This is a genomic window from Bacteroides luhongzhouii (assembly GCF_009193295.2).
GTDB lineage: Bacteria > Bacteroidota > Bacteroidia > Bacteroidales > Bacteroidaceae > Bacteroides > Bacteroides luhongzhouii.
Window position 1 is genome coordinate 5,651,801 of record NZ_CP059973.1, and the last position, 57,671, is coordinate 5,709,471.

Consider the following 57,671-nt stretch of genomic DNA (forward strand, 5'->3'; position numbering starts at 1 on the left):
TTTTCAAGTGCAGTCTTTTTATCTCCGGAGAAAAAGGCTTCGCCATTTACATTGATTTCACTGATAGGTTGACCATTATATGTCAGCGATTGATCTTTCTTATTATACACCAATCCAGGAACACGCTTCACCAAATCCTCCAAATAAGCTCCATCGGGAGTTTTATAAGCAGCAGCATTAATAACGGTAGTATCCCCCTCCATCATTACTTCTTGCAACTTCCCGGTCACTACCACTTCACCAATCTGAATATCATCATCCTTCAATGTAACCGTACCGACATTCACTGATGCCGAATCCCCCAATACACGATATACGGATTGCATTCCCATAAAAGAAACTTTCAACAAATATTGTTTTTTCTTCTGTGACTGGTAATCAAGAGTAAAACGACCATTTTTATCACTTGTTATTCCTTTTATGAAAGTAGAGTCATTCTTTTGCAAAACAACAATACTAGCCGAAGGTAAAGGCTGTCGTTTATTACTCTCAGGCTCCAACGTCTGCACTCTGCCTTTGACAGTTCTTGTTTGTTGAGCATATAATACAGTATGTATGCAAAGTAACAGCAAAAGTAGTCCACATAGTCTACAAGTTTTCATGTCAATAGCAGTATAAGTCTGTTTTTTAATTGAGTCAGAATTGTGGAGGTAAATTTAAGGAGTTTTCCTGAAAGTATATCACTTTATTCATTTTATTAAAACTTATTACATTCCAATCACACAAGGTCACAGTATAATCTAAAAAAAGACTTTCCCATCAATCAAAAAACATACTCTTTTTAAAAGGACATTTTTTGATTGAATGAGAAAGTCCTCATCAATAAAAATGATAGATTATAGAGTTAAATCTATCACTTAAAATTCTCCGTAAAGAAAACTCCTGCCGGAAAACTATTCTTATTTTTAATATCAGCCTGTAAAGCTGGTGTTTTAGTAAAATCAAATATGGCAATATCATTTATTTTGTACTCTGAAAATCCCTTTAAAGTCGCAAAATAAACCTCTCCACTTACCGGATCAACACCTAAGCTATTGTAATATGTTCCGGCATCTTCTACATAATCTTTGATATTAGCAACTTTTTCCGTCTTATTTTGAGAGAAAATATGTCGATATAGATTAAAGCCTGCATTACTGAAATAAACAATATCATCTTTCGCAGAAAAAGCAGGAGCAACACCCCAACCGGCGCCAATACTAACATCTAAAGCATGAGACTCAACCGTATAATCAAGAGGATTAACTTTATTAATACTTGCCGGATTTGTACATGATACCCATAAGTTTTCATCATATGCCTTCGCGATACCAGACAAGGCACTTTCAAAAGGAATAGTATGTATAACTGTTCCATTCTGAATAACAAAAAGCTTCTTACTACCCATCACAAAAACTTTTTCTCCAACCACAGCCATACGATTTTTCAAGGCTCCGCCAGTACCCTCGACAAAAGTCAAAGCATCTGTAGAAGTATTTAGCATATAGACACCTTTATTATCACGAATATAAAGAGTCTCTTTTATTACCGCTAAATTAGTAGGCCAAGACAAAGTAGCATTATCATAAATTCTTTCTTTCTCTAAATTATCCGCATTAGCAATAGTCAGTAATCCCTCACCACCATTCTTTGCTCCATTTTGAGAAAGTACATAAATTTTATTATCACTAATGAACAAATCCTGGCAGACATTACCGAGTAAAGTTTGATTTACCCGATAGTATGCACTATCCATCGCTGTTCCTTTTGAATCTACAAAGGTCAAAGTTCCGGTTTCATTACTCATACTTCCTTCATTCAAAATAAAAGTTCCTTTTCCAAACCGACCTTCTACCTTGGCAGTTATATTCGTTTGAAGAGTTTCTCCATTGCCATCCGACACAGTCAACCCTATAACATACTCTCCAGTCTTAGGTTGTGAAAACTTATATGTTGAAGCGGTTGAGACTTCTTTTCCATCTACTGTCCATAAATACTCCATCGTTCCGGACAGATTTTCAGCCCGGGCATCCAGATACAATGTATCTAATTGCGCTATCACATTATTTCCCGACTTATTTCCGATTAACACAGACGAGTTCAAATTTTCTTCATCATCACACGCCGTAAAAACAAATCCCAAAGCAACAGTTGCCAATACTAAAAACTTTCTCATTCTTACTTTTATTTTCAATTATTTCTTAGCTTATTTGCGAGTATCAATATCAACTCCTAAAACATGTAAATCCTCAACCCCTGATATTTCAGTGGAACATTCACCCAGCCAACCGTTTTCCTGATTGACACCAGTATATATCTTTATGAAATCGACTCCTGGCAGGTGTACTTTTTGACCTTTCGAATTTACTGCCCAATCTATATCAATAGCAGATTCATCCTTACTATTCAATTCATTATCAGCATAACCATATCGGAATTTATACAAAACAAAATAACTTCCTTGTCCACTCTCATCAACAGCATTTTGAGGCAAACAAGTTCCCTTAAATGTTACTTTATCTTCCTTTATCCATTCCGGGTAATAGCATTGATTATGAAATGTATTCTTCACTTTATATCCGGATTTTCCCTGGTTATCTTCCCAGCGAATATACATTTCTCTTTCTTCCGCAGTTGTCGGTTCTTTTTCCGGCCGATAGTAAGTAATTTCATAATTTCGATAAGTCTTCACATCATTCCCGGCAGCGACAGCCTTATCATACCATAATTCTAATGTAGCGTCTTCATGAGCACTACCAGCAATTTCATACCATTCATCATCATCCGGTCTCCCATTCTGATTTTTATCATAAGCCACCATGATAACTCCCGGTTCACAACTTCCTCCTTCTGGCGCGCCAGAGTCTGGATTAGCCGCAGAATAAAAAGCATTGCCAAGTACCCGGAAATCACGTTTCCCGGTAACATTGGTTATCGTATGGTCAAAACCGACTACAACATATCCTCCGAATCCCCCTAACGAAATCATCCCTTTTTTATTATTGCCAATGGCTGCCAATACTTTTTCATTCATAGCCTCCTGTGTATCACCTTCTTTATATACTGGCAATGTATTAGTAAATTGTCCGACAGCCGGAACAAAATCAAAAACTTTAGTAACATAAGCTGTCGCTCCTTCAGGAGCTGGTTCTATGTTTTCAAAAGTTACTGTAACCGTAAAGGGATAATCAAAACGACTCTCTCCCTGTGACACACGTAATGTCAATTCGTATTCTCCCACCTCTTCAAACATATACTCCAAGCCTTTCGTCTGAGCAATTTCAGTACCATCCAACAACCACACATAAGAGATTCCTTCGTCTGATTCACTTTCAACCTGCACTTTTAGTAGTTGATCTATCACAACCGCAAAACCACCCTCCGGTTGTGATACACGAATATCCTCCTTCTTTAGTTGATAAGCCGCCGGAGTATTTTCTTCATCACTACACCCTGTAAATGCAGTTCCCCAAAATAAAGAAACTGCAATGACTAATGTTAGTCTTAAAATCTTTTTGTCCATTTTTATTAAATATCAGTTAGTTATTGAAATGTTTTCGTTGTAAAAGCAAAATGAGCCGGTATATCGCCTGCCCTGACTTTCCATCTTTTCTTTCCTTCAGGACTAAAACAATAGAGATAACCAGGCACGACATAACTTTTTGCATCTGTTACAAATATTTCTTTCGTCTCCGGGTTCACAGTCACCCCATACGGAATTGCTATTTCCGCCTCTGTTCCATCGGTTATAAAATTGCGAGAGACCATTTTATTTTGTTTCACGTCATAGAGAGCATAAGTAATTGTATTACTTTCTGTAACGTAACTCCATTCTACACTAGTCATATAAATAGAGTCCCCACTCAAACACATTTCACTCGCGGCAATACCCAAGCTTCCCGTCACACGATCCGTTTGAGTATCTATAACAAAGACATCTGATCCGGTTCCATAATAATCCCCTCGCGAGCTAACATATATACGTCCATAACGATCCAACTTCATATGGTGAAGATTAATAGCTACATCAATTGTTTTAATAACCTGAAAAGTCTTCAAATCAATAACCGATACAGTCCGGTCATAATCAGGGAAACGATATCCGCCAGAATTGGCAACATAAAGTTTTCCATCCTTTATCACCATCTCTTCCGGTTGATAACCGACTACCACTTCACGGGTGATAGCTAAATTTGTCGTATCCACTTCAACCACTTTTCCCGGACGTGCATTGGGATCTATCCCAACAGGTCCCGCATACGAACTGACATACGCCTTTCCATTACTAAAAGTGATATAACGGCAATTAACCACATCTATTTGCCCCAAATGTTGTGCAGTTTCCACATCCATCACCTCTATAAAATTGGAACAATTGATTACAGCATACAACTTGTCTCCATAAATCTGCAAGTCATTTCCAACATCTCCCAGTTCCTTCACTACAGATGGATTCCGTTCAGCATAAATATTACGATGATACTTACCGGTAGTACTGTCATAAAAATCAAGTGTACACTTATTACTACCCATATTTCCTTCATTGAGAAGATACATTCCTTTAATATGAACACCCCCTAAAGGATCCTTGCCGATTTCTATCTCATCAGAAGGTAAAACCGGAAGTTCCCCCCGACAAGCCAGCAAACAAGCACTTGCTAATATTCCAAACAAGACGCGTGAAAGAATATTATTCACAATCATATAGTTAAGTTTAAAATGAATTTAAAGTTAGTTCCTGGCATCGGATAAGACCTCACCACTTCATATTGTTGATTAAAAATATTATTGACTTCCAAAGTCAACTTAAAATCATTCTTTTTCCAATTGAATTTCTTCGCTATAGACAAGTCACTTGTATACCAAGGAAGACGATAATTATCCGGAGTATTAGCCGAAACATCATAACGCTCACCTGTATATATAAAACTATAGTTCAGTTCCCATGATTTGTATTCAGCATTTAGTATAGCCGAGCCACTATGCCAAGGTATATACGATATTTGTCCTCCATATGTATCCTCATCCAACTTATCAGTAAAATCCTGTGCTTTCTGATAAGTATATGATAAGCGGCTGTCAAAGGTCCAATTATCACCTAATTTCCAGGCTCCTTGTAAAACAACATCCACTCCTTTAATTTCAACAAGCCCCAAATTAATCATTGTCCAACGAAAGAAATTATTGGTAGGAGTAGCTATTATTTTATTTTCCACTTCATTATAATATGCATCCAACTGAACATTCAAGGCTTGCAACCATGTTTCAGTAAATAACTTCTGATAAGTGAATCCAATATTATACTGATTTGTATATTCTGGTTTTAATTTTATATTTCCTATGAATGTATAATACAAATCATTTAAAGTCGGCATACGAAATATCCGCTTATAAAAGGTACGCAAATTAAAATCAATATTCTTGAAAGGTTTATAGGAAGCGATGGCGGTAGGAGTAAATTCCATTTTATTCCCAGCTGAAGTAGTATCCGAAGCAACGTTCTCATGCACGAAAGTTCCCAAGACACTGGCCTGAAACTTAAAACGATCAAAATGTAAAGAGGTAGCCGCCGCCACCAACGTCGTATTTCGCCGTGGATAAGGGAAATCAGTCAGATTGGCATTCAACTTATTCCACTGGTAGTCCACTGAAAGATTTATATCCCAAAAAGGAAGAATAGTGACTCTATTAGCCATTGACAAGTAAACCTCCTGTTGACGATATGTATTATTTACATACATAGTAGCCTCCTCTTTTCTGGGATCTGCCAAATAGTGTAAATAATCATATGCATATTTGGTATTCAACAACAGACTATATGCTTCACCAAAATCTTTCTTGAAAGAAGACTGAAGAAAGAAATTGGTATCCCATTGGCGATCTTCATGTGAAAAACGATTCCGCACAACAGCACCAGGATACCCACGTTCTGAATTATAAAAATAAGCTTTTGTGCGCCAGTAACCGCCTTTTATTTTACCATATAAACCACCTTCCGTGCGTAAAGCATTCACATCGCCATTACGGCGGACTGCCGTAGTATCGTACCCCCCAGCTACCGCATAAGTAAATTTATACTTTCCGGTGGTATACATATATTCAGTACTAAGTGACGCACTTACATTCTCACTTAGTTTCTGTTCCCAAAGTAGAGATGGATTGACAACGCCAAAGGAGCCTGTTTTAAAAGCAGCTTTTACATGATAAGCCTTATTCGCCTGAAAAACAGGCGTTCTCGACTGAAGATAAATAGAACCGGCAGAACCGAAATCTTTCGCTGGCTGGAAAATAGCACTTTTCTGCCCATTATATAAAGTAACGGCCTCCATATTATCCAAAGAAAAGCGTCCCAAATCAATCACTCCATTCTGTGCATTCCCCAATTCAATGCCATCATAGAACACTCCGACATGATTCGTCCCCATACTTCGGATATTTACGGTCTTCAATCCTCCTATTCCACCGTAATCTTTTACTTGTACTCCCGAAAAATAGCGTATGGCATCTGCAACCGAATGTACGGCTAATTTTTCTAACTTATCACCAGATAAAGACTGCACCGGAATCACTTCCTTATTAATTTTAGCAGTAATTACTACTTCATGAAGATGGTGTAAGCTATCCAGTTTACTTTGTGCTGATAGTAATAAAAACATGCTCAAAAAGCATCCTATCCAAAATACTCTAAAATGAATCTGCCTGAACATAATCCTCCTGTTTATTAATTTAAATAATAAACTTTCATAGAGTTACAGCAAGGATGCAATTTTCTACATACTCAAACCAATATACGTACTTCTCCCCCGTATAATGGAACATTCAAAAAGGCATATTTCTCCTTTCTGAAACTTCACATCAGCAATTAAAGATGTATTTTGAATTAAAAACTGCACTCTTCAAACTCTAATCCCAGAAAGCTTCAAGAATTCAACTTTGGCAGGTCTTCTGACTTACTCCATTTTCCTAACGCCCTTCCCATCTCTCCAAAGTGAGACAGTGGATTTGAGTATTGTAGGAAAACTTTTGGCGGAGCTTACAGCAGCGGGTCTGTTCAGGATTTACACCTGATTCCCTTTTCACCATTCTTCCGTAGCATCGGACGAATGACACCAAAATTTCTGCGGCAAAGATACATCAAATAGAAACAAATCAGAAGAAAATTCTAATGAAAATAAAAACAAACTAATAATTAGTCCTATCTTTGCCACTCGAAAGCATCCACTAATCTTTTTTCTAATTAAAATCTGTATAAAAGTGAAATCTCCAATCTCAACTATCGCTTTACTATGCCTCTTCTTTTTGGCAAGCTGTATATCCCGTAATAAAACATCTCTGGAAGCATTCAGCCAGGATATATATACTCCCGAATATGCTTCCGGATTTAAAATACTGGGGGCAGATAATGCAGCCAGTACACTGATTCAAGTCTCCAATCCGTGGCAAGGAGCACAAGACGTGAAAATGTCCTATTTCATTTCGCGCAATGGAGAGCAAGCACCTGCAGGCTTTAATGGTCCCGTCATTCCTGCCGGAGCCAGAAATATCGTATGTATGTCTTCTTCCTATATCGCCATGCTTGATGCACTGGGAGAACTCAAACGTATTGTCGGAGTATCCGGCATCAATTACGTGTCTAATCCCTGCATTCTCGCCCACAAAGATTCAATCAAAGATATGGGAGCGGAAATGAATTACGAGTTGTTGCTGGGATTAAAACCGGACGTCGTACTATTATATGGTATTGGTGATGCTCAAACAGCTGTTACAGATAAACTGAAAGAATTAGCCATACCTTATATATATATGGGAGAATATCTGGAAGAATCTCCACTAGGAAAAGCCGAGTGGATGGTTGTTCTTTCCGAATTGATTGACAACCGGAAGAAAGGGATTGAAGTGTTCCGGGAAATTCCGAAACGCTACCATGCTTTAAAAGCTCTTACCGACTCCATCAGCCAACACCCTACCGTCATGTTCAACACTCCGTGGAACGACAGTTGGGTAATGCCTTCCACCCAAAGCTACATGGCACAGTTGGTTGCAGACGCTGGTGCAGATTATATCTATAAGGAAAATAATTCCAACAGTTCAACTCCTATCGGCTTGGAAACAGCCTACGGACTGATACAAAAGGCAGATTATTGGATCAATGTAGGTTCGGTCACCACATTAGACGAATTAAAAGCTGTGAATCCTAAATTTGCAGATGCTAAAGCCGTCCGGGAAAAGACAGTCTACAACAATAACTTGCGACTGACATCAACAGGAGGCAATGACTATTGGGAATCGGCAGTTGTTCGTCCTGATGTGGTGTTACGTGATCTGATTCATATTTTCCATCCGGAACTCGTTTACGATTCACCTTATTATTACAGACACCTGAAATGAAACCATTCTGCAGACGTACCGCTCTATTATTCACCGCATTAGGAATAGTTGCCATCCTGTTACTATTAATAGATATAGCAACAGGAGATACTTTCATCCCTATATCAAAGATAGGAGCCGTACTCACCGGCGGCGAATGTGATGAAACCACCCGCAATATCGTTCTCTCCATCCGCTTTATCCGCGTCATAGTAGCGGCATTAATAGGTATAGCTCTTTCGGTAAGCGGTCTGCAAATGCAGACGGTCTTCCAGAATCCTTTGGCAGATCCTTACTTGTTGGGAGTGAGTTCCGGGGCGGGTCTTGGAGTGGCATTGTTTATACTAGGCGCCCCGCTTCTCGGTTGGACAGATTTTCCCTTTCTGCAATCAGTCGGTATTGTAGGTTCGGGGTGGATAGGGACTTCCGTCATCCTGTTGGGAGTAGCCATCATCAGTCGAAAAGTAAAGAATATATTAGGTGTACTGATTATGGGAGTCATGATAGGTTACGTAGCGGGAGCTATCATCCAGATATTACAATACCTAAGTTCTGCAGAACAACTGAAAATGTTCACACTCTGGTCTTTGGGGTCACTTAGTCACATCACGACAGGGCAATTAACGATTATAACACCAGTAATATGCATAGGATTGCTGCTATCCATCGCCTGTATCAAATCACTGAATCTGTTGTTGCTTGGTGAAAATTATGCACGCACCATGGGAATGAATGTCAAGCGTTCAAGAACGCTTATTTTTATATCTACAGCGTTACTGACAGGAACGGTCACAGCCTTTTGCGGTCCGGTAGGATTCATCGGGCTGGCTATCCCACATATCACACGGATCCTGTTTGACAACGCCGATCACCGGATATTGATGCCGGGTACGATGCTGACAGGGTTGATCGGGATGCTGATTTGTGACATCATAGCCAAGAAATTTCTGTTGCCGGTGAATTGTATCACTGCGCTATTGGGTGTCCCGGTTATTTTATGGGTAATAGGTAAAAACTTGCGTATATTCAAATGATTCAACTAAAAGATCTGACATTAGGATACGAACAACGTATATTGCTGGAGAAAGTTTCCACCCATATCACGGGTGGACAGCTTGTCGCACTGCTCGGACGGAATGGTACAGGAAAAAGCACGCTTCTCCGTGCCATCATGGGGCTGGAAACACCTAAAGCCGGAGAAATCATCCTGCATGGGAAAAACATCGCTTCACTGAAACCGGAGAAATTAGCCCGAAAGATTAGTTTTGTAACAACTGACAAAGTACGAATCGCCAACCTGCGTTGCAAAGATGTAGTCGCATTGGGACGTGCTCCTTATACCAACTGGATCGGACAGTTACAAGCGGAAGATGAGAAAAAAGTGGTTACTGCCATGCATCTGGTAGGAATGTCCGGTTATGCAGAAAAGACAATGGATAAGATGTCCGACGGAGAATGCCAACGAATCATGATAGCACGCGCACTTGCACAAGACACACCTATCATTCTACTTGATGAGCCTACTGCTTTTCTGGATTTACCTAATCGCTACGAACTCTGCCTACTACTGAAAAAGCTCGCGCAAACGGAAGGAAAGTGTATCCTGTTCTCCACACACGACCTAGATATTGCCCTGTCTCTCTGCGACACGATCATGCTGATTGACAACCCACAATTGTATAGTCTCCCCACAAATGAGATGATAACGAGCGGACATATAGAAAGACTGTTCCGGAACGAATCTGTGACATTTGATGCACAAGCTATGAAGATAATCATCAAATAAAAACAAAAGTTTACTTCAGACGGAGAAGGCAACTTCTCCGCCTAAAAAAACTCCACGTCATTGAGCAGGATTCGGGCGTAGATAGCGTCCTCCTCTCAATAATATTATGCTTTGGCTGTTTTCACTCCAAAAGCACAATAAGTCAAATAAAACACACAAGCTAAAGTGACAAAAACACCTCCAATAACACCTACTGTTCCAATCGCAAACCCAATAACTGGAGTAACGACTCCACCACCAGCAACAGCAGTAATCATCAAACCGGAAATTTGGTTTGCTTTTTCCGGCCTTGCCTGTAAAGCCATCGAATAAATGATAGAAAATACAGATGACGCAAAGAAACCGACAGCACCAATACAAATCAAATTTACCATATCGTTTTTCACAAAGGCCAAAATAAGCAAAGAGAAAATACAGGCAACAATATTCACACGAAAATATTTTATTTCAGCGATACGAGCCAACAAGAAAGCACCCAATAAAGCACCTACCGTACGACTTAAAAAATAAACTTGCGGAGCAAATTTCACTTGTTCTGTCGTCCAGTCAAAACGTTCTGCCATCAGCTTAGAACTGATGAAATTGGTGGCAACATCCACCCCCACAATAAAGAAGATACCCAAAAACAACAACAGAATCGTTTTATCCTTCAACAAAGAAAAAGTATCACTGATAGAAAGTTGCCGGGTTGCAGCATTGGAATCTTCCCGCTTAACAGGAGTAGCCATCAGCCAAACAGCGGATAACAACGTGATAAAGCCTAATATCGGGAAGCAATAATACCATTTGTCATCTCCAAAGTGAGCTACAGCCAACAATACAATCTCCGGCCCAACGAGAGAAGATACAGCTTTGATTACTTGTCCTGCCGTCAAACTACTGGTCAGTAAACGCTGACTGGTCACTACATTACTCAACAATGGATTCAGTGAAACCTGTAAAATAGCATTGCCAATTCCCAAAAGAGCATAAGCTATCATACAAGTCGCACTATTATAAACAATCAATGGTAATAACATACCCACCACCGTTATTCCCATACTGAGCAGGACCGTATTTTTACGTCCCCATTTGTTCATCTGATTTCCAATAGGAATACCCAAAAACAGGAACCAGATAAAGACTAACGAAGGAACAAATCCCGTCATCACGGGAGACCAGTTGAAAGTACGTTGAACATAATCGGACGAAATACCGACTATATCACAGAAGCCCATTACAAAGAACCCGAAAAGAACGGGAAGGGCGGCATAAATAGAGTTTTGTGTTTTCATGTTTAACTCACTATATTATAAAATGTAGAATCCCCGGTGCCATTGTCAAGCGACATCGGCACCGAGGAGAATTAGCTGTTTATTTAGAACAATGAGGCGGGTTCCCCACTCCCCATCGGTCACTCGGTTGATCCCCCATTGTGAGTTTCAACGTTCCACCTTTATAGAGTTCATCCCGATACATCCAACATTGTTCCAGCGGTTTACCGTTCAACGTAGCAGACTGTACATAATAGGCATCCGGTGTATTACCAGTCGTTTCAATCACAAACGTTTTTCCCGTCGCATTCATCGGACTAAGTTTGATTTCAATCTTATCAAACAGCGGACTGCCAATCTGGAAAGTCGGCCGTTCACAAGAACCACCCTGTACATCAAACAGCCCCATTGCTGCCATCACATACCAGGCTCCCAACTGTCCCTGATCTTCATCCTGACCGTAGCCATAACCATGCTCTCCGTTTGTTCCATAAAACTCATCACAAATCAAGCGCGTCCATTTCTGTGTCAGGTAAGGTTTACCGGAGAAATTGAACAACCAGGAAATATGAAGACTGGGCTGGTTACCATGATTATAAGGGCTCTGCAAGCCCGAGAAGGCGTTTACAACCTTTCCACCGCCAAAGATCGACTTACGAGCTTCCGTAAAGATAGAATCCAACCGGTTGTTAAATTCATCTTTTCCAACCTTTTCAATCAAACGAGCCGGATTCTGCGGTACAAAGAAAGTATACTGCATCGCATTTCCTTCCTGAAATCCTCTCCATGATTCCAATGGATTAAAGTTATCAATGAACTCACCACCAGGCACTCTCGGACGAATCATCTTCAACGAATCATCGAATAACTTCTCCCAACCGGCAGAAAGTTCCATCAAGCGTTTATAATCCTCCGTACGTCCCAAGGCTTTTGCCCATTGAGCCACCGCATAAGCACTAAAACTATATTCCAATGTATGAGATACGGAGAAACTGGAACCTTCCGGATGTGTGCCGAAATGAACACTATTCTCATAAGGCACATAACCTTTTTCAACAAACTGTTTCACATCCATTTTACCTGCACCTTCAATACGTCCTTCCCAGCCCAATTCATTCTTCAATGCTGCCTGATAAGCTGTTTCCACATCAAAATTGCGAATTCCACTGTTATAAGCACCTGCCAGAGTGATACTCACCATGTTCGTTCCCACTCCGGAAACATACTTGCTGGTTGCAATGCCATCACCCAGCCAACCAGCATCTTTATACACCAGCAACTGACTGTTTACAAAATCATTATAATACTCCGGATATGCCAATGCCCAAAGAGAAGTCAGGTTCCAGTAGGCTCCCCAAACCGCATCCGTATTATAATGATTATGCTCCGGTTTGCCATCTTTATTTAAAGGTATCTGACCGATGGTACCGTCATTTTTAGGATAAGCCCCGTTCACATCGCTCGCGAGTCCTCTACCTAATAACGCATGATACAACCCAGTGTAAAATTTGATTTTGCTATCTTCCGTACCACCGGAAACCAATATACGGTTCAAAGCCTCATTCCATTTATCCGTAGTCGCTTTCATAGCCTCATCAAAAGTAAGGTCTTTCGCTTCTGATTCCAAATTCACTTTGGCATTTTCGATGGAAGTATACGACAGACCTATTTTTACATTGACTACCTCATCTTTCTTTGTTTTATAATTCAGACACATGATAGCCCCGGGCCCTTTTATTTCATTACGAGACATCAAAGCACTATCCTGATAGAATACCTCGACAGATTCCGGCGCACGATCCAATTTAGCATAAAAATACATGGCAACGGAAGCACCTGCCTGATATTTCTTCACGTATTCCGGTTCCGTAATCACGTAACCTTCCATTGTATTTCCATCTATCTGTTTGATATACGCATCACGCACTGCTCCACTTTCTCCCTGACGATTACCTATATTAAACAAAATATGGGCATTCTCCGACTCGGGAAATGTATACCGCTGAAATCCGACACGAGCCGTTGCGGTAAGTTCTGCCTTTACCTGATAATCCTTTAATAATACTGAGTAATATCCCGGACGCGCCGTTTCATCTTTCTTATCAAAACGGGAACGGAAACCTTTATCGGGATCTTCCAGTTTTCCGGGATTTGTTTTTACTTCTCCCGTTACAGGCATTAATGCAATGCCACCTATCTGAAACTCATGCAAACAAGGAAAGCCATCAATAGAAGTATGACCGTCTTCATAACCTACGGCCTCCCAACCTTGATTGTTCCCATACGTACCGTTTGTAGACGCACCTAACTTAGCCAAACCGAAAGGCTCCGCAGCCGGTGTGTAAAAGAACCAACGACTATGTACAGTTCCGATATTAGGATTTACGTATTCTACCAGATTGGGACGATCAGGTGTTTTACACCCTACAACACCTGCCAAAATCAACAGGCTGCCTATCCATTTTAATTTCATCATTTATTTCATTTTTCTGTTTGTAACTTCTCCTTTAATCATTGCCACACGTGCATAATATTCCGGTACACACGAAGCATCCAATAACCATTTCGGCTGACGTTTCTCATCAGTCCGTCCTGTCCAGTCATGATACATCAGTCCCGCCTGGTCACGTGCATGTTCCCAAGCATAATCCAGTCCTTTTATCATCGTATCCACATACTTTGAATCCCCCGTAACATTGTACAGATCGTGATACCCTCTAAACAAAACCAGATTAAACCAAGGCAAATCTGCAATATAGGGAATACCTTCTTCCGTGTATTTAAAGAACACTTTGTAACTTCCTTCTGCCAGAAATTTAGCATTATCCAGGTACGCCTGCTCACCCGTATAATTATATAAAGCTACAGCTGCTTGTAATAAAGTACCCGTATTGTAAGTATACAAATCCGGGCATACTGCTGAAGTCGTTGTTAGCCATGAATTCCAAACGACTCCTCTTTCCGGATCTTTCAGATATTTATCAATCCAATGATAAAACTTCTTTCCCACCTCCAGATAATAATCATCTTTAGTTGCTTCATAAAGTTTTAAAGCCAACACCATCGCTTTTCCATTAGAACAGGCAGGTTTCTGATCTTTCACTCCTTCCAGCCATGAAACAGCTCCTTCAAAATTCTCATCCCAGCCACTTAAAATAAAGGTCAATACCTGTTTCGCTTTCTCCAGATAAGGAGGATTTTTAGTTACCAGGTAAGAATCAATATAATCAATCCCCACTAAACCGTTGTCATCATAATAACGATCTACCTTTCCAAACTGAACAGGGTAAGCCTGATAACCGAAAGGAACACGCGTTGTATCATAATAACGCTCCATCGCCATCACCATCGAATCGACATAAGCCGTATATTTCTCCGGTTCGATAGCAGCCATCAACACTGCCGAAGAAAAGACGCCACTCATAGGCCACAGATAAGAAACTTCCTGCGCTTGCCGGGTGGAATCATTAAAATAAGTCAGATCAGGGCGATGACTGCTTGGATAATATTCAGAGAAGAGGCCGTATTTGGGAACCCGGTAGAGTTCCCAAACACGCTGAAACATTTCTTCTGCCTTATCTTTATTCGGAGTTGTTTTTGATTCTCCTGCACAAGAGAAAAACGCGAATACTGCCGATACAAATAAAACTATATTTCTTATTTTACTATTCATATCCTATTCCTCTGTCACTGTTTCTCCTTTGTACAAAGCAATCATTCCCAAAGATTCGAGCGCAGCATCCTGCATCAACAACTGTTCAGCACGTTTTGGAGCTGCTCCTGTCCAATCTTCATAAAACAGGCCGTTTGATAAACGGGCATTTTCGTATGCATAATCCAGGAAGTTGATGAATGTTTTGATATAATTGCCTGCATTTTTGTAATATGGCTCAATATCAATAAAGGCACGGATCAGTTTCGTTGTAAACCAAGGATCATGATCGGGATAAGCCAATGCCAGCCCATTAAGCGGACGTACAAAATAATTATATGCACCTTCGGAAGAAGCAATGGCACTATCCAGATAAGTCTGTTCACCTGTTATTTTATATAAACGGACTCCGTTAGAAATCATCACACCTGTATTGTAAGTCCATTTTGTTTTATTAATGGTTCCGTCTGCTTGTTTATCATTCCAGTAACAACCGTCTTCCGGATCACGTAAGTTAGTCAACGTCCAAGTATATAAACGTTTTGCCAAAGCTAAAACATCTGCTTTTTCCTCTTGGGGACATACTGAATAATATTCAAGCAAAAATAGTATTGCATATCCATTAGCACATGCCGGTTTATTGGAATCACCAACTCCCTGCTGTCCTTTCTGGTCCTCATTCCACCAAAGACCTCCTCCAAACGTATCATCTTCACCTGCTTTCAAGAATCCAACGATTCTTTTAGCCTTCGTTAAATAATCCGGATTATTTAGCAAGTTGAAGGCCTCTACCAATTCAATCCCTACAATAGAATTATCATCATAAAAACGTGTTCCACTACCGGTAGTACCATTGGTTTGAGAGCCATAACCACCCACCGTTCCACTAGGAGTACGATAATAGACTTCGAAACGGTCAACCATAGTTGCATAATTCACATCATAACCCAAGGCGTGTAAAGCTGCCGCTCCGGAAACCAGTCCGTCATACGGCCACAAGAAAGAAGCGGAATTATCCCCGTCTTTCTTAGGATAATTTTCATTATATAATCCTTCCGTCGCCCCACTGTTGATCCGGTAACACTGATTAATCAAGTCAAACTGCTCTTTGGCACGTTTATGATAAACGACCTCCTCTCCGGGTTCTGACGGAGCAATCGGTGTAGGTGGTATATATTTCTCTACGTCATCTCCGGCACAGGAGAACAATAGTGCCGGAAGAATAGCTAAAATAGTCTTTATATTTTTCATAACTTAGTTTTATTAATTAATCGGAGTCACATTAGTAAATGTATGTATCATCAATCCATCCGCATTCGTATCGATAGTGATAGTCGCATGCGTATAATCCAGACTACCTTTCATTTTCCACAGGTGTTCCCATTGCTCCCATTGGAACTCATACAAAGCATAGAAAGAAGCAGGTTCTCCACCTACCGGGCGTTCGGCACTCACGCCATCACCTCTACCCCAACACATATCACCATTATTTACCGATGCAATAAAGTAATAACGTTCATCTGTCCAACCTAACCAAGAAGGAGGGTTCGTGCTCGGACGACTTGGGTCTACAAATATAATATCACCCTCTCCCACAAATTTACCATCACCTACATACTCTAATACAGCTATATCTCCAAATGTTACTCCCCAAATACAACGAACAGAAGAACCGATTTTTTCCGTCGTCATTGCCATTGTATTAAAGTTCACAGTCAAGCGGGTTACTTCTTCGGATGCAGTTACAGCCGTTTCGCCATCCCCTTCTCTTAACTTCGAACTATCATCAATATAATAGCTGAACGTTTCACCTGTAGTAGCAGACTTGAATGATATATTTCCTGCTGACAATTTTGTATAAATCTGGAAAACGCCCTCTTCTACACAACGGAACGGAATTCCACCCTGCCCACTATTTTCCGTAGCCGAACCATATAGATATAATTCCACCGGAATATTATCAATACCCTCTCCACGAGTTACTGTGATAGTAGCCACTTTATCAGTTCTCTTCACCACTCCACCTTTCGAAGCATTTACCGTCCATTTTATATCTCCGGTTTCTAAAGGATAAATGCCTGCATTTCTAGCAATCGTATTAATAGCTGCATGAGTGATTGACAAACTGGTCGCAGCTCCCAAATCACTTTTCACTGTAGCCAGCGGCTTTGAAAAGTCACCGTCTGCTTTGTCAAATAACACCTCGTACAATACAATTCCGCCATCTGCCGCGCCACCTCCTGACCACGACAACACTACGGGCGTTGGAGATGACACATCCAACTGGACAGAAGCAGGAGAACTCAATTCCGTAGGGACTGCAAAATCTGCATTCAATTCATAATCTTCCTGACATGATACCATTGCCAGAAGTACTGAACATATCCATAATATCTTTTTCATAATTATTCCTTTTTGAGTCGTTTAACCAATTACCAATTCGGATTCTGCTCCAAATTACCATTCAAGTCACGTTCAGCCTGTGGTATAGGCCACAAATAATGTCTATTTGCATTAAAGGTTCTGTTTTCAACCCGAACGTATCCATCATCTGTACCTACCACATCATTTGTCTTTAGTCCATGACACCATCCATTCAATACATTGTCCGCAATTCTCCAACGGATAATATCTTTATGACGATGTCCTTCCAATGCCAGTTCCGACCGACGTTCGTTCCGCACAATCTCAATCAATTTATCTTTAGAAGCTCCCTCCGGGAATTCTAGTGCTGAAGCAAGTGTAAATCCGGCTCTATCACGAATTGGTTTAATAGTTGCATCCCAAGCCGTCTTATCCAGTTCACCTAATTCTGCCAATGCTTCCGCATTCATCAATAAAATATCAGCGTAACGAATCAGAATCGGATTCAAACCAGAATAAAGAGTAGCACGATAAGTGTTATCCCAATATTTCTTAATATAATAACCGGTAGCCGAACAATCCGAACCTACCCCATAGCCATCTTTGCCTTCGCCTTTCTCACAGTTGATAACCACTTCTGTTCCGTCGGCCAAAGTATAAGAATTTCCAGTGTACATCACCGTTGCTTTCAAACGCGGGTCACGATTGGCATACGGATGACTTTCATCAAACGATGTTCCAGTTTCTTTAATTGTTTTTCCATCCAGCATGATATAACTGTCTACCAACTCCTGCAAAGGAGAAAGCTGGGAATATCCACCCAAAGTGGGCGGCAGGAAAACATACATCATCTGATGTTCACGACTGGTCGGACGATACTGTGCATCCAAAATTACTTCAGAGTTGTATTCATTAGCGATCTCAAACAATCCTGCATAACTAGCCCCTTTATCATCACTGTAAAAGAGTTTAAAACCTCCCTCTGTCATAATGGTAGAAGTGATATTTTTCACTTGCGTCCAATTACCTTCAAACAAATAGATTTTAGCTTTAATAGCCATTGCCGCCCAACGGGTAATCCGGCCTTTATTATCCGCATCATAAGAAGCCGGCAAATAGTTACCATTAATCACTTCATCCAGATCAGCCAGTATATTTGCTATTACAGTGGCTTTGGCCGTACGTGCAATAGACATACTTTCTTTGATAGAAAGCACTTTTGTAGTATAAGGAATATCGCCGAATTTCGTATACAACTCATAATAACTATAAGCACGAAGTACTTTTGCCTCACCAATATAACGTTTCTTCAATTCCGGGTCCAAATCAGGAACCCTGTCTATATTTTCCAGCAACTGGTTACACATACGAATACCTGTATAGCGCCCGTCCCAAACCTGTTTCACGTAAGAGTCGGCTGTAGAATATGAACCATTACCAATATTTTGTGTAAAGTCATTAGGTTGCTTGGTATAAGCATTATCCGTCATTGCTTCACAATAAAGCTGTTCGTCCATATTTCCCAAATATGTATAGCAAGTATTCAACGCCTTGACAGCTGCTTCAGGATCCTCTTCCCAATAAGTCAAGTCCGTCTCTCTGTCATACGGTGCCGTATCCAAGTCAACACAAGAGGCACCGCCCACTACCAAGACAGCAGATAAAATCAAATTCTTTATAGTTGTTTTCATCACGGTACAGTTTAAAATTTAACATTAAGTCCAAATGAATATACTCTTGCCACAGGATAAGAACGACCACTACCGTCTCCGGTATATTCCGGGTCCCATCCACCTTTCATCTTCGTGAAAGTCAATGGATTCTGCACACTGGCAAAAATTCTCAAGTTCTTGATATAGAGCTTCTTCATCCATTGTTGCGGGAAAGTATATCCGATCTGCGCATTTTTCAAACGCAAGTATTTAGCATCCTGAATCCAAAAATCTGATTTCGCTGCATTATTAGCAGATTCAGCTCCCATCGTCAGACGAGGATAAGTAGCATCCGGATTATTCGGAGTCCAGCGGTCTTGATGGAAATCCATAACAGGACCTTCATTGTTATTATGGAAAGCCTCTACAGATTCACCACGCATCCACTTGTTACGTTTTCCTACTCCTTGCCACATCATCGAGAAATCAAAACCTTTATATTCCAAACCATAGGTGAAGCCGAAAGTATATCTTGGGAAGTCATTACCAACAATAAAACGGTCATCGTCCGGTTTAATCACACCATCGCCATTTTTATCCAGATAACGGATATCTCCCGGTTTCGGTGTAATACCTTCCAAGTGCGGTCCTTTCTGACATTCTTCCTCATTCTGGAAAAATCCATCCGAACGATATGCGTAGTAAGAGTACAAGGGATAACCTTCCTTGATAATAGTCTGTACATCCGAACCACCGATAATTTCCGTGCCGCGCGTATCTATTACTTCATTAAAACTATCTGAAATATTTCCGGCGAAGTTATGCACTACCGGACCGGTCTTCAAGCGATAATTTACTGATAGTTCCCATCCTCTCGTCTCTACCTTACCAGCATTCTGAATCGGGGCACCATTACCAAACAATCCGGGAACCGGTAAATTCACCAAAATGTCTTTCGTACGATTATTAAAGCAATCAAAAGTAATATTCAAATCATTATTTAATAATCCCAGTTCAAAACCGATATTAGCCATGCGGGTAGTTTCCCATTTCAGATCGGGATTTGTAGAAGCAAATGTAGCCGTCTGCGCCAATTTATCTCCGAAGCTGATGTCATTAGTCACAGACACTGTCTGCATGTATTGATAAGCACCAATGCGGTTATTACCAACCAATCCCCAAGAACCTCTGATTTTCAGAGAAGGAACATACGGTTTCAGTACAGACCAGAATTTTTCCTCCGAAATACGCCATCCTGCCGAGAAAGACGGGAAGACTCCCGAACGGTTTCCTTTCGCAAAATAAGAAGAGTAGTCATTACGGATATTAAATTCCAGCAGATATTTCTCATCATAGTTATAAGTGGCTCTTGCAAAACCGGAATAGATAGCCCAGTCACTTGCCGAACCAGTATTGCTAACTTTATCCCCACTCAAATCACCTACAAAAATGTCGTATTTAGAATCCTCTGTTAAGCGACTGGTAGAGAACTGCTTTTCAGAGAAACCCTCATAAGCATAACCCAATAATCCACCAATAGAATGTTTTCCTATTTTCGTATTATAAGTCACCATAAGATTGGTAGTGATATTCTTAGACCGATAGAATTGCTCGGTCAACTTATTTTCACTATCTCCCGTACCTTCAAAAGCCTTCCGGTTCTCATGCAAATTATTATTCCACACACGTCCACCGACACTTCCGATCAGTTTCAGTCCTTTATATACTTCCCATTCGGCTTGTATGGTTCCCAATAATTCATCATTCACATTCTGGCGATAACCACCTTCTTCAAGTCGTTGTAAACCGTTTGAGTTACTTCCGGCAGGATAGTTATAACTGCCATCCTCATTCTTGATCGGGTAAATTGGCGGCATACGGTTTGCCTGCTCAATAATCCATTCCGTCCAGTAAGCATGTTCTTTAATGTCATTACGGGCAAATTGAGAAGTCAAATTCAATGTAAAGTTATTCGTCACCTTATGGCTTACATTCAGACGTGCATTGTAGCGCTTATAACCATAATCAGGTCCCTTGAACATACTGCTCTGATCCAGATAACCTAGAGAAGCCATATAAGACAACTGATCATTACCGCCTGTCATCGAAACATTGTGTGAACTTTGAGGAGAATTACGATTATAAAGTTCTTTCACCCAATTTACATTCGGACCACCATTTCTATATTGCGCAATCTGCTCGGGAGTGAATTTTGCGGCTCTTCCCGAATTAACAGCAGCTTCATTATATAATTCAGCGTATACCCACGAGTCTGCTATCTTAGGCAATGAAGTAGGTTGCTGAACACCATACATAAAATCATAAGAGATTTCTACCTTACCGGCTTTTCCTTTTTTAGTAGTGACAAGTACCACACCATTGGAAGCACGTGAACCATAAATAGCGGTAGAAGAAGCATCTTTCAAAATAGAAATCTGCTCAATATCAGCCGGATTCAAATTACCCAGCGATCCTTCAATTCCGTCAATAATCACCAACGGATCATTGTTGTTCATCGTATTCAATCCGCGGATATTAATAGAAGGCACGCTACCCGGAGTAGAACTTCCCTGCTGAATAACCAACCCCGGAGTAGTTCCCTGCATCGCTTCCAATACATTGGAAATCGGCTTTCCTTCCAATTCATCCGTAGAAACAGAAGACACAGCTCCTGTCAGGTTGACTTTCTTCTGCACGCCGTAGCCTACCACTACCACATCTTTCAAAGCAACCACATCCGACTTCAACACCACATTGATAAACTGGCGGCCGTTCACCGGAACTTCCTGTGTTTCATATCCAATTGAGGAAACTACCAATACCGCTTTTGAAGCAACATTCAGTGAAAAATTTCCATCCATATCCGTAGCTGTACCCGTAGATACACCTTTCACCAGCACAGTAGCCCCAATCACGGGTTCCCCGTCTGCCATTACCTTACCTTTCACTACGATTGTATTAGATTGCGCATACAGTTTGGAACCAACAGCCACATTCATACAAACAATCAACATAACAGCCAATAATTGCCAACTCGAAAATGCCGTTCTGAAAAGCCGGCGGGCAAATTGCGCGTTCAATAGATTAGATTGTTTCATAACATTTTATATTTGAATTAATAGAAGAGTTATCATATATTATAAGATATTAAGTTGGGACAAAGCAAAGGAATAAGCCCCTAAAGCAACGGCTCTGCTTGCTCCCAATGTAGAAACAGCAATGCCTATTTTCTTGTGACAGGTATAATGCACCTGCCGCTCCGAAAATGGTATTTTCACCATCTTGTCTTTTTCCTCCAGAAATTTGTCAAATGCCTCTTTTTCGGACAGATTGAACACCTCCATCTGCAAACAAGGGAAAGAAGCTCCTGCAAATGTGCCGATCTGCCGATTCATCTCATTCATGATTCCCGGAAGTATGTATTTAGCCGCTCCGGCCACTCCTCCGCCAATCACCACCAAGCCATCAACAATATTCAATGCACGGATGATAGCATCACCGGCCATCTCTCCCAGTTCGTTAAAACTCCGGACAGCAGCCTGCTGATCTCCCTCTACCGTCCCTTCGGCAATATCATATATATCTTTGGGAGTCAAAGAAGAAGCATCCTTTCCGGTCAATTCCTGATATACTCGCCTGACAGCCCTGATACTGACACTTTCTTCCGCGATCATTTCGGGATATTTCTTATTCCGCATAATCCAGACGTCGCCGCCGCAACCGTTGTCTCCGGTCAATAAACGACTGTCAATCACCACTCCGGCACCAAACCCCGTACCCAGCGTTATTCCGAGCAGGTTCTTATATACCTTACTGCTGCCTGCTTCTTTCAGGCGTTTATTCACTTCGGGCAAAGTGCCTGCCAAGGCTTCGCCATAAGCAAACAAATTACCATCATTATTAATAAAAACCGGAATGCCAAACTGTTCCCTCAAATAAGGTCCAAGTGCCACTCCTCCCCTGAAGGCCGGGAAGTTAGGCAAGTCACCAATAATTCCATGCTCATAGTCAGCAGGCCCGGGGAAAGCAAAACTGATAGCTACCGGAAGTTTCGGCAATCGTCTCTCAACTTCCAGGAAGCCTTCTACAAGAACAGACAAGCAACGCTCCAAGTCGTCGGACGCTGCCGGAAGGCAAATAGGTTCTACTATTTCGCGACAGCCTTGTATGGCTGAAAACACGAAATTAGTGCCTCCCGCATCAAGCGTCATTACGATTCGTTCATCATGTTCATACATAGTTTTCAAGATATTAGATGATTTATTTCATTATTAAAAACGTACGTAAGCTTTGATCGTTACACATTCTTTTCCTGCAGATTTACCATACGGGGCAATGGTATATTCTTTCACCCCGGCAGGAATGATGAATGTTTCGGCATAATGCACCACGAAAGGTTCAAAAGCATGAGTAGGACTCTCAACAACGGCCTCTTCTCCCTCCAATAGATTCAATACATTTACACTATCGTTTGTGTGATGCAACACCGGTGATGAGAAACGGTGACGACGGGTTTCGATAAATTCGTTCGGATGTAATCCGGTACGTTCTTCTACCCAACCATCTCCCGAAGCAACTTCCTTAAATTGGTTGCGAAGGTGTTCATTCACATATTCCGTATCACGGTTCCAGTTGATAACGCATTTACCACGTTCCACATTGATCGGACGCGGTTTTCCATCCAGTCCCAGGCGTTGCCAGTCCCATAGCTTGAAAGTAAAGAGGTTCGGAGTCGAACTGATTTCAAGCACCATACTGTTGGCACCGGAACAATGAACCGTTCCTCCCGGGATCAGGAAGTGATCGTGTTTCTTTGTCGGAATCTTATTTACATATTTTTCTGCGTCAAATACCAGTTCACCTTTTTGTGCTTTACGCAAATCGCCGATCATGGCTTCTTTATCCACTCCTGTCTTCACTCCCAGATAAACTACCGCATCTTCTTCCGCGTCTACCATGTAGTAACTTTCATCCTGCGTGTAGTACATACCGAAGCTGTCACGGATAAATTGAGTAGTAGGATGCACCTGCAAACTCAAATTACCTCCGCCCATCGTATCCAAAAAGTCGAAACGAATAGGGAAGTCTTTTCCAAAGCGTGCCTCCACCGGTTCACCAAGCAATTCTTTACTTTTCAGTAAAACCAAATCAACCGAAGGCAGTTCAAAGCGCACTCCGTTCACTTCAAAATAAAGACTGTTTTCTTCAGGTACACAGTCGAAGCACCAGCCAAAATTTTCGCGTTCACGATCCAGGTCGCAAACCTCTTTCATCCATTGACCACCCCAGGGAGCCGGATCGAAGAAAGGAACTACCCGGAACGGTGTATTCACCGTTGCCTCCACCCCTTTAAAGAAAGTATCCTTATCAATCATCTTCGGTGTCCCGGCCACATGGGTGTCAATCCAGAATTCTACCCTGTCAAACAATCTTTCCTTATACCTATCACATACTCTCCAATCGTTGAAATACCCCCTCTTGTATTGCAAAGAAACGGCATCGTTCCGATTGTCTATTCCTAAAGCTTTTACCTCATGCCGGCGGAAACGTTGTTGAATTTCCCAACGTGCCATATCCGCATAAACTACCATTGCATCCTGCGGAGCAACAACAGCTGCTCCCGTACCTATGATTACAATGGTTTCTTTTGCTTCACTGATTTGCTTCCGTGCAGCAGCCACCTTATCCGCATCCAAATAATCTTCCAGCTTCAAGTTGGTGACATAGCCAAATAATACATCTTCAGTCATGAAGCGTTCTGTCAACGTTTGAATTTCTTTTTCCGGTTTCATCAAATCACGTACATTCATCACTCTTCCGGAGAATTCTTTTGAAAAAGCATCCAGCACTTCTTCTTCATATACTCCTGTATATAAATCCACTGCCAGCACTTTTCTTGCATCCATTTTCTCTTTTAACATAGAAATGATAGCATCCCAACCCTGAACAAGCATTCCCGTCAGCTTCGTAGAAGGAAATTTATCATAATTAGCTTTTCTCATATTTATAGCGTTTTAAATTTTATATGTTCATACATACTTCGATTGTGCAAATATATAGATTTTATTTTTATTCCAAACAAAACTTGGATTATTTTTTGATAAATCTTATATTTGCTGAAAATAAACTAATCAGGATAGATATGAAAATAGATCATAATAGTGACAAACCTCTTCATATTCAAGCAGAAGAGATACTAAGAAGACTCATAGAATCTGAAGAGTACAAAAACGGGAAGCTATTTCCCAACGAGGTCGAATTGTCTGAACAATTACATATTTCAAGGAACACATTGAGACAAGCTATCAACAAACTCGTATTTGAAGGACTTCTGGTACGAAAGAAAGGCTACGGAACGAAGGTAGTAAAGAAAGGTATCGTAGGCGGAGTAAAAAACTGGCTTAGTTTCTCACAGGAAATGAAGATGTTAGGTATCGAGATTCGCAATTTCGAGCTACATATCAGTTTAAAAAGACCTACAGAAGAAATCGGTACTTTCTTTGATTCAAGTTCTAATCCTGATACGCGTTGCGTAGTAATGGAACGCGTCAGAGGAAAAAAAGAATACCCGTTTGTCTACTTCATCTCCTATTTCAACCCGAATATACCACTGACAGGTGAAGAAGATTTTACCCGCCCCTTATATGAGATGCTGGAAACTCAATATAATATAGTGGTAAAAACCAGCAAAGAAGAGATTACCGCTAGACTTGCAGGAGAATTCATCGCAGAAAAACTGGAGATAAAATCAAGTGATCCTATATTAATAAGGAAAAGATTTGTTTATGATGTGAATGGAGTACCTATTGAATACAACGTCGGATACTATCGGGCAGACAGCTTTACTTATACAATAGAGGCGGAAAGATAGTCAGTATGTTCATACATACACAATATAAGGAGGCTATTTTAGAAGTTGAAATCTCTATCTTTCCTTTAAAATAACCTCTTTATATCATCTCTCTTTCCATAATTATGTCCTACCCGTCATTTATTATCAAGCTTACCATTAGAGCATCCAGCAAGAATCCGATCCAGACTTTCATCCACAACACCTATCATCTGAAGTTTGGATAATAAATGATAGTAGGAAGTTTTTCCTACTCCTTCTATTCTCAACAGACTTTTCCAACCTCTTCCCGATACGATTTCCAATATGTCCTTTACTGTTCGAACATCTTGATTATACAAGACATTAGCCAGCCGCGTATCAGCTACTTTACAAACAGGCAATTGAAGTATCCACTCCTCCTGCCCGACATTTATATTCTTATTATTGTCTGCCAAAGATAAAAAACGAGCATTGATAGCACGCTTTCGATAAGTAGCCAATATATCTTTCTTCAATTTCAACCCTTTAAGTATAGAGTTATACATTTGCAATGTCTTCCCATAGGTAATTCGATGCCGACCAGCCACTTTCTCTACCGGTTCTCCTGTAGAAATAGAATAGAAAATATTGCGGGCGACAGGGTGAAGAATTAATGCCGCCAGTTCACGAATGATTATTTCATATAGCGGTTTACAAGTCTTCTGTGTTCTCAATACATATAGTAGATCATCGTATTTGGAAATGATAAAATCACGTTCCAATTTCTTTTCTTCCACGATTTTAGAAAGGTAACCTGCCTCTAAACCAAGTTTTTTGTGAGCTTCCAGATAAGCATCCAAACTCTCATCATCCAAAAACAACTGATCGTTGATTCGGGAACTCGTAATGTATCCAAGATTTGCCCAATTCTTTAGAATGGCTTCTTGAATGTCGCGTCTTTCAGACATCTGTTTTGTTGTGAGCCAATTTGACATAAAAAAACGGAACTAGATTAACAATATTAACTAGTTCCGTACCTTTTATTATAAAAGAGTACGGAGCTGCCACAATCCCGCAAACAGGAGGTAGTAGCGGCTACCTTACTTACACGGGCAGACAGCCCGTACCCTATGAGAAGTCATAGAAGTACAGGCGTCTCCCGGCGTAAGTAAAAAAAATCCGCTACGATTTCCTGTTCACCGAGGAAACGCACAATCGCATACCACAAAGGTATGCTACGTTCCAATGACAAAGGTACAAATACTTTTCGGAAAATAACAAGAGAGAGTTATAAATGTTTAGGAAAGAAAACGAATGATGATTGTATAATTAAAGCGTATGTATATAAATAGACAGGCTTCAATTAGTTATCTTATTCATATAAGAAACCACTCTACAATTAAAGCACCTCTCTCTTGTATAAACTAGCTACTTTTGTAGCACACATCAATTCGTTCCACAAATATGGAACGAAACAATAACAGATGTGGAACTAAAGGGAAACAACTGTGGAACTAAAAGTCAACAGTTGTAGAACGAATTAACAGTAACTATAAAACCACTAAACATTAGTATATGAGTGCAATATATGACTTATTTGAGACTCCTAGTCCAAACAAAGAAGAGAAACAACCGCTACATGCCCGTATCGTCTCCAAAGGAACCGTAGATAAAGAAGAGTTCCTGGATCGCGTCCACAAATTTACCGGTATCAGCAGAAGTTTATTGGCAGGAGCCATGGAAGCCTTTGCCAATGAAGCACGAGATTTACTAGCCGACGGCTGGAATGTAGAAATGGGAAACTTCGGATTCTTCTCTACATCGTTGCAATGTCCGCCGGTTAAAGATAAAAAAGAAATTCGGGCAGCGTCTGTCCAAATGAAAAATATTAATTTCCGTGCAAGTCGTCCATTCAAGAAAGAAGTAGGCGACAAAATGAGGCTGCAACGAGGAGAATCTATCACACGCCCTAAGAAAAATAGTATCTCCCGTGAGACGTGTCGCGACCGCCTCAACACATACTTGGAAAATCACCTATTCATCAGCCGGACAGATTATAGCCATCTGACAGGACGAAATAAAAAAGTAGCTATTGAAGAATTAAATTCCTTTATCACTGACGGAATAATACGGAAAGAAGGGGTTGGAAAGTTGACTGTATATATAAAGGTATAAACTCTCGGAACAAGTAGAATTGCCTATTTACCGCCTTATCTTATCTACAAGATAAAACAATAACATTTTTATCTTGTAGATAAGAAGAAAATGAGATTTCTGAAGCATGAAAACAAGGACAATAATGGAATGTGGATAAGAAAAAAACATTATGAACTACTTATTAAAGGAAAACTGATTGAAATACTCCCTATTTGGAAATGGCTCTTAAAGTAGAAAATCTAAGGATCTATAAATCAGAAGCATACAAACAAAATAAATCAAAATGAATCAAAGTAAGTACATCTAAGACCGTTAAAGCACCTCCCCGAAAAGTGCCCATAGTATCTTTGCATCGTGATCACAAAGAGAATTGATAACTAAAGTAACTAATTTAAAAAAACAAAAAACTATGGCACTTAGATACGTCATTAAAAAAAGAACATTCGGCTTTGATAAAACTAAAGCTGAAAAGTATGTAGCACAAAATGTAATCACCAATACGGTGGATTTCAGAGATTTGTGCGAGGAAATCACTAAAGTCGGAATGGTTCCCAGTGGAGCGGTAAAATTTGTACTCGATGCTTTGATCGATACATTAAATCTCAACCTTAGAAAAGGCATCTCTGTTCAATTAGGAGATTTCGGATGCTTCCGTCCTGGTATGAATTGCGAAAGTCAGGATACTGAAAAAGAGGTAGATAGCGATACGATACGCAGAGTGAAAATCATTTTCACTCCGGGCTACAAATTCAAAGAGATGCTAAGTAAAGTCAGTGTTCAAAAAGCGGTAGCTTCCGATGATGGTTCCATCAGCTCGGAACAACCGGACCCCAACCCGAATCCCAACCCGGATGACGGTAAAGGAGAAGCACCGGACCCGGCAGCATAAGATTAATCATCAGCCTTTAAAAGCAGGAAAACAGTACCCGCCTACGGGCGGATACTGTTTCCCAAAGTATTCCTGTAAAAGACTTGACAACGCCTTTTTTATTTTGTATCTTTACAACATCTTAAAACATTAAAATATCAACATGAAAGAATTGCCAGAAGAAGAAGAAATTCCGTTTCGCATTAAAACTTATAAGAAAAAGGAATTGGCTTGTATGTACAATCCGAACATTACACCCCGTTGCGCCATACGCATATTCACCAAATGGATTAAAATAAATAAAGAACTGCTCCGGTTGTTGACTGCCACAGGTTATCATCCGCGTACACGAACTTTTACTCCCCGACAGGTACAAATCATAACCAGTATTCTGGACATTCCATAGGAATGTCCAGAATACTGGTTTTATCACTGCAGTTGTCCCGCCGCTTTCAAATAAGCCACATAATTCACATACAATTGGAAATGAGCATCCACTTTCGTCTGATAAGCCTGCTGCCAGAGCACTTGCGCTTCCAGATAATCCGAAAGTGTTTCCAGCCCCACTTCATATTGTTTACCACTGACTTTCATATTCTCCTCTGCTTGTTCCAGCGAACGCTCGGAAAGCTCCGTTTCCAGCCGGGACTCATCCAGATTATTGGCAGCCTGCATCAATTCCAGCAACATTTTTTCATTGGCATTTTCCTGTTCAAGACGGACTTGCTCCAACTTCACTTTGGCAGACTTTACTTTATTGGTACGTTCGCCAAAATGAAACAGAGGGACAGAAACATTCAGGAATACAGAAAAAGCACCCTTTTTCATCAAAGTTTCATCATTGACTTCCAACCCATGAAGATAATCATAACTACCTCTGACACCGATACGCGGTAACAGTTCACTACGATTCAGCCTTACCTCCTGCTCGGCAATGGCTATTTGTTTGTTCAAGATTCCATATTCGGGACGGGCGGTAATGTCAGAAACCTGCACTTTCCACTCCTTCTCCACTTCCGGAAAATCATCAGATATATCAATCCGCGTCGTCAAAGGGCGTCCGATGTAATGACAGAGATTCATACTTGCAAGACGGAGGGCATTATCAGCCTTTCGCAAAGAGAGTTCACTCTCATTGAGCTTCACTTGCACTTTCAGCACATCATTCTGCGGTTTCATGCCATGCCGGTGAGCACTCTCTACATTTTTGGAAAGTTCCGTCAGTAAGGCATGATATTTTTCCGCAACTTTTCTCATTTCCTTCGCTTTCACTAACTGCACGTATGCCTTATCCGTATTCAGAATAACTTCCGAAGTAGTCAAAACTTCATTCAAGTGTGCCATTTCTTTTCCCAACAGTGACATCTTATAGGCAGCACGGATTTTTCCACCCATATAAAGAGGCTGTTCCACTTGTATACCACCCGAATAAACAGTTCCGACTTTATAGTCCAGATTCAGTCCGGGAAAATAAGCGAAACCACTCGATACCAGTTCTCCGGTGGCAGGATTGGGCAGGAAAACCGGAAGGTTTCCTCCCGGAACTCCGAGACTTCCATCCGCTGTGCTATAAACACCTGTTCCGTTGGCTGTAAAATTAGGAAAGAAATTGGCTTTATAACTAAGAGACATCAATCGGGCAGCTTCCGTCTGTTTATTAGCGGCAGCCATATCCTTATTATATTTCAGTGCCATTTCACGGCATTGCGCCAGACTTAGTTTTTCTTGCGCGGCAAGAGAAACCGACAGGCCGAACAATATACCCGCTACACTAATGGCTACAAGAATTTCTTTTTTCATTTGTCTGTCTTTTTTATATGAAAGAATAATGCATACAAAATCGGGATAAAAAGCAACGTTATCAACGTGCCGAACAATAACCCACCCATGATAGAAGCTGCCAGCGAACCGAACATGGCATCCGGCAGCAATGGAATCATTCCCAAAATCGTAGTCAGCGAAGCCATCATCACGGGACGGAGACGGCTCTGCGAACTGTCTATCAATGCCGTCACAGGTTCTACTCCCTGATTAATTTGCAAAGTGATCTCATCCATCAAAACAATACCGTTCTTGATAATCATACCGATCAATCCCAATGTACCGACGATAGCCACAAAGTTGAATGTCTTCCCGGTAAGCAGCATTACGGCAACAACACCGACAAACACCAACGGAATAGTACAGAAGATGATAACCGGTTTCCGGTAATCTTTGAACAGCATAATCAGAATAGAAATCATCAGAATGATAGCAAACGGAAAGTTCTTGAACAGATATTGCATTGACTTTGTACTGGCGTTCCTCTCGCCTTGCCATTGAAGCTGGTATCCGTCAGGCAACGGAATCTGTTCAATCTGTGTGGCAATGGATTGCCGTGCCTTCTCCGTTTCTACCCCCGGAACAGGAGAACATTGCACCCGTTGGCTGCGCTGTCCGTTATAACGGGGAACCACCGGATCTTCCCACTTCACATCAATCCGCTTACTGATTTGTTTTAACGGAGTTGTTCCCATCAACGTTTCCACCAGTTCATCTTTTGATAGTGTTCCTGTCTTCAGCTTCATCATCATTTCCTGTGTCAGCAAACCGTTCAGAGAAGGAAGAGACGAGAATATCTGCGTATTGTCCAGGTTTTCAATCGGATTTCCGTGTTCGTCCAGACAACGCAAGTAGATATTATCTTTGTGAATACCTTCGTAGAAGGACCCGATAGGGATACCACTGGTAGCTGTCAGTAAAGAAAGGCTTACATCATTCCGGCTCAATCCGATAGCACGTGCCGCAGGCTGGTCATATTCGATAGTCAGTACCGGGATTTGTGGTTCCCAGTCCGTGGTAATCAGGTAAACATCCTGGCAATTCTCCATAATCTTGCGGGCACTATCCGCCAACTGATGCAAAACAGCAGGATCAGGACCGGTAAATTGCGCTTCAATGGGGTATTTTTTGAACATCAGGTTGTAACGATTCATCTTTACGTAAGCATCCGGATAATGTTGCGAAAGATATTGTTGAATTTCCGCCATGTTATCCACCAAATCGTCGGGAGAGGTGAAGTCGATAATCAGTTCACCGTAAGATAAGGAAGGATTGGCTACGTTACGTACCAAGTTATAACGGGCAGGAGTACCACCGATGGAAGCAGTGACGTGTGTGACTTCCGGACGCTTTTTCAGGTAAGTTTCGATTTCCTCCAAGTCACGGGCCACGCGAGTGGAGTTAGTTCCTTCCGGCAATTTATATTCCATATAAAGCTGGTCGTAGACCATATCCGGGAAAAAGCCCTGTTTCATAAAACGATAACTGAAAGCCGAAAGCAAAACCAAAGCAATCATTGTAAACACAAAACTCCAACGATGCGCCAGGCTGAATTTCAACAATGAACGGAGCACGGCATAAATCTTCCCTTCATACACACGCTTTCCGACAGCAGTAGTTGCCGCAGAGATTTCCGGATGCAGAATCCGGTCAGCCATCAACGGAACGTGCACCAAAGCCAGCACCCAGCTAAGCAACAGGGAAACAGCGAGTACAATAAACAAATCGCGCGTATAGACACCTGCCGTATCAGGCGACATGAAGATAGGAAGAAAAGCGATGATGGCAATCAGAGTAGCTCCCAGCAGAGGCATCGCTGTCTGCCGTCCGATGGCAGTCATTGCTTCCATCCGGCTCTTCCCGGCTTTCAAATCTACCAAAATACCGTCGATGATAACAATCGCGTTATCCACCAGCATCCCCATCGCAAGCACGAACGAGGCCAATGAAACACGCTGCATCGTACCATCCATAAAATAAAGGAACAGGAAGGAACCAAATACCGTCACTACCAGGCTGATACCGATAATCACCCCGCTCTTGAATCCCATAGCAATCATCAGAATAACAACTACGATAATCACGGATTCTATCAGATTAAGAATGAACGTCCCCAACGAAGTGCCTACGCGTTCCGGCTGATAGAAAACCTTATGACACTCTACTCCTGCCGGAAGACGTTCAGCCTTTAGTTGCTCCAGTTTCTTTTCCACCCGATGCCCCACTTTGATAATGTCGGCATCCGGAGAAGCAGCCACCATGATTCCTATCGCACGCTGGCGGTCATAAAACAATTCGTTGCGGGTAGGATCTTCATAATCCTTCTCAATACGGGCTATGTCGCTCAACCGCAACTGATCGGCATCATGCCCCTGAATCAGCATACGACCAATATCCTCTACCGTCTTAAACTTATCACTGACTGTCACCCGGATACGATTATCGCCATTATCATAATAACCAGTATAAGTAGTTTGGTTCTGCCCGTTCAATGTGGCTAGCACTTCGGCGGGTTTCACACCCAAGTTGGCCATCCGGTCTTGCAGGAGAGAGATGTTAATACATTCAGGACGTTTACCGTATAAGTCAACGCGCTCCACCCCATCCAGTTCGCTGACTTCACGTTTCACCAGTTCTGAATAATCAGACAGTTCCCTGTCGGAAAGCCCGTCGCCCGTCAAAGCGAAAAACATTCCGTAGACATTGCCGAAATCATCTTTTACAATAGAAGGACTGGCACCTTCGGGAAGTTCTGCCTGTGCGTTCGCCACCTTACGACGCAACAAATCCCAGCATTGCTCTACGTCCGTCTCTTTGACAGTCGTTTTCAGTTCTACCTGAATCAAAGAGAGATCATTGTAGGAATAACTTTCCACATTATCTATATTCCCCATAGAGCGGATATTCTTCTCCAGCACATCCGTCACTTCCAACTCTACCTGATGTGCAGACGCGCCGGGATAGGTAGTGACTACCATTGCGAGCTTTACCGTTATTTCAGGATCTTCCAGTTTACTCATTTCATAACTGGAATAGGCTCCTCCTACAATCAGTACGGCAATCAGGAAGTAGATTAACTTCTTGTTTTCAAACGCCCATTTACTAATATCAATCATAACAGTCCTCCCACATTGGTTTCAGTAGCCGGAAGAAGCGGTTCCACCTGTTCTCCCTCTTTTACATGGTGTACTCCCGAAGCGACAACCAAATCACCGGGATTCACTTTGTCTGAAGTAATCAGGCACCTACCGTCACTAAGCAGACGAGTGACGGTCACATCACAACGGCGGACAACATGACTGGAAGCATCATAAAGCAAGATACTCGTACGCCCGTTCTCACGAAGAATCGCTCCACCGGGAACCGACAGGTTACACGCATCTCCTTCACTGCATTCGATAGTCACCATTGTATTCATGCCGGGCGATGGAACTGCCTGCTTATCTTCTTTTTTCAGTTGAAGCCGCATGGTGTACAACTGATTGGCATTTGCCTTAGGGGTGACACTAATCAGTTCCAAAGCATATCTTTGATGAGGATAAATATCGAATGTACAATAGTAGCGGGTAAACTGCTGTCGACGAATATATTCCACTGCCGGAAGATTAATTTCCACTTCCGGGCTTCCCTCACTGATGATGGAAACGACGGGCATGCCGGCAGCTACTGTTTCATGGGAATCAAAAAGACGTTTCTGTATATATCCGCTAAAAGGAGCATACAAACGGGTGTATGCCAACTGGTCTTTAGCATGATTATATTTAGCGGTAATCTGCCTCAATCCGTACACGGCCTTATCGTTAGCATCCGGTGTCGTCACATTTTCCTTATAAAGCGCCATCACCCGTTCCGCCTCCGCTTTCACACTTTGATATTCTGCTTCTGCCGCATCCAACTGAATCTGATAATCCGTCGGATCCAATTCGGCCAATAATTGCCCTTTACGCACATAAGCACCGTCATTTACATGCATATACTGAATAGTACCACTCACCCGGAAGGACAGACTTATATCCTGTGCCGCTTTCACCCGTCCCGGAAACTGCAAAGCTATTTGTCTGTCGGCAGAAAGTACGGTATCAATCTTCACTGCCGGCTTACTGTCTGTGTTTTGTACACGTTGCCCACACGAAGTCAACAGAACTGCTAAAAATCCTGTTAATAAGAAGTCTAATCGTCTCATATTTTCACTTGTTAGTTAGTTGCCACAAAAGTATCCCAAGCAAACATGAAGAGAAAGGTTGATTTAGACGGAATATTGTTCTATTTGTACGTTACCTAAGATAAAAAGCCGAAATAGTTTGCTATTTGTATTTATTTGTTTATTACTTTGTAAGGAAATTCATTTCAACGAAAAAGGAATATGGAACCACTGATGCCATTCAAGTATGTTATAATATCTCCAGAAGATACTTCCATGAAAGAAGGATGCATTATTTCCGAATTCAACCAATGCGGACTTTTCCTCTGCCAGAAAGGACAGGCAGAAATCCTGTTGGGAGGTAGGCCATACCAGATTAACAAAAGGAATCTTTTCATATATACTGCAGCCAACCTTCTACAGATACGCCAAAGAAGCGCAGACCTGGAAGGAATCATGATAGAGGTCGATCTGGATTATGTCATACCAATAGTAAACAAAGTAGCCAACTCGGAGAACTTGCTTTATTTGCGGGAAAATCCCTGTCTGTCGCTTTCCGAAGAGCAATATACATTTGTAGAGAACTTACTCAAATCTGTAGAAAAACGAATTAACAGGGAGAATATCTGTAACAGTTCCCGACAGAAACAATATTTAATTTCTGAATTAATCAAATCCTGGGGACAAGTGATATGCTATGAGTTATTAAATATCTATTTCAACAACGAACCGCAAACACCACTACCACAAGATAAAAAGGATAGGATTTTCCAAAATTTCATGATTACCCTCTATCGATATTATCATCAGGAACGGGATGTTACTTTCTATGCAAACAAGCAATGTCTGTCTGCCCGATATTTTTCTTCCGTCATCAAGGAGAAATCAGGGAGCAGTGCTTTGCAGTGGATTATACAGAATGTCATTACAGAAGCCAAATATCTGCTCGATAATACCGATTTAAGTATTAAGGAAATAGCGACCAAGCTCAACTTCCCCACACAATCATTCTTCGGAAAATATTTCAAGCAGTATGTCGGCATATCTCCTAAAGAATATCGGAACAAAAAGATAGGACTGTTGCCTTCTTGAGTCAGCAAAACAAAATTCTGTTCTTTCTTGATATTACATAATTTGAATTGGAATATAATCAATAAAAAAGGATTATTCGCCGATTGCGTACAATATTGATATATAATCGTCCTATTCTTATATTAAAAATGACTACCCGACGCTACCTTTGTTACCAACCGATTATTTCAGGAAGATTGCATTAGTTAAACAAGCTGTTTTACTTGGTATACTCCGAAAATAATTCATAAGTTTGTTTTGTATTAAAGGAGTCCATTGTATGTATAAGAAGTATATTCCATTTCTTTTATTATTAATTTCTACTCTTGCGTTTGGACAAAATATACACTTCCAAGCGATCGGAGTAGAAAATGGCATTTCACAACCCACAGTCACGTCTATTTATCAAGATGAATTCGGTATTATCTGGATAGGAACCAAAGATGGTCTGAATCGATATAACGGTACTGATTTCCATATATTCCGCCCGATTGAGAATGATGAAAACAGCTTGTACAATAATAACATAGGCACTATCTGTGGCGATAAAAACGGTCATATTTATATCCGTTGCAAATATGCTGTAGTAGAATATGATATTAGGAAAAACATTTTCCATACTATCCGTAATAACAATATCCAGGCCATTGACTACGGTAACTCCCAGTTATGGGTTTGTACGAGAGATTCATTGTTTACATACAACCGAACAGAAGATAAACTAGAGTATTATTACCACCTGGACAGTGCACGCATATCATGCATTACTGAAGATCATGAGGGCAATTTATATGTAGGAACGATGAATAAAGGCTTGTACATGATAGATAGTAATAAGAAATGGCTTAATTATCTTCCCGAGAAAGATATAACCTGTATTTATGAAGACTCCAAAAAGAATATTTGGGTAGGAACTAAGGATGACGGACTTTTCCGCCTGGACAGAAATGGCGTACAAATCAACTATAAAGACGGACCTTATAAAAACAGACTTTCCAGCAATTATATCCGTTGTATCGTTGAAGACAACTGGGGCAATTATTGGATAGGCACTTTTAAAGGTTTGGACAAACTGGATATCGTCAACAATATTACTCATTACAGTGAAGACAACAAGCCTTATAGCCTAAGCAATTCTTCCATCATTTGTATGATGAAAGATCAGCAAGGCACTTTCTGGATAGGTACCTACTACGGTGGAATCAACCTTTTTAATCCCGATTATGAAATCTATACTTACTATTATCCCGATGAATCACAAAAAGGTAAATTGACATCCCCTTTTGCCGGAAGAATGAAAGAGGACTCCAAAGGTGGTATTTGGATTGCAACAGAAGGTGGAGGAGTGAATTATCTCGATAGAAAGACCAAAAGCTTTATCGAATATAAACACAGTAATCAAAGTAATTCACTTGCATCCAATACAATTCAGGCTTTATATCTGGATGAAAAGAATCAGATACTATGGATAGGAACGTTAAAAGGTGGATTGGATAAGTTAAACTTGAAAACACAGAAGTTTACCAACTACAGACATGTTCCCGGAAAAAAGAACACATTGATTAATGATATAATCCGGAAAATTATTCCATATAAAGGGAACTTGCTACTGGCTACCCACAACGGCATCGGTTTATTTAATCCGGAAACCGGAGAGTGTACCAAACTATTAACGGATAGCAAACTCAACAACAGGCAAATCATTGATATGCATCTCGACAAGCATAACAATTTGTGGTTTTCCTATTATCTGGGACTGGTAAAGTATAATATAGCGACTCATAAACGGGATGAATATTTTGTTCCCAACACTTCCGAAAAAGTCATAGGAAGCAACCTTATAAACGTACTTTTTGAAGATAAAAAAGGGAATATATGGGCTGGTTCTTCCGGAGACGGGATATTTTTATATCAACCTGAAACAAATACATTCAAATCGTTCAACTCACAAAATTCAGATTTGATTAACGATTATATTCTGGATATAAACGAATCTCTTTCCGGTTATCTTTTGATAGCAAGTAATCAGGGTTTTTCCCGGTTTGACATGGAAAACGAACGTTTTTATAACTACAACAAACAAAATGGTTTTCCGATGACAGCATTGAATCCTTACGGATTGTTTGTCGCCCATGATAATGAAATATTCCTATCCGGACCTAAGATGATGATCTCTTTCTTCGAAAAAGAACTGAATTCTTATGTTAAACCTTATCAGCTGAACTTTACTTCATTGGAAGTTAACAATAAACTCATATTACCCAATGACGGCTCCGGCATCCTTTCCGAGTCAATCTTATATCAACCGCAAATCACTCTGAACCATAACCACTCCATCATCACAGTTAATTTCTCGTTATCAAACTATGTATCAGTATTAAGAAATCGGATTTACTATAAACTGGAAGGGTTTGATAAAGAATGGATGAGTGCCGGTTATCGCAAAGGGATCACTTACACAAACCTGAATCCGGGTAAATACAAGCTAATAATAAAAAGCTCTGAAGAATACTCCGGAAGGGAAAGTATTTGTAAGGAGATAGATATTGTGATAAAACCACCTCTCTATAAATCGACATGGGCGTACTGCCTTTATGGCATTATAATAATTATTTCTATATACATAATAGTAAGTTTCTATTCTTCCAAACTAAAATTGAGAGCCTCGCTCGAATATGAGAAGAAAGAAAAAAAGCAGATAGAAGAACTGAACCAGTCAAAACTTCGCTTTTTTACCAATATATCACATGAATTCCGTACTCCGCTTACTCTGATTGTAAGTCAGTTGGAAATGCTAATGGAACGGAATGATATTCAACCGTTGGTATACGGCAAATTAGTAGGCATACATAGAAATACGCTACGTATGAAACGTTTAATTACTGAACTTCTTGATTTTAGAAAACAAGAACAGGGATTCGAGAAGTTTAAATACAGCAAGCAGGATATTTATTCGTTTCTGGATGAAATCTATTTGTCCTTCAAGGAATACGCCAGAGGCAAACAGATTATTTTCGAATACTTTAATAAAGATCGTTCACTGGATGTATGGTTTGATGTAGTGCAACTGGAAAAGGTTATTTATAACTTGTTGTCGAACGCTTTTAAATATACACCTTTGGGAGGTACGGTTTCATTATCGGTACAAGAGTATGAGAACAGCGTTATGATACTTATTTCAGATACGGGAATAGGCATTGCCGAGGAAAATCTGAATAAGATATTCGACCGTTTCTATCAAGTAGACAGTCTGGACAACCAGAAAGGCACAGGTATTGGCCTGGCGCTTGCAAAAAGTATTATCGAAGCGCATAAAGGAAAAATCGGTGCCCGAAGCCGGGAAGGGAAAGGGACGACATTTGTCGTTGAGTTACCTTTGGGAGACAGCCATATTTCGGTTTCACAAAAAGTGGAGACTCCTGATATTGATTCATACTGCATTTCATTACTGAAGATGGATGATGAAAAAATAACGGAAGAGATACCGGAGGATGAAAACTTCGACAGGATGGAAGAACCTTCGAGTAAAATACTGATTGTCGAAGATAACGAAGAATTACGAGAACTGTTAGTACGTTTATTCTCCAAAGTATACTCGGTTTATGAAGCCCAAGACGGTGAAGAAGGTTTTGAAAAAACCAAAGAAGTGCAACCTGATATCGTGCTCAGTGACATCATGATGCCCAAGATGTCTGGAATAGAAATGTGCCGGATGATAAAAAGTAATTTTGAAACTTCGCACATACCTGTAATCCTACTTACAGCACAAACCGCAGAAGAATTCACTATACAAGGGTTAAAAATGGGCGCGGATGACTATATCACTAAACCTTTTAATGTGAAACATTTGTTTATGCGTTGTAATAACCTGGTAAACGGCAGAAAGCTGTTACAGAAAAAATATGCTAAACAAATGGATAACAATGTAGATATTTTGGCAACCAATGGTGCAGACCAGCAATTTATGGAACAATGTGTGATCTGTATTGAACAGAACATCGATAATCCTAATTTTGATGTAAACATGTTCGCGCAGGCTTTAAACATCGGACGTACCAAGTTATTCCTGAAACTAAAAGGAATAACAGGACAGACGCCGAATGATTTTATTTTAAACGTCAGGTTGAAAAAAGCACAAATGCTGCTGATTCAGTCAGATACTAAGACGATTTCGGAAATAGCTTATGAAGTAGGTTTCAACTCTCCAAGTTATTTCATTAAACGATTCAGAGAACTGTTCGGAATAACACCGGCACAATTCCAAAAGGGAGAAGAAAAAAAGGGTTCCGAATAAGCACTTTCCAAGTGGATCATAATTAGTGCTGTTTTTAGTTGAATCCACCAATCACGGAATAAATTTATAATCCATTTTAATACAATAATAATACTATGAGAACAAAACTATTAGGTGCTTTTTGTCTGTTATTCCCATTATTATCGGTTGCTGCCGATATTCAAAGAATAACTCCTATTACCACTGACAATAGTGTCAAAATAGAAGTAACTTTATCAGCGGAAGCGGGTGAACATTTATTGCTTGATGCTACCATTGTCGGCTCACAGAATAAAGAGAAACTATGCAACTTTTCAAAAGAATATCTCTTTACTCATAAAACCGATACGACAGTTATACTGGCTACGGATCAATTAACTCCGAAATTATGGAGTCCGGTTTCACCTGTACTTTATGATCTTACACTAAAAGCAGGGGAGCGAACTTTTCAGAAGAGAATAGGATTCAGAAAATTTGAGATGCATAACGGTACCTTCTATTTAAACGACAAACCAATCTACCTGCGAGGCAATGCCATAAACCCACCGGAACGTGGTATACCGGAACAACTAGAGCGAAGTAAAGAGTTTGCACGTGACTATGTGCGATATATGAAAAGCCTTCATATAAATATCATTCGTATCCCCGACAACCAAAATTGGATGGATGTATGTGACGAAGAAGGAATGATGATATTTGCCGGTCGGTACGGCCGTCCCAAACATGCAACAAAAACAGCTCCCCCAAAGGATTTCGAACTGTCACTTAAAACCTATAAAGAAATAGACCTAGGTCCGTTTACCTCCCATCCTTCTGTGGTAATTTATATTTTATCCAATGAAATGCCCTACGAAGGAAAAGTGGGGGATTTATACAGGGATTTTCTTACTCGAATGTATCAAGAACTTAAAAAATGGGATAGTACCCGTTTGTATATTTGTAATGCCGGCTATGGTCTAGGGAAATCAGCAGATATCTATGACGTACACAGGTATTGGGGATGGTACTATAACTCTTTCCTCACCTACCTGAATATGCGTGACAAGGATATGTGGCAAAATCCGGGAAAAGTACAGCCCATCACCTTCACGGAATGCGTGGGTAACTATACCGGTATAGACGGACGCTTTAACCTTTGTTCGAGAACCAAACAACCCGGTTCTCAAAAGTGCTGGACTGGACATTTGCCTGATGCGGAACAAGCAGAAGCCGCCATGGCCTATCAGGCATTTGTTCTGAAAAATGCAACGGAGCTATTCCGTCGCTTGAGAAGCCAGAATGATTGTCTGGCTGGCACCATGCCTTTCACAATTGTATTTCACCATTGGGACGGAGTAAGTTCTTTTGCCGAGATGAAACCTAAACCGGTCGCTAGGCAGTATCAGCTTAGCTATCAGCCTATATTATTGAGTTGGGAAAACTGGCAATCACAAGTATATGCAGGAAAGAAGCTATCGGTAGTGGCACACGTAGTGAATGACGATGATTACGGTAATGGATTGAGCGATGCCCGCCTGCATTGGTGGATTGAGCATGAAGGCAAGAAAGTGATATCGGGAGAAAATGAATTCCCTTTTATACCTTATTATGGAACCGATAAATTACCTCTTACTATCAATATCCCACAGAATCTACCCACAGGAAATTATCTATTAAAAGGAGAGATTTATTCCAAAGGTAAAAAGGTGTCATATAACGAAAGCGAATTATTTCTTGCCGGAAAAGATTGGAGCAACCCGACTGACACAGAAACAACGTTTTTTGTATATGATACTACCCCGGAACAACAGACATTGAACTGTTTACAAAGAAAGGGATATTCCGTGAAAAAGACATCCTCATTGACTAAACTTCCAAAGAATTCCACTTTTGTTATCGGTAAAGATTCGTGGGATGATAACCTTGACAGACAAACCGAAGAATTGAAAGTGTATGTCAATAAAGGCGGCCGCATTATTTGCCTTGAACAGAATCAAGCTACCGTCAACCCATCCTGGTTGCCCGTAAAGATAAAATTTCTGGAACATAGTAATAATGACCCGATTTATTTGTCACCGTCTCTAGCATATAAAGACGGCATGAATATCAATTTGGAACGTCCTTATCATCCAATTTTCAAAGGATTGACTCCACGTATGTTCAGACTATGGTCTGACTATACTTCCTATGATGAATCAAAGAATGGTTTCCCTGCCATCTATCCTGTAAATACGGGTTATGAACTGCAATCGTCTTCAATAAAGGATGTAGCAATTCTCGCCAACTATAGCCGTGCCCTGGCTGGTACGGCTTTGTCCGAGTTGTTTGTGGGGAAAGGTTCTATCCTTTTATCCGGATTTGACTTGATAGACCATTGCGAAGTAGATCCTGTAGCCGACAAACTTCTTTCCAACATGATTCAGTATATGACTGTCAATAAGAAGCATGAACGGTATGTAGCCGTAAACGATTCCATTATTTGGGGAGACTATGCCTCTGAACGGGGGATAGTTAATGCTCCCTGTAACGGTTTGATGGTGAATACGATCCCTATCATTCCAGAAGGACAGGAAAAATTACCTAAGTATAAAGTACAGGTTGATGAATATGGATATCAATATGCAGGCTCCTATGGAGGCTGGAATTCGAAACCGGGAGTGCAATATGTCACATACGGCAGACGTCCGATGGCTCCATTTACTTTCTCACGTGGAGGTAGCCCCATTGTCGATAAATCTTCAACCGTTGGCGAAGGTTACTTTTATCTGGCACTCCCTCGAAAGGCAAAGACTATGGTTACTGTATTGGAGAATCCGGTAGACGAGCCTCTTAACATCAGTCTTTCGGTCACGGATGGAACATGGGAAAAGTATATCATCCAACCCAAACAACAGTTGATTATCAGAACGAATATCTCTCATCTGAAAAACAAGATGAAAGTGACGCTGAAAGGAGACAGGCGTACCATATTATTAAAGACTATAATAAAGAAATCCCCAAAGTAACTTCCGTACAATGTTGCTTCTTAAAAGAACGATTTTTATATCTTATCATATACAAAAGCAGGATATTTGCCAATGAATTTATAATCAGGCAAACTATGAAACGCATATTATTTTCTTTATTTTTATCACTGATAACAATACTGTCCTTTGCAGCTGACGGATTTACGGTAGCAGATGTCTTTACGGACCACATGGTGTTGCAGCGAAATGCCATAATAAAGATATGGGGAGAAGCTCAAAACGGCTCACTGGTTGAGGTCCGGTTTGCAGGGCAACTTCGGAAAGTAAAAGCCATTCAAGGAAAATGGCAAGTAACATTGAAGACTGGAGAAGCCGGAGGACCCTATAAATTAGACATTATAAACGGTAATAATAAGGTTAGTTTTCAAGATGTTTTAATAGGTGACGTATGGTTGGCGGGTGGTCAGTCGAACATGGAATTCGCTTTACGCAGAGTAAAAGATGCTCAAAAGGAAATTAGTTCGGCCGACTATCCACAAATACGTTATTATAAAGTACCGAGGAAATTCTATCCGGAACAGGAAGTGTCCAAAGCATCATGGAGGATATGTTCACCGCAGACAGCACCGGAGTTTTCTGCTATCGCTTATTATTTTTCCAGGAACATACATAAAGAGTTGAATATTCCTATCGGTATCATTCAGACTCCGGTAGGAGGAACCACGGTAGAGGCCTGGACAAGCAGGACATTACTGATGTCGGACAAAGACTTCCAGCCGATAGTAAATAATTATGATAGTATAATAAGATCTTACGGACCGGATGGGTACGAAAAATTATACAACCGTTATGTTTCAAGTCTGACAGAATATCACCAGTTGAGCGCGGAACAAAAGAAGTATATAGACAAACCGGTGGAACCTATGGGAAGAAAGAATTTCCATAGACCGATAGGGTTGTCCGAGACAATGCTAAACACTGTTATTCCTTACACATTGAAAGGTTTCCTCTTTTATCAGGGAGAGTCAAACACAGCCCGCGGAGCGCAATACCGCAAATTGTTTCCTGCCATGATAAATGAATGGAGAACTGCTTGGGGACAGGGGGATATTCCTTTTCTCTTTATTCAGTTACCTAGATTCGAAACGAAAACACGTTATTGGTATGAGCTACGTGAAGCGCAATATCTCACCTCGCACTATGTAAAAAATACAGCAATGGTTGTCGCTTTCGATCAGGGTAATCCGAAAGACATTCATCCCATAGTGAAAGACACAGTAGGCTGGCGGTTATCTCAATTAGCACTAGGAAAAGTTTACGGTAAAAAAGTTGTTTGCCAGGGGCCGGAATTCAAGAAGATGACGAAAACTGCCGATGGGTCTTTGTTACTTGATTTTGCCAATGCCGGTACAGGGCTCGTTAATAAAGACAAAGCAGCAACACTTTCAGGCTTCACTGTTGCAGGTAAAGATGGTAAGTTCTATCCTGCTGAAGCAATAATCGTAGGCAAAAATCAAGTAAAGGTGAAAAATAATCTGGTGACAAATCCCGTGGATGTCCGTTACCTCTGGGTGAATAGTGCCGATATGAACTTATTTAATAAAGAAGGCTTTCCGGCATTTCCCTTCCGTACAGACAAGTATCGGTTAGCAACGGAAGGCGTATATGTTAATCCGGCGCCGGTACTACCTGACCTTGATTTGTTTCTTTTCATCGGCCAGTCTAATATGGCAGGACGGGGATACATCACAAATAACTATAAAAGTAACATTAAGAATACGTATCTGCTTACTCCCGCTGGCGGGATGGAACCGGCACGTAATCCTTTGAACAAATATTCTACGATTCGCAAACGATTGGATTTACAAGGAGTGGGGCCTGCTTATTCATTCGCAAAAGCAATTACAAATAAAACCGGACGTCCGCTAGGACTGGTAGTAAATGCCCGTGGAGGCAGTTCTATCAATTCTTGGATGAAAGGGGCAAAAGACAATTATTATGATGAAGCTCTGTCACGTATACGTCAGGCAATGAAGTTCGGTACACTGAAAGCCATTATCTGGCACCAGGGAGAAAGCGACAGTAATGTCCCAGGGACATATATATTGAAACTACAAGAACTGGTAGCCAATTTGCGCAAAGATTTAAATAATGCCAAACTCCCGTTCATTGTAGGTGAACTGGCAGAATGGAGGATAAACGGCACATCAGAAGCATTCAATGAAATGCTACGAACAGTTCCCCAACATATTCCTTATTCTTATTGTGTGTCATCCAAAGAGTTAGTTCCCTTGATTGACGAGAATGATCCTCACTTCAGTGCAGACAGCCAAATAATCCTGGGCCGAAGATATGCTGAAGCTGCTTATAAGGCTTGTTACTCTGAAGAATAAATACATACCATAAAATACAAAAGATTTATGTACCTTAGAAAATGTTTGGTTTTAGTTTATGGAGCCATGGTTATACCTTTCGTGGGTATATCTGCTGATAATGTGAATGTGGCATTACACAAACCGGTAATAGCTTCTTCACAACAAAAAGAATTTCCTGCATCCAATGTAACTGACGGAGTTATTTCGCGCAAATCTTCCTGGACAAGTGCCAAAGGCGCTCGTACTCCGCATATTCTTGATCTTAATTTGCAAAAATATTATGATATCGACAGGGTAATTATCTACACGGGAATTCCTGAACCGGAAAAGACGGAACAAGAGAAAGGACAAGCTCCCGGCTTCTGGGCGATGAAGAACTTCAAAATTCAGTATTGGGACGATGCAAACTGGACAGACTTGCCTAATACGGAATGTACGGAGAACCGGTTGGATAAAATCGAATTTACATTTACCCCACAGCTTACTACTTTCCAGCTTCGACTAATCTCTACTGATGGGGAACCTGTTACCATCAATGAGTTTGAAGTATATGGCAAAGAAAAGAAAAATATGATTGCTCCTGTTATACGGAATGAATTGCCAGATAGAGTTCATAAAGAATTTCCTAAGGACATGCTTGTAACAGTCAATAAAAATGTGATAGGCAATACCATGAAATACGTGGCTTACAATCAAGGATATTATATGCCCGGCAGCAACATCTCAGGTTGGCTTGAATATTCTAATGTAAACAGTTTACGCGTATGGACATCCATGAATGATTATGTACCCGAAGAGGCAGTAAATTATCAGAAGAACTTGAATACACTAGAAGAGTTTGAAGCGTACAAACATGAATTACGGAGTAATCCTGAAAAAAATAACTTCATCAAATGGAAACCGATTTTGGAAAGATGCCGCAAACAACAATTCTCAACCAATTCAATGGTATTTGAATATGCTTTACTTGAATTGAAACGCTTGAACATAGACGTAGTCCTACAGATGAATTCAACAGACTTTGACCATACATGGAGCAATAAATGGAAACAATGGCAACGCTTTTATGCCCTGGCATTTTATGCAGCCAAAACAGGTGACGTGACAATGTTCGCCATGCAGAACGAACCTAATCACCGACATTCCGGTCCGATGAAAATCACACAATATGTAGATGCCATGAAAATTGTGTCAGATGCTATATATTGTGCTATACAGGACGTAAACAAACTCTATGGAAAGCATCTGAAATCACGTTTTGTAAGTCCTGTTACGGCAGGCTCCAACGCAAACTGGTGGGCGGAGGTTGTGAAAAGCTTGCGTATCGATTATCGGGGATTACCTTCTGACAGAGACTTGCTGGACATATTCTCGACACACTCTTATAATCTTCCGGCAGCAGGATATGTATCCAAGGTTTCAGACATACGGAAGATCATAGTAGATAATCATCCTTTAAACCGCTCTCTTCCGATAGTGTATACTGAAACCGGGCGTTGGATGAATGCCTATCTCATTGACAAATACGAGACGATGGACTCCCCTTCCCTATTTACCGAATGGGCAGGTGAATATACCAACAATACTCTTAACCAGGGGTATGGTATGTGGGCCTTCAAATTTGCCAACACAACCAGCAACACCTATCCGCGTGGCATTAAATCGGGACATCATTTTATCTGGCAAGGCAAGAGAATCGTAGAAGATGCTTACAACAACGTAGCATTGGGGAAGAAAGTCATTGATTTGACCTCTTCACATCCTGCACAAGTGAAAGTGATCACCGACGGCAACAAGACCGACGCCTCCATGTGGACATCTGTGAATACAGACGAAAAGAAATGCCTCGAAATAGATTTGGGAAAGAGTTATTCTTTAGGTGCGGCCGTAGTCTATACCGGCTCGGAATACGGAGTCTACACAGGTCCGGACCGCGTGAAGAATTTCCGGTTGCAATATTGGGAGGGTACCGGTTGGAAAGATATTGAAGAAACGATTGAAAACAATGCTCGCTATACGCAATCTTTCTTTCTATTTAAGACTCCTGTGACAAGTTCGAGAATTCGTTTTATTGCTACCGATAAGGGCAGTATCAAGGTAAGGGAGATAAAATTGTTTGATGAAGAATCAGTAAAAAACATCCCGGAATCTTATGATATAAGTGGCATTCAGCGGACGGGACAGGTAGTCCGGCTTTTTGCAAAAGGTTTTAAGGACGAACGGCCGCTATTGGAAACGGTAAAATCAGTCCCCGATAATGAGGTAGATGCATTAACCTCTTACAACCCGGAAGAAATGCGATATTATATATGGCTTGTACAACGTAAACTCTCGCCAAACACGCTGACTTTGAATTTAAAATCATTAAACCTCCCCACCGGTACAAAGGTATTTGCCGAAAAAGTAAGTGCGGATGCCTATGGCGAAGTGGTGTGGTCAAAAGAAATTTCCGAAAACGGACAACTATCGTTCGAACTACCGGCTCAAAGTGTGATGCTTCTTACTATCCCCGCTCGCAAAAATACGCCTTGCACTTTGATTGCTACAGCAGACGCTACTATAAAAAATGGCAGTAATAGCGAAAAGAACTTTGGCAAAATAAAAAAGATGAGTGTAGAAATGAACGCTTCACAGATTAATCACAATCAGGTCAGCTACATCAAATTCGACTTATCCAAAGTAGATAATATAAATGCGGCACTACTGCAGATTTATGGTAATTCGCCGGACAAGTATTCATATCGTTTCCATGTCTATGCCTTAGACAACTGCGATTGGAATGAAATGTCCTTAAATTGGAATAACGCTCCTAACCTGGATAGGGAACAAATGCGTATAACCCAAGTAGGGAACACCGCACATGTAGCGGGAGAAATCGTAGTCAATAAAAATGCTTCATATCATCAGCTCGATGTTACTAAACTGATACGTAAGTGTAAACAGAAAGAGATCACTTTCGTATTGATAAGGGAGCTCCGACAATTGGGTGATGATTCGGACAATGGTAAAAGTTGCTATTTGGATACGAAAGAGTCTAACCATAAGCCGATATTATCTATCTGGTAACATAAAACAGATAACCGTATGATTTTGCTCTCTTTTCGTACAATCCTCTTATATTATATTTCTTTTTTTGAAGACTTTTGCTCAGCATATTCAATAATTAAATCTTATGTATAAATGAAAAACAATCAATTAAAACTAATCTTGCCGGCTATTTTTCTAATGATTATGGTAGGCATACATGCGCAAAATGTACGAGTGACAGGTGTTGTGTCTGATGCACAAAGCCCATTGATTGGTGTGAATGTCCATGTGAAAGGAGGTACAACCGGTGTGATTACCGATATGAATGGAAAATATTCTATTGAGGTACCTTCCAATGCCACACTTGTATTCTCCTATATAGGTTATGCAGATCAAGAGCATAAAGTAGGTAATCGGAAAATTATCAATGTAACCATGTCCGAAGACTCTAAATTACTGGAAGAAATCGTGGTAGTGGGGTACGGTTATCAAAAGAAAAGCGATATCGCCACTTCCGTTGCTTCCGTCAAGACCGATGAAATGAAAAGTTTCCCGGCAGGAAATGTGGGAGATATGCTCCGTGGACGTGTAGCGGGAGTTAATGTAACAAGTTCATCAGGCAGGCCCGGATCTGCTCCTACCATCACCATCCGTGGAAACCGTTCTATCAGTGCACAAAACACGCCATTGTACGTTATTGATGGTTCAGTATCAAGTAGTGAAGAATTCAGTACTTTAAGTGCGGAAAGCATTGAGTCTATCGAAATTCTGAAAGATGCAGCTTCTCAAGCCATTTATGGTGCACGGGCCAGCGACGGTGTAATTCTAGTAACAACCAAACGTGGTATGCAAGGTAAAATGGAAGTGAATTATAACGGTTATGTAGGTATTCAGTCTTTATGGCGTAACTTCGATTTTTATTCTCCACAAGAATATATGATGCTGCGAAGAGAAGCAATGGCAAACGATAAAGGCATTATTGACGCCCGCGAAATTTCTATTTCTGAGGCTTTGAGCGACGAAATAATGAGTGAAGTCTGGGCGAATGGAGAGTTTGTCAACTGGGAAGATCTGATGTTGAAGAATGCCCTTTACCAGAACCATGATTTAACCGTACGTGGCGGAACTGATAAACTCCGTGTTTCAGCCGGCCTCAATTACTTTGATCAAGACGGTATGGTAACGACCGGTTCGGGATATAAAAAAGCTGCTTTCCGCCTAAATGTAGACTATAAAGTGAACAAATGGGCTAATTTCGGAGTGAATACTTCTTACGCATTATCCAAAAGTGAACGTGAAGATGGAAATTTTACGGAGTTCATTACCCGTACTCCGCTGGCTAAAGTATATAATGCAGATGGTAGTTATACCAAATATATCGACACAGCCAACGATGTAAACCCACTTTACAGAGCACAGAATTATGCACGCGAAATAACGAATAACAGCTACCGTGTCAATATCTTCCTGGAATTGAAACCTTTCAAAGGATTTAATTATCGTTTAAATACTTCTTTCTATAACAGACAGCAAGAAGATGGAGAAGTGAAAGGTGTCAATTATCCCGGTGGAGGGGCAACTGCCAAACTAACCAATAACGAACAGAGAAATTATCTGATAGAAAACATCTTCACTTATGAGGTTCCGATAAAAAAACAACAGCATAAACTAACGCTTACTGCCGTACAGTCAGTAGACCATTCTCAAACGAAAGGACTGGGATATGCTACCAGTGACTTACCTGTAGACATGGACTGGGATTTTATATCCAACGGTCAATTTTCCGGCACACCTACGAGAACATTCTCTGAAAATAACTTAGTATCTTTCATGGGACGTGCTTCTTATATCTTTATGGATAGATACATTATGAATGTAGCTATCAGACGAGATGGTTCAAGCCGCTTCGGCAAGAACAACAAATGGGGTACATTCCCTTCTGTAGCCCTGGCATGGCGTGCAAACGAAGAAAGTTTCCTGCGTAATGTGTCATGGATCGATAATTTAAAACTTCGTTTGAGTTATGGCATTGTAGGTAACCAAAATGGAATTGGCAACTATACAACACTTGGTTTAACAGATCAAGAACGCTATGAATTCGGTGACAACTCATATATGGGTTATCTTCCCGGAAAAGAGCTTTCAAACCCTAATTTAAAGTGGGAACAATCACGCACAGCCAATATAGGTCTTGATTTTGGCTTCTTCAACAATCGTTTGTCAGGTACAATTGAATACTATAATACCAGAACGACAGACCTGATCGTTAAGCGTGAAATAAACTCTGTCTTAGGATATGAACAGATGCTTGATAATTTGGGAGAAACCAAATCACATGGTATTGATATCAGTATCAACGGTGACGTCTTCCGTACAAAGGATTTTACATGGAGTTTGGGGGCTAATTTCAGTCAGTATGCAAATGAAATAGTAAAGATAGACAATCAGGTTGATGAAAACGGTAAACCGCTGAGCCAACCGGGTAATAGTTGGTTTGTAGGTAAACCTATACATGTTTATTATGACTATTTACCAGACGGTATCTATCAGTATGAAGATTTCGATATCAAACGAAATGCTTATGGCAAATTGGAATATACATTGAAACCGACAATTGATACCGATGGCGATGGTATAGCTGATAAAGCCTTGACACGCGAAGATAATGTTGCTCCGGGATCTGTAAAGATTAAAGATGTAAATGGCGATGGAAAAATAAATGCTGATGACCGTACACCTATCTCCAGAGATCCGGACTTCACACTCTCCCTAAATACAACTCTCAAATGGAAAGGTTTTGATTTCTATATGGATTGGTATGGTGTGTCCGGTCGTAAAATCAGAAATGGCTATCTCTCCGAATCCAATAGCGGTGGTTCTTTACAGGGAAAACTAAATGGCGTGAAGGTAAATTACTGGACCCCATTCAACCCTTCTAACGAATTTCCGCGACCTAGTCATAACACAAATGTCACTTATCATGGTTCCCTGGCAATTCAGGATGCTTCTTATATCCGCTTACGTACCTTACAGCTGGGGTATACTTTCCCGACAACCTGGATAAAAAAACTCCAGCTCCAGAAATTAAGAGTATATGCTACAGCAACCAATCTTCTGACATTTACAGACTTTTTGTCTTATAGTCCGGAGTTGACACCGGGTGCATATCCTGAATCAAAACAGTATGTATTTGGAATTAATGTTTCATTCTAATAAAATCCCGCAGAATATGAAAAATAAATTATATATAGCAGCTTTGACAATATCTTCCATTACGCTATTGTCTTCTTGTGAAGATTTCCTGAACCTCAAATCAAAAACAGACATTACTACTGATTATCTGACCACTTCCCCTGACGGACTGTATCGCGCAGCGATAGGATTGTATAGCTTGGACAGAGAATTAGCAAAAGGAGACGGAAGCGGCGGTAGCAACCTTTATATAGTAACAATGTGTGATTACAGCACTGATATTATGGCTTTTCGCGCAGGAACAAGTACTGCAATCGCCAAACTACAGAATTTCATGCCCAATAACAGTGATGTAGAATCATTTTGGCAACACTATTATTTCATCATTGGCAAAGCCAATGAGATTATCACCGGAGCGGAACAGTTGGGATTTGACGATCCTGTGACTACCCGCGCATGGGGTGAAGCTAAATTTTTCCGTGGACGTGCATATTTTGAACTATGGAAACGTTTTGAACGTCTCTATCTAAATACAATTCCTACTACAGTAGATAATTTGGAACGTGATTTCCATCCAGTTTCCACAGAACAGATATTTACTCAGATCAAGACAGATTTGGATGATGCTGTCAATGCACTCGAGTGGGGAATACCCAATAATGACTATGGCCGTGTTACCAAAGCTACAGCCAAACACGTGAGAGCACAGGTGGCCATGTGGGAAAAAGACTATGATAAGGCTATTGAAGAGTGCGAGGATATATTCAGAGATGGAACAATGTACTCTATGATGTCCAAAACAGGGGACGTATTCAACAGTGCAGACATGCGTTCCGCCGAAGTTTTATGGTCTTATCAGTTCTCTGAAAATATGGGTGGAGGCGGAACCGGTACCCCATTGATGGGACACCGTGCCGCAATTATTACCACTACCCGTTCCCAAGCTAATCCAGATTGTACATTTGAAGCTGCCCAAGGCGGATATGGATGGGGACGTGTTTATCCAAACACCTATCTGTTCAGTCTGTATGATAAAGAAAAAGACAATCGTTATAAAGATCTTTTCATCCATACTTTTTACTATAATGACCAAAGTAAATCTAATTATGGACAGGAAATCCCTAAAGATTTATATGGTAAGGCGGCAGGTTATATGGAAAGACTGCACCCGATGTCAAAGAAACACTTTGACCAATGGACCAATGCGACACAACCAGACCGTACGAGCAGTTTCAAAGACCTGATTGTTTATCGCTTAGCCGAAACTTATTTAATGTGTAGTGAAGCCTATTTCCATCGTGATGGTGGCGACAGTCCCAAGGCTATAGAGTACTACAACAAAACTTGGGAAAGAGCAGGTAATATTCATGAAAACGGTCCATTAACCCTCAATATGCTCCTGGATGAATATGCCCGTGAACTACACTTTGAAGGAGTACGCTGGTCATTGTTAAAACGCCTTGGTATTTTGGGCGAACGCGTTCGTCAACATGGAGGTGACCTTATGCTGGAAGACCCGTATCTGGATAAAGACTATGCCGAATGCCGCCAGAACTTTGTATTAGGCAAACATGAAACATGGCCTATTCCACAAACGCAGATTGACTTAATGGGAACTAATGTCTTTCCGCAGAGTGATCCATGGAAATAAAAAGAAACTGATTTTAATTTATAAATCTGTAAAAGAATCGTAGTATGAAAAGACTAACATTGATTTCATTGATTCTGAGTATGGTATTGACCTCTTGTAAAGAGTACGGTGAAGTAAGAATCATGCCTGAATTTAATAATAGCGGAACAGAGGTTGAACTCTACAAAAATGAAGGTTCCTCAAAAACAGTGGTAATATCCACTACAGCAAATGAAGTGACAGCTGACTACAATGCCAACTGGCTCTCGGTAGATGCCAATAAACAACGTATCATCTATACAGCCCTTACGACTAACGAAACCGGTGAGGTGCGCTCTGCCACCGTCAAGTTAAATGCCGGAGAATTCTCTATGGAGGTGACGGTAAACCAGTTAGCGAAAGACGAGTCGGAAGTGAAGACATTAAAAGTCGGACAATTAACGGAAGATGGCCTTGGAATGATATTCTGGGTCGATCCAGATAATCAAGAAGCAGGTAAAGCCATTTCATTAGAACGTTGGGGCGGTAATCCGTTTGAAGCATCCATCAAATTGCACAATGCTTTCTCCATGATAAATGGTATCGAAAATACAGCTCTGTATACTGATGCCGGCAACAACGACGCAGCTGCTCTATGTACAAATTTGGGAGAGGGATGGTATCTGCCTGCATCTGAAGAATTAGGAGATTTATTTGATATCTATAACGGAATAGCACGCGACAATGGATTTACAAATGCTACACCCAATCAAATCAGTGATGCTGAAAAGGCCTCCCGTGCTACATTTGATAAAAATTTAACCGACCTTGGAGGGGCAGTAATAAACGCAGCCGCAGAAAACGGTAACGGAGAAAGTTACTGGTCGAGTACGGAAAACGAAGACGGACAGAAAGCACGCTATGTACGTTTTGGAAAATACGGAATGGATTATGGTGCCAAAACAGGTACAAGCCGTTTTGTACGTGCCATGAAAGTAATCGGTGACTATAAATTCCCTGAAGAACCTGCGACCTTATCTGTTTCACCAATGCAGATAGAACTGACAAGTGAAGAAGGGGCTACAGCAGATGTCACAGTTAGCACAAACAAACCGTCGTTTGCATATGTCATTGAAGGTAACGGCAATACATGGCTTTCTGCAGTACAGAATGGAGATAAAATTAAATTTACAGCTTTATCTAAAAATAACAATGACGAAGCCCGTACAGCTATCGTAACAATAACAGCCGGCAACGGCGATGCTCAAACTACAGCAACAGTAACCATAAGACAACAGAAAGAACAAACGGAAGCTGCTGCTTTCCAAATAGGAGATTTTGTAAAAATGGATGGTGGTACAGAACTGACTGAAGGCGGTATCGTATTTTGGGTAGAGGGTAACAATGCTAAAATTCTGTCTTTAAAGCGTAGTGCCACTGCCATAAATTGGGCTAACGAAGGATTTACAGACGCATTAGGTTTAACAGATCAGGAAGATGGTGAGGCTAATACTCAAAAGATGAGAGAGAGTGGCATAGCTGCTAATATTCCGATTCTGGAATATTGTAAGGATGGTTGGTATTTACCTGCGAGAAATGAAATGGAAGCGGTATTTAATGCATATAACGGCGGCCCTTCACAAAGTAGCGGGCTGAAGCCTGATGCTATCAAACAGGAAGAAAAAGACGCTCGTGCAGCCTGGGATAAAATCCTCACTGATAATGGAGGTGATGTTATGAACGGAAAAGCTGACAATACTGCTGGTGACAGCTATTTCACCAGTACGGAAGCGGATGATGCCTCAAAAGTATTCTATGTACGTTTCGGACAGTGGAATCCCGGTTTGACCGGTGCCAAATATGCCAAATCTCCTGCAAGGTATGTACGTTGTATTCGAAAAATTTCCAAGTAAAATCCCTTAAAGAAAACAATTATGAAAGTTTATTCATTCTATATCAAAGCATTGTTAGTTTGCCATGCCATACTCGCTTCATGTACAGATTATGTAGTGAAAGATCCTAATTTTATGCCGCCGGATGTTGTTGTTAATGACGACACTGGTAACAATGACATCATTGAAGGATTACCGACTCCCGGAGAAATGCAACCTTATAGTCCTTCACTCTTAGGCAAGCCTTATCGTCCGATAAAAGTTAAGTATTCCAATGAATTTCCACCAGTGACTAAATGGACGGAGAGTAATACCCGTATTGTCGCTTACATGGGAGAATACAAACCTATCATTAAATCAGAAAGTGATTACAAAGCCATTACGAATAAGTATGGTAGTTTCGTTTCAGGAACCAAACAACAAGCCACAGGGCGTTTTTATGTAAAAAAAGTGAACGGTCGTTGGTGGATTATCGACCCTGAAGGTTATCCACATTATGAGAGAAGTGTCACTTCCATGCGTTATGGTTCTTCGGCACGCAATAAGGAAGCATGGAACAAACGTTTTGGCACTGACGCCAAATGGATAGCAACATCACAAGCCGAATTGGCTAGTATCGGTTTCCACGGTACAGGAGCCTTTTGCACGAATACATATGGAAAGATTCAAACTCATAATTCTTCCATTCCTAATTCTCCGTTAACGTTGACTCCCTCATTCGGATTTTTAGGACAATTCAGGTCACAAAATGGTCATACTTATCCAGGCAACACATCGGATAATGAATTGGGGCTGGTACTTTATGATGACTGGGCCGATTTTTGTAAGAAATATGTAAATACGTCTTTAGCTCCTTATTTGCAGGATGCCAACGTATTGGGTTTCTTCTCGGACAATGAAATCAATTTCTCATCACAGAATTCCAGGATTTTAGACCGTTTTCTAGCACTTACAGATAAAACTGACGTAGCCTATCTAGCGGCAAAGAAATTTATGGATGAGAAAGGGGCAACGGGAGTGACAGATAACCTGAACAGTGAATTTGCAGGACGGTTAGCCGAAATTTACTATAAAGGAGTAAAGGATGCCATTAAGGAGGCTGACCCGGACATGATGTATCTGGGCACACGCCTGCACGGTACTCCCAAATATATGAAAGATGTGGTGGCCGCCGCAGGTAAATACTGTGACATCATATCCATCAATTACTACAGTCGTTGGAGCCCGGAACTGGACTCGTATGTTAAAAACTGGGGAGAATGGACAGATACTCCATTCCTAGTTACCGAATTTTATACAAAAGGACAGGATTCCGATTTGAATAATCTATCAGGGGCCGGGTTCACGGTTCCGACTCAGAACGATCGAGCATATGCTTATCAACATTTTACACTTGGATTGCTTGAAGCAAAAAATTGTGTGGGATGGCATTGGTTCAAGTATCAGGATGACGACGGTACGGATAACAGCGGAAAACCGGCTAATAAAGGAGTGTATGACAATCATTATGAGATGTATCCTTACTTGGGCAAGTTTATGCAGGAAGTGAATTACAATGTCTATAATCTAATTGAATATTTCGACAAATAGAATAAGTTTATAATAAAAGGAACAAGTATAAATCCTTTAAAATGATGGTAATGAAAAATAGAAAGAAAATGTTAATTATAAGTCTGACTCTGCTGGCCGGTTTTACCTGTTCGGCAGGGACAGTGACAAAGGGCATGAAGAAGGTCATTGATGACGCTCTTGATTTTTCTGTCAAACAGTCAATGTCCATGTTCAATGAGATGAAAGATCAAAAAGGCATACTTCCGAGAACAGCGGAAAATGGCAAGATGATTACATGCGAATCTGCCTGGTGGACAAGTGGCTTTTATCCGGGTAGCCTTTGGTATTGTTACGAATATAGTAATGACCCTCAGATAAGGGCTGCCGCAGAAGAAATGACTTCACGTGTGGAAAAACAGAAATATACAACCAGTAATCATGATGTTGGTTTTATCATCAATTGCAGCTTTGGAAATGGGTATCGTCTCACGCACAATGAAACATATAGGGAAGTAATAGAGACTGCTGCAAAATCATTGTCGACCCGTTTTCATCCGGTAACAGGATGCACCCGTTCCTGGAATAGCAAAAAATGGCAATTCTCTGTTATCATTGATAATATGATGAATTTGGAACTACTCAATGTAGCCTCTTCCCTAACCGGAGACAACACTTACTATAATATGGCCAAATCGCATGCAGACCAGACAATGATTAATCATTTCCGCCCTGATGGAAGTTCGTACCACGTGGTAAGCTATGACACGATTACGGGAAAAGTTCTGAATCAAGTGACACATCAGGGAGTAAACGATCAGTCTTCTTGGTCACGTGGACAAGCATGGGGCTTATATGGCTTTACAATGATGTACCGGCAGACCGGTA

The 57,671-nt window shown here is 40.8% G+C and carries 35 protein-coding genes and 1 riboswitch (2 of these 36 running past the window's edge); of the genes, 17 read left to right on the forward strand and 18 right to left on the reverse strand.

All coding sequences use genetic code 11. The features are described from left to right. From GD631_RS21620 to GD631_RS21640, 5 genes are all read right to left on the reverse strand, one after another. Positions 1–602, reverse strand: the 5' end (the start) of a protein-coding gene (locus GD631_RS21620; protein WP_143257837.1) for an outer membrane beta-barrel protein. Its footprint begins 2,155 nt before the window's first position; the window shows 602 of its 2,757 coding nt (coding positions 1–602); it begins with the start codon at positions 600–602; its stop codon lies off the left edge, out of view. Positions 603–853: 251 nt separating this feature from the next. Next, a complete protein-coding gene (locus GD631_RS21625; RefSeq protein WP_143257836.1) occupies positions 854–2,155 on the reverse strand; it encodes a DUF5074 domain-containing protein in 1,302 nt (433 codons plus the stop codon). A gap of 30 nt (positions 2,156–2,185) precedes the next feature. After that, entirely contained in the window at positions 2,186–3,502 is a 1,317-nt protein-coding gene (locus tag GD631_RS21630) for a PKD-like domain-containing protein (RefSeq protein WP_143257835.1), read from the reverse strand. 20 nt (positions 3,503–3,522) lie between these two features. Next, a complete protein-coding gene (locus tag GD631_RS21635; protein WP_143257834.1) occupies positions 3,523–4,683 on the reverse strand; it encodes a DUF5074 domain-containing protein in 1,161 nt (386 codons plus the stop codon). Continuing rightward, entirely contained in the window at positions 4,680–6,686 is a 2,007-nt protein-coding gene (locus tag GD631_RS21640; protein ID WP_143257833.1) for a TonB-dependent receptor, read from the reverse strand. Before GD631_RS21640 ends, GD631_RS21635 begins: the two co-directional genes overlap by 4 nt. A 211-nt stretch (positions 6,687–6,897) precedes the next feature. Continuing rightward, positions 6,898–7,108: riboswitch (cobalamin riboswitch) on the reverse strand. 125 nt (positions 7,109–7,233) lie between these two features. Between GD631_RS21640 and GD631_RS21645 the strand changes: the two genes are divergently transcribed. The 3 genes from GD631_RS21645 to GD631_RS21655 are packed head-to-tail and all read left to right on the forward strand — an operon-like array spanning position 7,234 to position 10,132. After that, a complete protein-coding gene (locus GD631_RS21645; protein WP_185911538.1) occupies positions 7,234–8,367 on the forward strand; it encodes an ABC transporter substrate-binding protein in 1,134 nt (377 codons plus the stop codon). Beyond that, positions 8,364–9,380, forward strand: a complete 1,017-nt coding sequence (locus GD631_RS21650; RefSeq protein ID WP_185911539.1) for a FecCD family ABC transporter permease — start codon at positions 8,364–8,366, stop codon at positions 9,378–9,380. The genes GD631_RS21645 and GD631_RS21650 overlap by 4 nt, the downstream gene beginning before the upstream one ends. After that, on the forward strand, positions 9,377–10,132 hold the full coding sequence (locus GD631_RS21655; protein WP_143257831.1) for an ABC transporter ATP-binding protein: 756 nt from the start codon (positions 9,377–9,379) through the stop codon (positions 10,130–10,132). Before GD631_RS21650 ends, GD631_RS21655 begins: the two co-directional genes overlap by 4 nt. Positions 10,133–10,236: 104 nt before the next feature. Here GD631_RS21655 and GD631_RS21660 read toward each other — a convergent pair whose 3' ends face one another. The 9 genes from GD631_RS21660 to GD631_RS21700 form a co-directional block, all read right to left on the reverse strand. Next, entirely contained in the window at positions 10,237–11,406 is a 1,170-nt protein-coding gene (locus GD631_RS21660; protein WP_143257830.1) for an MFS transporter, read from the reverse strand. 79 nt (positions 11,407–11,485) lie between these two features. Then, on the reverse strand, positions 11,486–13,861 hold the full coding sequence (locus tag GD631_RS21665; protein WP_143257829.1) for a GH92 family glycosyl hydrolase: 2,376 nt from the start codon (positions 13,859–13,861) through the stop codon (positions 11,486–11,488). Beyond that, the gene (locus GD631_RS21670) at positions 13,862–15,058 is read right to left on the reverse strand and encodes a glycoside hydrolase family 76 protein (protein WP_143257828.1); all 1,197 of its coding nucleotides are present in this window, start codon (positions 15,056–15,058) and stop codon (positions 13,862–13,864) included. It abuts the gene before it with no gap. A gap of 3 nt (positions 15,059–15,061) precedes the next feature. Then, the gene (locus tag GD631_RS21675; protein WP_143257827.1) at positions 15,062–16,288 is read right to left on the reverse strand and encodes a glycoside hydrolase family 76 protein; all 1,227 of its coding nucleotides are present in this window, start codon (positions 16,286–16,288) and stop codon (positions 15,062–15,064) included. 12 nt (positions 16,289–16,300) lie between these two features. Next, positions 16,301–17,440, reverse strand: a complete 1,140-nt coding sequence (locus GD631_RS21680) for a SusE domain-containing protein (protein ID WP_143257826.1) — start codon at positions 17,438–17,440, stop codon at positions 16,301–16,303. Positions 17,441–17,469: 29 nt separating this feature from the next. Then, positions 17,470–19,092 (reverse strand): RagB/SusD family nutrient uptake outer membrane protein, encoded by a 1,623-nt coding sequence (locus GD631_RS21685; RefSeq protein ID WP_143257825.1) that lies wholly within the window; start codon positions 19,090–19,092, stop codon positions 17,470–17,472. An 11-nt stretch (positions 19,093–19,103) separates the two neighbouring features. Then, positions 19,104–22,151: a SusC/RagA family TonB-linked outer membrane protein gene (locus GD631_RS21690; RefSeq protein ID WP_143257824.1), complete on the reverse strand. Its 3,048-nt coding sequence runs from the start codon at positions 22,149–22,151 to the stop codon at positions 19,104–19,106. Between the two features lie 39 nt (positions 22,152–22,190). Continuing rightward, complete coding sequence (locus GD631_RS21695; RefSeq protein ID WP_143257988.1) at positions 22,191–23,291, reverse strand: ROK family protein; 1,101 nt, start codon at positions 23,289–23,291, stop codon at positions 22,191–22,193. A 33-nt stretch (positions 23,292–23,324) separates the two neighbouring features. Then, positions 23,325–25,055 carry a class I mannose-6-phosphate isomerase gene (locus tag GD631_RS21700; RefSeq protein ID WP_143257823.1) on the reverse strand — a complete coding sequence of 577 codons (1,731 nt, stop codon included), beginning with the start codon at positions 25,053–25,055 and terminating at the stop codon, positions 23,325–23,327. Between the two features lie 140 nt (positions 25,056–25,195). On the opposite strand from GD631_RS21700, the gene GD631_RS21705 reads away from it, so the two are divergent. Further along, entirely contained in the window at positions 25,196–25,924 is a 729-nt protein-coding gene (locus GD631_RS21705; protein WP_143257822.1) for a GntR family transcriptional regulator, read from the forward strand. A gap of 116 nt (positions 25,925–26,040) precedes the next feature. Here GD631_RS21705 and GD631_RS21710 read toward each other — a convergent pair whose 3' ends face one another. Next, positions 26,041–26,832, reverse strand: a complete 792-nt coding sequence (locus GD631_RS21710) for a hypothetical protein (protein WP_143257821.1) — start codon at positions 26,830–26,832, stop codon at positions 26,041–26,043. 607 nt (positions 26,833–27,439) lie between these two features. On the opposite strand from GD631_RS21710, the gene GD631_RS21715 reads away from it, so the two are divergent. The 3 genes from GD631_RS21715 to GD631_RS21725 all read left to right on the forward strand — a co-directional run bounded on the left by GD631_RS21715 (position 27,440) and on the right by GD631_RS21725 (position 29,295). Then, positions 27,440–28,039 (forward strand): HU family DNA-binding protein, encoded by a 600-nt coding sequence (locus GD631_RS21715; RefSeq protein WP_015531404.1) that lies wholly within the window; start codon positions 27,440–27,442, stop codon positions 28,037–28,039. Positions 28,040–28,430: 391 nt separating this feature from the next. Then, the gene (locus tag GD631_RS21720; protein WP_143257820.1) at positions 28,431–28,910 is read left to right on the forward strand and encodes an HU family DNA-binding protein; all 480 of its coding nucleotides are present in this window, start codon (positions 28,431–28,433) and stop codon (positions 28,908–28,910) included. Positions 28,911–29,052: 142 nt separating this feature from the next. Beyond that, positions 29,053–29,295, forward strand: coding sequence for a DUF4248 domain-containing protein (locus GD631_RS21725; protein WP_143257819.1), 243 nt, complete (start codon positions 29,053–29,055; stop codon positions 29,293–29,295). 23 nt (positions 29,296–29,318) lie between these two features. On the opposite strand, the gene GD631_RS21730 is transcribed toward GD631_RS21725, so the two are convergent. The 3 genes from GD631_RS21730 to GD631_RS21740 are packed head-to-tail and all read right to left on the reverse strand — an operon-like array spanning position 29,319 to position 34,893. Continuing rightward, positions 29,319–30,689 (reverse strand): TolC family protein, encoded by a 1,371-nt coding sequence (locus GD631_RS21730; RefSeq protein WP_143257818.1) that lies wholly within the window; start codon positions 30,687–30,689, stop codon positions 29,319–29,321. Further along, positions 30,686–33,826: an efflux RND transporter permease subunit gene (locus tag GD631_RS21735; protein ID WP_143257817.1), complete on the reverse strand. Its 3,141-nt coding sequence runs from the start codon at positions 33,824–33,826 to the stop codon at positions 30,686–30,688. Before GD631_RS21735 ends, GD631_RS21730 begins: the two co-directional genes overlap by 4 nt. After that, positions 33,823–34,893 (reverse strand): efflux RND transporter periplasmic adaptor subunit, encoded by a 1,071-nt coding sequence (locus GD631_RS21740; RefSeq protein WP_143257816.1) that lies wholly within the window; start codon positions 34,891–34,893, stop codon positions 33,823–33,825. Before GD631_RS21740 ends, GD631_RS21735 begins: the two co-directional genes overlap by 4 nt. Before the next feature lie 180 nt (positions 34,894–35,073). Between GD631_RS21740 and GD631_RS21745 the strand changes: the two genes are divergently transcribed. The 10 genes from GD631_RS21745 to GD631_RS21790 all read left to right on the forward strand — a co-directional run. Next, positions 35,074–35,943, forward strand: a complete 870-nt coding sequence (locus tag GD631_RS21745; RefSeq protein ID WP_143257815.1) for an AraC family transcriptional regulator — start codon at positions 35,074–35,076, stop codon at positions 35,941–35,943. A gap of 259 nt (positions 35,944–36,202) precedes the next feature. Beyond that, positions 36,203–40,216: a hybrid sensor histidine kinase/response regulator transcription factor gene (locus tag GD631_RS21750; RefSeq protein ID WP_143257814.1), complete on the forward strand. Its 4,014-nt coding sequence runs from the start codon at positions 36,203–36,205 to the stop codon at positions 40,214–40,216. A gap of 95 nt (positions 40,217–40,311) precedes the next feature. Beyond that, on the forward strand, positions 40,312–43,179 hold the full coding sequence (locus GD631_RS21755) for a glycoside hydrolase family 2 TIM barrel-domain containing protein (RefSeq protein WP_143257813.1): 2,868 nt from the start codon (positions 40,312–40,314) through the stop codon (positions 43,177–43,179). A gap of 95 nt (positions 43,180–43,274) precedes the next feature. Next, positions 43,275–45,533: a sialate O-acetylesterase gene (locus GD631_RS21760; RefSeq protein WP_143257812.1), complete on the forward strand. Its 2,259-nt coding sequence runs from the start codon at positions 43,275–43,277 to the stop codon at positions 45,531–45,533. A gap of 27 nt (positions 45,534–45,560) precedes the next feature. After that, the gene (locus tag GD631_RS21765) at positions 45,561–48,581 is read left to right on the forward strand and encodes a DNRLRE domain-containing protein (protein WP_143257811.1); all 3,021 of its coding nucleotides are present in this window, start codon (positions 45,561–45,563) and stop codon (positions 48,579–48,581) included. Between the two features lie 114 nt (positions 48,582–48,695). Beyond that, positions 48,696–51,755: a SusC/RagA family TonB-linked outer membrane protein gene (locus GD631_RS21770; RefSeq protein WP_143257810.1), complete on the forward strand. Its 3,060-nt coding sequence runs from the start codon at positions 48,696–48,698 to the stop codon at positions 51,753–51,755. A gap of 16 nt (positions 51,756–51,771) precedes the next feature. After that, on the forward strand, positions 51,772–53,385 hold the full coding sequence (locus tag GD631_RS21775; protein WP_143257809.1) for a RagB/SusD family nutrient uptake outer membrane protein: 1,614 nt from the start codon (positions 51,772–51,774) through the stop codon (positions 53,383–53,385). A 44-nt stretch (positions 53,386–53,429) separates the two neighbouring features. Then, positions 53,430–55,256: a BACON domain-containing protein gene (locus tag GD631_RS21780; protein WP_143257808.1), complete on the forward strand. Its 1,827-nt coding sequence runs from the start codon at positions 53,430–53,432 to the stop codon at positions 55,254–55,256. 21 nt (positions 55,257–55,277) lie between these two features. Beyond that, complete coding sequence (locus GD631_RS21785; protein ID WP_143257807.1) at positions 55,278–56,825, forward strand: hypothetical protein; 1,548 nt, start codon at positions 55,278–55,280, stop codon at positions 56,823–56,825. A gap of 44 nt (positions 56,826–56,869) precedes the next feature. Beyond that, positions 56,870–57,671, forward strand: the 5' end (the start) of a protein-coding gene (locus tag GD631_RS21790; RefSeq protein ID WP_143257987.1) for a DUF2264 domain-containing protein. Its footprint extends 1,583 nt past the window's final position; 802 of the gene's 2,385 nt are visible here — the first part of the coding sequence; it begins with the start codon at positions 56,870–56,872; its stop codon lies off the right edge, out of view.

Excerpts from the sequence above, each read along its gene's own strand:
- GD631_RS21625 (WP_143257836.1), bottom strand. The coding sequence starts at position 2,155 with ATGAGAAAGTTTTTAGTATTGGCAACTGTTGCTTTGGGATTTGTTTTT.
- GD631_RS21630 (WP_143257835.1), bottom strand. The coding sequence starts at position 3,502 with ATGGACAAAAAGATTTTAAGACTAACATTAGTCATTGCAGTTTCTTTA.
- GD631_RS21635 (WP_143257834.1), bottom strand. The coding sequence starts at position 4,683 with ATGATTGTGAATAATATTCTTTCACGCGTCTTGTTTGGAATATTAGCA.
- GD631_RS21640 (WP_143257833.1), bottom strand. The coding sequence starts at position 6,686 with ATGTTCAGGCAGATTCATTTTAGAGTATTTTGGATAGGATGCTTTTTG.
- GD631_RS21650 (WP_185911539.1), top strand. The coding sequence starts at position 8,364 with ATGAAACCATTCTGCAGACGTACCGCTCTATTATTCACCGCATTAGGA.
- GD631_RS21655 (WP_143257831.1), top strand. The coding sequence starts at position 9,377 with ATGATTCAACTAAAAGATCTGACATTAGGATACGAACAACGTATATTG.
- GD631_RS21660 (WP_143257830.1), bottom strand. The coding sequence starts at position 11,406 with ATGAAAACACAAAACTCTATTTATGCCGCCCTTCCCGTTCTTTTCGGG.
- GD631_RS21665 (WP_143257829.1), bottom strand. The coding sequence starts at position 13,861 with ATGATGAAATTAAAATGGATAGGCAGCCTGTTGATTTTGGCAGGTGTT.
- GD631_RS21670 (WP_143257828.1), bottom strand. The coding sequence starts at position 15,058 with ATGAATAGTAAAATAAGAAATATAGTTTTATTTGTATCGGCAGTATTC.
- GD631_RS21675 (WP_143257827.1), bottom strand. The coding sequence starts at position 16,288 with ATGAAAAATATAAAGACTATTTTAGCTATTCTTCCGGCACTATTGTTC.
- GD631_RS21680 (WP_143257826.1), bottom strand. The coding sequence starts at position 17,440 with ATGAAAAAGATATTATGGATATGTTCAGTACTTCTGGCAATGGTATCA.
- GD631_RS21685 (WP_143257825.1), bottom strand. The coding sequence starts at position 19,092 with ATGAAAACAACTATAAAGAATTTGATTTTATCTGCTGTCTTGGTAGTG.
- GD631_RS21690 (WP_143257824.1), bottom strand. The coding sequence starts at position 22,151 with ATGAAACAATCTAATCTATTGAACGCGCAATTTGCCCGCCGGCTTTTC.
- GD631_RS21695 (WP_143257988.1), bottom strand. The coding sequence starts at position 23,291 with ATGTATGAACATGATGAACGAATCGTAATGACGCTTGATGCGGGAGGC.
- GD631_RS21700 (WP_143257823.1), bottom strand. The coding sequence starts at position 25,055 with ATGAGAAAAGCTAATTATGATAAATTTCCTTCTACGAAGCTGACGGGA.
- GD631_RS21705 (WP_143257822.1), top strand. The coding sequence starts at position 25,196 with ATGAAAATAGATCATAATAGTGACAAACCTCTTCATATTCAAGCAGAA.
- GD631_RS21710 (WP_143257821.1), bottom strand. The coding sequence starts at position 26,832 with ATGTCTGAAAGACGCGACATTCAAGAAGCCATTCTAAAGAATTGGGCA.
- GD631_RS21715 (WP_015531404.1), top strand. The coding sequence starts at position 27,440 with ATGAGTGCAATATATGACTTATTTGAGACTCCTAGTCCAAACAAAGAA.
- GD631_RS21720 (WP_143257820.1), top strand. The coding sequence starts at position 28,431 with ATGGCACTTAGATACGTCATTAAAAAAAGAACATTCGGCTTTGATAAA.
- GD631_RS21725 (WP_143257819.1), top strand. The coding sequence starts at position 29,053 with ATGAAAGAATTGCCAGAAGAAGAAGAAATTCCGTTTCGCATTAAAACT.
- GD631_RS21730 (WP_143257818.1), bottom strand. The coding sequence starts at position 30,689 with ATGAAAAAAGAAATTCTTGTAGCCATTAGTGTAGCGGGTATATTGTTC.
- GD631_RS21735 (WP_143257817.1), bottom strand. The coding sequence starts at position 33,826 with ATGATTGATATTAGTAAATGGGCGTTTGAAAACAAGAAGTTAATCTAC.
- GD631_RS21740 (WP_143257816.1), bottom strand. The coding sequence starts at position 34,893 with ATGAGACGATTAGACTTCTTATTAACAGGATTTTTAGCAGTTCTGTTG.
- GD631_RS21745 (WP_143257815.1), top strand. The coding sequence starts at position 35,074 with ATGGAACCACTGATGCCATTCAAGTATGTTATAATATCTCCAGAAGAT.
- GD631_RS21750 (WP_143257814.1), top strand. The coding sequence starts at position 36,203 with ATGTATAAGAAGTATATTCCATTTCTTTTATTATTAATTTCTACTCTT.
- GD631_RS21755 (WP_143257813.1), top strand. The coding sequence starts at position 40,312 with ATGAGAACAAAACTATTAGGTGCTTTTTGTCTGTTATTCCCATTATTA.
- GD631_RS21760 (WP_143257812.1), top strand. The coding sequence starts at position 43,275 with ATGAAACGCATATTATTTTCTTTATTTTTATCACTGATAACAATACTG.
- GD631_RS21765 (WP_143257811.1), top strand. The coding sequence starts at position 45,561 with ATGTACCTTAGAAAATGTTTGGTTTTAGTTTATGGAGCCATGGTTATA.
- GD631_RS21770 (WP_143257810.1), top strand. The coding sequence starts at position 48,696 with ATGAAAAACAATCAATTAAAACTAATCTTGCCGGCTATTTTTCTAATG.
- GD631_RS21775 (WP_143257809.1), top strand. The coding sequence starts at position 51,772 with ATGAAAAATAAATTATATATAGCAGCTTTGACAATATCTTCCATTACG.
- GD631_RS21780 (WP_143257808.1), top strand. The coding sequence starts at position 53,430 with ATGAAAAGACTAACATTGATTTCATTGATTCTGAGTATGGTATTGACC.
- GD631_RS21785 (WP_143257807.1), top strand. The coding sequence starts at position 55,278 with ATGAAAGTTTATTCATTCTATATCAAAGCATTGTTAGTTTGCCATGCC.